Genomic DNA, 52,188 nt, shown 5'->3' on the forward strand with positions numbered 1-52,188 from the left:
ACCGCAGGGACGCTTCGTATCGGGGTGCAGGGCCAGGGCTGGGTGCCTCGATGAGTTGGGTGCAGGGGCTGCGGGTCGGGGGGCGGGCTTGCGCCCCAAGGTGGCGTTCGGTGCGTGGGGTGCGCTCAATGTGGCATTGGGTGCGCATCCCGGCAGGCGGGCGGGGGTCGTGAAGGGCTCCTTGAGGGAATCTAGGTCCGTGAAGGGGCCCCTCACGGGACAGCGGCCGGTCGTGAGGGGACCCCTGAGGGAATCAGCGTCCGTGAAGGTGGCCCTCGCGGACAAAACCCAAGCACGCCCGCGTGCGAGAAAACCTCCGAAAGCCGTGAAGGGCTCCTTGAGGGAATCGGTGTCCCGCAAGGAGCCCTTCACGGCCAGACAGTGCGTCAGTAGGTCGGCAGGCTCGGGTCGATCTGCCGGGCCCAGGCCAGGACTCCGCCGCCCAGGTGGGTGGCGTCCTTGAAGCCTGCGGCGTGCAGGGCGGCAAGGGCCTCGGCCGAGCGGGCGCCGGACTTGCAGTGCAGGACGATCGGCTTGTCCTGCGGCAGTTCCGCCAAGGCCTCGCCGGACAGGATGCGGTCCTTCGGGATCAGCGTGGCGCCCTTGATGTTGACGATCTCGTACTCGTGCGGCTCGCGGACGTCGATCAGCGCGAAGTCCTCGCCCGAGTCGAACTTCGCCTTGAGTTCCGCGGGCGTGATCGTGCTGCCGGACGCGGCCGACGCGGCCTCTTCCGACACCACTCCGCAGAAGGCCTCGTAGTCGATCAGTTCGGTGATCTTCGGGGTCTCCGGGTCCTTCCGGATCTTGACCTCGCGGTACTTCATCTCCAGCGCGTCGTAGGAGATCAACCGCCCGAGCAGCGGCTCTCCGATGCCGGTGATGAGCTTGATCGCCTCGGTCACCATGATCGAGCCGATCGACGCGCACAGCACGCCCAGCACGCCGCCTTCGGCGCAGGACGGGACCATGCCGGGGGGCGGCGGCTCGGGGTACAGATCCCGGTAGTTGAGACCCTTGCCGTTCGGGGCGTCCTCCCAGAAGACGCTGACCTGGCCCTCGAACCGGAAGATCGAACCCCACACGTACGGCTTGCCGAGCAGCACCGCCGCGTCGTTGACCAGGTAGCGGGTGGCGAAGTTGTCCGTGCCGTCGAGGATCAGGTCGTACTGCCGGAAGATCTCCAGCGCGTTCGCCGACTCGAGCCGTTCGGTGTGCAGGTGCACCTTGACCAGCGGGTTGATCTCGGCGATGGACTCCTGCGCCGACGCGGCCTTGAGCTTGCCGACGTCGGACTGGCCGTGGATCACCTGGCGCTGCAGGTTGGATTCGTCGACGACGTCGAAGTCGATGATGCCGAGCGTGCCCACGCCGGCCGCCGCCAGGTACAGCAGCGCCGGGCTTCCCAGGCCGCCCGCACCGATGACCAGGACCTTCGCGTTCTTCAACCGCTTCTGCCCGACCACCCCGACGTCCGGGATGATCAGGTGACGGCTGTACCGGGCCACCTCTTCCTTGGTGAGCTCGGCTGCCGGCTCGACGAGCGGCGGCAGTGCCGTGTCTGACATCGGGTCCTCCATACTCGCGCGGGTCGCGTAGTCGATCCCAGTATGTTCAACGCCCGCCCGCAAGGGACACTTCCCTGCTCTCAGATCGTGGGACGTTGTTACTGGCCGGGCGGAGTCGGGTTCGGCCACGCGTTCGGCTTGCACACGCGATGGTCCGCGGCGACCTTGCCCTTGTCGCCGCCGGGGATGTTGTTGAGCATCGCGACGTAGTCGTCCGCGACCCCGAACGACTGCTGCATCATCACCGGCGCCGGCTGATCGTTTCCTGGGCAGCCCACGTGATTGTTGCCCAGCGCGTGCCCGACCTCGTGGTTGATCGCGTACTGCCGGTAGCCCGTCATGTCCGAGCCGTAGACCTTCGCGCCGCGCACCCAGCGCGACAAGTTGATCAGCACGCGGCCCATGCTGCGCCGGTAGCAGGAGGCCTCGAACTTGATCTGGAACCCGCACGCGTCCGGCCGGTGCGTGGTGTCCGGCGTGGTGAGGCTCACCCGGAAACTCGGGTTCGGATAGCTCGCGTCGACCCGTTGCAACCGGATCTCGCCGTTCCACGTCCAGCTGCGCGGATCGGACAAAATGCCCTGCACCGCGGCCCCGAAGCTGTCGTCGCCGGCGTAGCTCGCCGGATCGATGCCGTCCTCGACCTCGACGGTGTAGGTGTAGAGCTTCCCGCTCTTGCCCACGACGTCACTGGACCCGGGCACGATGTGCCAGGTGCCCTTGCCGGTCTGCGTGAACGGGCCGCCGCTGGGCAGGTCGGCGGTGGGCACGTTGAGGTTCACCGGCTGCGCGGGGTTCTCCGGGATGCCGCCGCCCCCGTCGATCGCGCCGGAGGACGTGTCGCCGGACGCGACCTCGCCGCTGCTGCCGGTGCCCGCTTCGGGCGAGCTGGTGGCGGTGTTGACCGCGACCAGCACGGTGATCACGGCCAGGATCGGCAGCGCGTACACGCGCCAGCCGTACGTCCTCACGAACCGGGCGAACGTCGACTTCTGCTTCTTCGGCGCCGGGCGCTTCTCGGAGCTGTCGTCCTTGGGTTTCCAGGCGGCGGCGAGCGGCTCGGCGCTGGTGCGCCTGCCGCCGGGCCGGTACCGGTCCTCGCCCACGCGCTGGGCGGGTTTCCGCGCGGGCCGGTACTGGCCGACGCGCGGCGAATCGGACTCCGGATCCCCGACTCTGGAGGACGCTGAACGCCGGGCCGACCCGGCGGTCGGGCCCCGCCGGTCCTTCGCTCGCGCGTCCTGCTTCAGCCGGTCCACCGACCCAGGGTGCCACACGGCCGCGCCGTTCCCGGAAGCGACTGGCGGGCTCCCCAGCGATCCGCGGTCCCCCGTTCGGGCTACCAGGAGCCGTCGTCCGCGCCCTCCCACAAGCCGAGCACGGCACGGGCCACCGCCTGCGGACGCTCCATCTGCGCGACGTGTCCGGTGCGCGGCAGGACCAGCAGCCGGGCACGCGGAATCGTCTGCGCGGTCCGCAGCGCGCGCTTCACCGAGATCACCCGGTCGTGGAGTCCCCAGACGACCAGCGTCGGGGCCTGGACCTGTTTGGCGACCGACCACAGCGAAGCGGCGCCGAGCGCGGTCCAGCGCCGGAAGATGCCGAACGTGCTGCGTTCCATCGCGGCCAGCGCCCACGGGAACCCGGCGCGGGCGGAGTGCTCGTCGACCAGTTCGTCCAGCCGGGCGTCCGGGAACCGCGACGGGTCGTGGAAGCACAGCTTGATGACTTGCGCGGCGCGTTCGCGGGCGGTCATCCCGGCCATCCGGCGGCGCACCCGCGCGCCGATCACCGGCAGGTAGGCCAGCGCCATCATCGGGTCGGAGAGCCGGCGCGGGTCCGGACGGCGGTCCGGCATCGCCGGGGAGATCAGGGTGAGAGTTCTCACCAGCTCCGGCCGCCGCGCGGCGACCAGCAGTGAGATCGCGCCGCCCATCGAGTTGCCGAGCAGGTGCACCGGTTCGCCGAGCCGCTCCAGCCTGCCCGCGATGACCTCGGCGTGGTCGTCGAGGCTGTAGGCAAACCCTTCCGCGGGCTCCGAATAGCCGAATCCGGGCAGGTCAACAGCCTGTCCGGGCGCGGTCGGGGCGAGCAGCGCGGCGAGGTCGGTCCAGTTCGTGGACGAGCCGCCGAGCCCGTGCACGTACACCGCGGGCGTGCCGTCCGGCCCGGGCGTGTGCCGGATGTGCAGGCCGTCCTCGACCGTTCCCGGCCAGGCCGGCAGCGCCCCGTCGAGCGGCGGAAGGGGCGTAGTCGACAATGGCACCTGGGTCACCGGCGGGCGGACGGCCGCCGCGGTGGTGGGGCGGGAGGTCGTGGTCGTCACCAGTCCAGGATGCCTGACCCTTGGCATTTCGGGCGTACCCACGAGTAATGTCAGGTTCACTTCACGCGGTGGTGAACCCGCCCGGCGAAGGCTGCGGACGGAGGAAGAATGACGGAGATGGCGCGACTGCAACGAGGCGTCCGGTTGCCCCGGACCGAGCGCCGGGCCCAGTTGCTGACGGCCGCGCAGCGCGTCTTCGCCGAGCACGGCTACCACGCGGCGGCGATGGACGAGATCGCCGAGGAGGCCGGCGTCAGCAAGCCGGTGCTCTACCAGCACTTCCCCGGCAAGCTCGACCTGTACATCGCGCTGCTCGAAAGCCACGTCGACGACCTGGTCGCCCGGGTGCAGGGCGCGCTGAACTCCACCACGGACAACCGCCAGCGCGTCCCGGCCACGGTCGGCGCGTTCTTCGACTTCGTGAACAACGACGCGGGCGCGTTCCGCATGGTCTTCGAGTCCGACCTGCGCGGCGAGCCCGCCGTCCAGGAGGCGGTGGACCGCGCGACCTCGGCCAGCGTCGAGGCCATCACCGAGACGATCACCTCCGACGCCGGGCTGGACGAGGAGAAGGCCCGGCTGCTGGCCGTCGGCCTGGTCGGGATGAGCCAGGTCAGCGCACGCTACTGGCTGCAGCACAACCAGTCGATGAGCCGCGAGGACGCGGTCGCGCTCACCGCGAACCTCGCCTGGCGCGGCATCGGCGGCGGCTTCCCGCTCAAGGACAACTGACCCCCGTGCGCGTGGTCGCGGTGCCGGGCACGCTCTGCAGCCCGCGGATCTACTCCCCGCTGGCTTCCGCGCTGCCCGACGAACTGGACGCGGTCGACTGGATGACCACTCCGGGACCCTGGCGGATCGAAGACGTCGCGGCGCGGGTCGCCGACCGGATCGAGCAGCACGGCGACCCGGTCACCCTGATCGGGCATTCCACGGGCGGCTGCGTCGCGGCGGTCGTCGCGGCCACCCGGCCGGAGCTGGTGTCCGGGCTGCTGCTCGCGAACACCGGCGCGCACATGCGCGGGCACGGCGACGTCGACCGGATCCTCGCCACGATCGCCTCGGCCTGGGGCCCGGAACTGCACGCGGCCGTCCTCGACCGGTCGTTCGCCAGCCCGCTGCCGCCGGACCTGCGCGCTGAACTGCTCGGCTACGCCGCCCGCGTCCCGGCCGAAGCCGCGCTGGAAGTCCTGACGAGCCAACGGGATCTGGACCTCACGCCGCGGCTGGCGTCGATCCGCTGCCCGGTCACGGTGCTGCACGGAATCCACGACCGGGCCCGCACGCTCGCGGACGCCCAGCACCTCGTCGCCCACCTGCCCGGCAGCGAACTCGTCACCGTCGAAACCGGGCACTCGCCGATCTGGGAAGACGTCCCGGCCACCGTCGCCGCGCTCGACCGGTTCCGCTAGCTCATTCGCGCGGTTTTCGCTGGCGCGGAACCGATCTCGCCGCGCCCGGCAGTTCGACCAGCAGTTGCTCGAGGTGGACCGGTTCCGGCGGGGTGCCGCGCTGATCGGTCAGCCAGTCGTCGGATTTGCCCCGCCGGGCCGGTTGTCCGCCATCCGACACCAGGGCGACGTAACAGCCGTAGTCGATGGCGAACCCGTCGTAGAGCGTGCCCGGTCGCTTCCGGTTGACGATGCCGCGGCGCACCAGGTGAATGAGCCGGGCGTCGTGCAGATCGCGGATGGTCTCGTCGTGGGCGCCGCTGGCGTGCTCCAGCAGAAACGCGCGCGAACGCCGCCGGCCGACTACCTCGTCGACCAGCCACCGAAGCGTCGTCAAGGCCGATTCGTTCCCGGCGATGGCGGCGTATTTGTCCCGCAGATACCAGTCCTGCGCGGCTTGCCGGACGTGCCGGATCCCGATCGTCGCCGTGTTCGCGTGCTGCGCGGCCAAGGCGGCGATGTTGATCGCGTCCCGGGGGACGCCCTCGGCCGCGCGCACGAGCTCGGGAAACGCGGTGCGGCTGAACGCGGTAGCCACGAATTCCGCGGCGTCGTCGGTCACCGGCATCCGCGGTCGTACGTGATTGAGGAACAGTTCGGCGAAAAACTGCCTCGACTGGGTCCGGCCGTGATCGAACCGGAGCACGTCGTCGAAGCTGACCGCGGAGGCCGCGTCCGCGCCGACCTCGATGCCGACGTAATCGCCTTCGCCGCCTGGTTCGCGGAATCGGGACCGACGTTCGATCGCCGCGATCTTGACCGTCGTCCCGCGCGTCGGGAGCACGCTGCGGCGCAGCAGATCCGCCAGCAACGGTTGCAGCTCAAGAGGAATCGAACTCCACTCGTCCAGCAGCAGCCACAGCCGGGCCGGCGCCAACGCGGCCGTGATCCGGGCCAACGCCCGGCTGAGCGGCCCGAAAATGACCTGATGATGCTCGGTCCCGGTGCGCCGCAACCGATCCGAAGCGGTCACCGAATGCCGGCTGCTGCCCGACATCGTCACGTGGCCGCGCGGGCCGCCGACTCCCCAGGACGCCGACGCCCCGGCGCTGGTCGCCTGCTCCGCGGAACCCCCGACCGTGGTTTCGCGCTCGACGTTGCCGACGACCTCGACCGTCGTCGCCGCCTCGGTCAGCTCGTCCAGTCCCTGCAGCAAGCCTTCCTGGTCGGAAACCCGCTTCTCGATCGCCGTGGTCAGCAGCTGTTCGTGCACCGCTTCCAGCGTGTCCACCAGCAGCTGAGTGCCCCGAAGCGAAACCGGCAGCTGCTGATTCGCGTACAGGCCGCTGGTGGAACCGATCGTGCGCAAATCCAGGTATACCGCGACATCGCGGGTTTCCTCGACCAGATCGGCCAGGTAAAGCAAGGCATGCGTCTTCCCGGTGCCGCGGCGGCCGTAGAAGATCTGGTGGTCGGCGGAATGCAACATCGCCGAAAACGACCCGGCCACCACGAAGGTCTTGGCCAGCGTATGCCGGTCCACGCTCTCCGCCCGCCGGGAAATCGCCATCAGGCTCCGGTTGACGTGCGCGCTCAGCGGCTGCCCCATGCCCGTCCTGTTCTGTCGGCGACATCCCAGCCACCCAGCGTGACAGCGCCGGGCGGCCGAGAACAGCCGACAGTCAGGTACGAGCGCGAACGCGCACGGTCACGAAACCCGAAGCAACGCCCCGATTCGTTTCGCGACCTCGCCCGCGCGTTCCTGCGGAAGCATGTGCCCCGCACCGGGAAAACGGACGAACTCCGCGTCCGGCAGCTCGTCCGCGATCACTTTCGCGTGCGCCAGCGGGCACAGCCGGTCCTTCTCCCCCGCCAGCACCACGGACGGAGTACCGCGCAAGGTCGCCAGCGCGACCCGGCGGTCGTGCGTCGAAATCGCGTCCTGGAACGCGCCGAGACTCGCCGGATGCGCGCACAACAGCTGCTCCGCCACCAGCCGGAGGTCCGCCCGCCGCGGGTGGTCGCCGAACACGAGGAACCGCGCACCCGAACGCACCATCGCCGGGCTCAGCGGCAGCCGCTCGCCTTTGCGGTGCGACAACGCTTTCGCCAGCCGGCGCTCGAACCGCGCGGAGAACTGGCCCGCCATTCCGGGCAGCCCCAGCGTGATCCGGTCCATCTGCCCCGACGACGTCGCCACGAACGCCGCGCCGACCACCCGGTCCCGGACCAGCTCCGGATGCCGTTCGGCGAGCGCCATCATGGTCATGCCGCCCATCGAATGCCCGGCGAGCACCAGCGGACCCGACGGCACGCGCGCGGCGATCAGCTCGGCCAGATCGTCGGCCAGCCGCGGAATCGTCCCGGTCTCCCTGGTCGCGGGCGCGGAACCGCCGTGCCCGCGCAGGTCGTAGCGCAGCGTCCGGACGCCCGGGCCGAGGTGCTCCATGACCCCGTCCCACGTGCGGTGGTCCTGCGTCCAGCCGTGCACCAGCACCAGCGTCACCGCGGCATCGGCCGGGCCGCTCAGCTCGACGTGCAGCGCACAGCCGTCACTGGTGACGAACCGGTGCTCCCGGGCCGGGTTGCGCAGCCGTTCGACGGTAGTCATTTCGCCTCCGCGGGAAAAAGTACGTCGGCGGTAGTCATTTCGCCTCCGCGGGAAAAAGTACGTCGGCAGTAGTCATTTCGCCTCCGCGGGAAAAAGTACGTCGGCGGTAGTCACTTGCCCTCCGGAAGCAGGAAAGACTTGCGCCAGAACGGTTTCCCGGGCAGCCCGACCAGGCCGGACTCCTGCAGGAACGGCATGATCTTCTCCCCGGCCCACGCGATCGTCGCGCGCCAGTGCGGGTTGTTCAGCGCCGTCTCGACGCCCTCGCGCGGCCGGATCCCGACCGCCTTGTAGACGTTCGGGTTGATGAACGCGCGCGTCACGAAGTACGAGATCAGCGCGATGCTGAACTGCTGGTAGGCGATCTCCGCGCGGCCGAGCTTCGCCATGCCGCGGGTGACTTCCTCGCGGGCGAAGGTGACGTGCCGCGCCTCTTCCAGCACGTGGATCCGGTTGACCATCCGCACCAGCGGCTGGATCTGGTCGTCGTTCATCTGCTCGCGCTGCAGCCGGTCGAGCACCTCCTCGGCCACCAGGATCGCGCCGTAGCGCGCCGGGCCGTAGGAAATCGTCGGCATCAGCTTCGCGACCTGCCGCAGCACCGGCACCGGACCGTAGGTCGGGCAGCCGATCCGCGCGGACATCCGCGCGAACATCGTCGAGTGCCGGCATTCGTCGGCGATCTCGGTGAGCGCGAACTGCGCGTGCGCCGTCGTCGGGTCCTGCTCGTAGACCTCCTTGAGCAGCATCTGCATCAGGAGGATCTCGAACCACAGCCCGGTGGTCGCGATGCTGGCCATCTCGTGCTTGCCCAGCTCGATCCGCTGCTCCGGGCTCAGCCGGTCCCACAGCGGAGTGCCGTAGAGCGAAGAACGCTCCGGCAGGATGTACCGCTTGCCCTCGACGAGCGGCGCGTCCCAGTCGATGTCGACATCCGGGTCGTAGAACTTGTTCGCCGCCGACTTCAGCAACCGCTGTGCCGTCGTCTCCCGGTCGGTCACCTTCAGCGTCCGCGTCATCATCAGCCCCTTCCAGCGCCTGACTCGCCGTTGAATCGAGAAGCCGCGTCCCCGCCTGCCCCCACGAACATGTAACCCGTGGTAACAGTTACCTCTGGTAGCATGACCCCCGTGATCGAACGTGTCAAGCGCTCCAGCAAGCAGTCCGGCAAGCAGGCGGCCGACACCGAGACGGGCTCCGGCGGCACCGGGGACGCCCGCCGCGATCGCTGGCGCAAGCACCGGATCGCCCGCCGCGCGGAGTTCGTCGAAGCGGCGCTGCGCGCGCTCGACGCGCACGGTCCAGAGCTCGGCATGGAGGACGTCGCGGCGGAAGCCGGCGTCACGAAACCCGTGCTGTACCGGCATTTCGAGGACAAGGCCGACCTATACGTCGCGCTCGGCCAGCGCGGCACGGAGATCCTTTTCGAGCGGCTGATCCCGGCGATCAACGCGGAGCTCGCGCCGGTCCCGCGGATCCGGATGGCGCTCGACGCGTTCTTCGGCGTCATCGAAGAGCACCCGAACCTGTACCGCTTGCTGGCACACGGCGGGCTGCCGGGCAAAACCGCCGATTCGGACGTCGTCGCGGAGGACAAGGAGGTCATCGCCACCGCGCTGACCGCCCTGCTCGGCGACTACATGCGGATGTTCAACATGGACTCCGGCGCGGCCGAACCGTGGGCGCACGGGATCGTCGGCATGGTCCAGAGCACCGGCGAATGGTGGCTGGACCGGCGCTCGATGGGCCGCGATTCGGTGGTCGAGTACCTCACCCAGATCATCTGGGCGGCGATCGACGGGCTGACCCGCCAGCAGGGCGTGGTGATCGACCCGAACCTGCCGCTCGAGGAGAACAAGGTCGTCCAGCTCGGACGCACCGAGAACGACACCGCCGCCGGCAACGAGGCCGGCTGACGAGAGGACCCCGGATGAGCGACGAAGACGGCTACACCGGCTCGGCGACGCTGGTCGTCGACGGCACGGAAATCGCCGCGGACGTCGATCTGCGCGGCTATTTCCAGCCGATCGACGGTTATTACCACTGGTACGGCCGCGTCGCCGCGAACCCGGAGCTGGCCGAGGCGATCGGGGGGCGCAAGAAGGCGTGCGAGGTGCGGATCGGCGAGCACCGGTCCGAGGGCGAGCTGTCCGATCCGGATCCGTGGGGCCGCTACCGGCTCACCGGCACGTCCACGCCGCCGTTCTCGGTCCCGAAGACGCTGGCCGAAGTCGAGGAAGCCACCGCCTGACCCACCCGCTGACCACGCGAAAGGCCGCCCCGGAGAGCGCCCGGAGCGGCCTTTCGCGTACGGCTGTATCAGTCGCCGACGCCGAACCCGACCTTGCGGACGTCGGACGGGGCGATCTCGACGTACGCGATGCGGTCGGACGGGACCAGGTACTTGCGGCCCTTCTCGTCGTTGAGGCGGAAGAGCCCGTCACCGGCCGTCAGCGCCTCGGCGACCAGTTTCTCCACCTCGTCGGGAGTCTGGCCACTGGACACCACCAGCTCGCGCGGCGTGTCCTTGATGCCGATCTTGACCTCCACGTGGGACCTCCGCTGGAAACTCGTTGTGACTACGCCCGGCAAGGCTAACCGAAGCGGGCCGCCGCGGTGGCGTGCGACCGGAAGGTGACTCGCGACCACTCGCTCAGCCCAGCCCCAGCGCCTGCATGCGCTTGGTGTGCCCTTGCTGCAACCGGCGGAACAGCGCGCCGATTCCCGCGAGATCGCCGGACCCGGCGATGATCAGCTCGGCCAGCCCGTCGCGTTCGGCCACCACGTACTGCGCCTGGGTGAGCGCCTCGCCGAGCAGCCGCCGCCCCCACAGCGCGAGCTTGTCGCGTGCCTTCGGGTCGGCCTTGATCCCGGCCGCGACTTCGCGTTCGGCGAACGCCGAATGCCCGGTGTCGGCGAGCACCGTCAGCACCAGGTCCTTGGTCTCCGGGTCCAGCCAGTTGGCGACCTCGCGGTAGAGGTCGGCCGCGAGCCCGTCCCCGACGTACGCCTTGACCAGCGACTCCAGCCACGATTTGGGCCGGGTAGAGGCGTGCCAGGCGTCCACTTGGGACACGAAGGGGGCCATCGCGTCCTCGACCGCGACGCCGTTCGCGGCCAGATGCTTCGAAAGCAGATCGAGGTGCCCGATCTCGGCGGCCGCCATCGAGGCGAGCGCGGCGCGGCCGGCGAGCGTCGGCGCGCTGCGGGCGTCCTCGGCCATCCGGTCGAACGCGGACAGTTCCAGGTAGGCGATCACGCCGAGCAGGTCGACGACGCCTTCGCTGATCGTGGGCGGGGATACGGCGGACGCCGCGGGCGCGGCGGCTTCGGCGGGGTCGGTCACGGCGACGAGGGTATCGCCGAACCGCAGGCCCGTGCCGCGAAGAGACCGATCCCACGCCGCGCCGCCGCTCCCGGTATTCCCCGGAAAAGACCTGACCAGGTACACTGCGAATGGATCAACAGAAGCTTCGCCGCACCGGCCCCCCTTTTTCCGAGAGGTCCCAGGAGCGGCGGGAACCAGGCGAGCGGCCGGTGCCACCAGGGCGACCGGAGTTCGCCGCAAGTGTGCGTGCACGCCTCCCAGCGGCATTCCCGGGAGGGCGGCTCCGGCACCACTGGCCTCCGCTGAAGAGGCCGCGGTGCGAGTCAGGCCCCCGGTCGAGTGTCGAGTGACAACCGGCCTGTGCGCGCTGGTCACGAGAGAGGCGATCACCCTGACCGCAGAACAGTCCACAACCGAACAGACCGAAACCGCGCAGACCACCGCCGCTGTCGCCCTCGAGCACAGCGAAAACGGACCGGCCGCGCTGGACACGTCGCACCCGCTGCAGGCCGGTGCCCCGGTGACCGAGGAGTCGCCGACGTTCGCGTCGTTCGGAGTGAAACCCGAAATCGTCAAAGCGCTCGAGGAAGCGGGCATCGAGCGCACCTTCGCCATCCAGGCGCTGACCCTGCCGCTCGCCATGGCCGGCGACGACCTCATCGGCCAGGCCCGCACCGGCATGGGCAAGACGCTCGGCTTCGGCGTCCCGCTGCTGCACCGCGTGCAGGTGCCCGGCGACGGCACCCCGCAGGTGCTGGTCGTGGTGCCCACGCGCGAGCTGTGCATCCAGGTCGCGAACGACCTGAAGGGCGCGGGCAAGCACCTCGGCATCCGCACGCTGGCGATTTACGGCGGACGGCCGTACGAGCCGCAGATCGAGGCGCTGCGCAAGGGCGTCGACGTCGTCATCGGCACGCCGGGCCGGCTCCTCGACCTCGCCGAACAGCAGCACCTGGTGCTCGGCAAGATCCGCGGGCTCGTCCTCGACGAGGCCGACGAGATGCTGGACCTCGGCTTCCTGCCGGACATCGAGCGGATTCTCCGGATGGTGCCGGACGAGCGGCAGACGATGCTGTTCTCCGCCACGATGCCGGGCCCGATCATCACGCTCGCGCGGACGTTCCTGAACCAGCCCACGCACATCCGGGCCGAGGAGAACGACGCGGGCGCGGTGCACGAGCGCACGGCGCAGTTCGTCTACCGGGCGCACTCGATGGACAAGACGGAGCTGATCGCGCGGGCGCTGCAGGCCGAGGGCCGCGGGCTCACGATGATCTTCAGCCGCACCAAGCGCACCGCCCAGAAGGTGGCCGACGACCTGGTGGAACGCGGTTTCGCCGCGGCCGCGGTGCACGGCGACCTCGGTCAGGGCGCGCGCGAGCAGGCGCTGCGCGCGTTCCGCTCGGGCAAGGTCGACGTGCTGGTGGCGACCGACGTCGCGGCGCGCGGCATCGACATCGACGACGTCACGCACGTGATCAACTACCAGTGCCCGGAGGACGAGAAGACCTACGTGCACCGCATCGGCCGCACCGGCCGCGCGGGCCGCACCGGCGTCGCGATCACCCTGGTCGACTGGGACGAGGAACCGCGCTGGAAGCTGATCTCGGACACGCTGGGCCTCGACCTGGCGGAGCCGGTGGAGACGTACTCGTCGTCGCCGCACCTGTTCAGCGACCTGGGCATTCCGGAGGGCACGAAGGGCCGCCTGCCGCTGTCGAAGCGCACGCGAGCCGGTCTGTCCGCGGAAAAGGAAGAGGACCTGGGCGGCAAGCGCCGAGGCCGCCGCGGTCCCGCCGCCGGTTCTTCGGACGAGGAAGCCCCGCGCAAGCGCAACCGGGCCCCGCGCAAGCGAACCCGCGGTGGCGCCCGCGCCGCGGCGGCCGTCGAAGCCGCGGACGCCGCCGCGTCGTCCCCGTCCGACCAGCAGGAAGAGCGCCCCCGGACCCGCCGCCGCACCCGCTCGGGAGCCGACGCGACCGGCCCGGCGACCTCCACCGGCAACGCGACCCCCGCGACGACGTCCGACTCCGGAGAAACCTCGGAACGCCCGGCCCGCCGCCGCCGTCGCCGCCGTTCGTCTGATACACCTGCGTCGGCAGACTGAGCGACACACCGGGAGTCAGTTACGTGAACGACCACGGGAACGGCACCGACGAAACGCCCCCCGAACCCGGATCGAACGTAGCGGGCACTCCCGACGAACGCCCCCGGCCGGATATTCCGGCCGGGGCATCCCTTTCGGATGGGTCGGCTCCGGAAGAGTCGGCTTCCCCTGACCGGGACGCGGTTTCGTCGTCTTCGGATGCTGGTGTGCCGACTTCCGGTGGGTCGACGGACAAGGCTTCTGATTCGGCGGACCGGCCTGCTGGCGACTCCGCTTCCGGCACGTCGCCCGTTTCGGGTGCGCGGGGCGCGGGCTCCGTCGCGACCGCCTCGGGCGATTCCCGCGAGCACACCCCCGCCACGCCGCCCACTCCCGGCGCGCAAGACGCAGGCCCCGCCTCGCCCGCCTCGGGCAGTTCTCGCGAGCACGCCCCTGCCACGCCGCCCACTCCCCGTCCGCAGGACACAGGCCCCGCCTCGCCCGCCTCCGGCGATTCCCGCGAGCACACCCCCGCCACGCCGCCCACGCCCCGTCCACAAGACGCAGGCCCCATCTCGCCCGCCCCGGGCAATTCCGGCGAGCACACCCCTGGCACGACCCCCGCTCCCGGTCCACAAGACCCAGACTCCGTCTCGCCCGCCCCAGGCAGGCCCGGCGAGCACGCCCCCGCCACGCCCACCCCGGGCAATTCCCGCGAGCACACCCCCGCCGCACCGCCCACGCCTGACTCGCCGACCGCCGACCCGGTCGCGCGACCTGGCGGAGCGGCTTCTGCCGAGCCCCACGGGCCGTACGCGGCAACATCCGGCACTGACGGGAACACTTCCGCCTCGTCGGCCCTGCCCAGCCCGGAGAACGCGGATCCGGCCGCTGAAGGCACTGTCTTCGAACCGGTCAAGTCCTCCCTGGACTCCCCCTCGACAGCCCCTGGCCCCGCCGAAAGCAGCGCCATCGCGTCGCCAGTCGCGGAAAACACTTCCGCAGGCCCCGCCGGCCGTGCGGAGACCACGCCCGCCGCGTCGGCCCTCCACCGCACGGAGACCGCCGAAAACACTCCCGCCGGCCCGGTCAAGCCCTCCGCGGACACCCCAACCCCCGCCGGAAGCAGCGCCACCGCAGCGGCCCTCCCTGGCGTGCCTGCCGAAGACCCGACCGTCGCGAAGGCTGGCCGCCATGCCGCCGTCCCGCCGGTCACGGCTGAGGAACAAACCGGCCCGATCGCGCGCGTCACCGACGAACCGGCCGGAGTCAGCAGCACTGCCGCCGGGTCGTATGGTTCCGAAAACCTCCTTCCCCGCCCGTCCGCGGCGGATTCCGTTGCGCCGCCGGGGAAAGCTCGCCGTTCGCCGTGGAATCGCGGGCGGGACCGGCTGATCGCGGGGGCGATCGTCGTCGTGGTCGCGGTGGTCGCCGCGATCGTCGCCGCCACCAGCGACAACCTGCACACCAGCCGCGCGCTGGCCGCTCCGCCGCCCGCGCTCCCCGCGCCGCCGAACGCCGTGCCCGGGTCGATGACGCAGCTGTGGCAGGCCCCGAGTTCGGCGACCCCGATCCCGATCGGACAGTCCGACACCGTCACCACGGCGGACGGCAGCGAGGTCGCCGGTCGTGATCCGCTCACCGGGCAGATCCGCTGGCACTACACCCGCGAAAACCTGCAACTGTGCACTGTGGACACCGCGTGGGGCAGGGTGAACGCGGTGTACCACAAGAGCATGGGCTGCAGCGAGGTCACCCAGCTCGACCCGGCCACCGGCCGGATCACCGCTCAGCGCAACGGCGACGCCGAACTCGGCACCCGCCTGGTCAGCGACGGCAGCCACGTCACGACCACCGGCAAACATCTCCTCGACACGTGGCGCGACGATCTCGTGAAGAGCATGGAGTACGGCAAGGTCCCGTTCCTGCAAAACGCGAACAAACAGCCCCGCCCCAACTGCACCTACGGCACGGTAGCAGCCGCCGCCGACAAAATCGGCGTGATCGAACGCTGCCCCGGCGACCGCACGGACCGCCTGACCGTCTACAAGGCGACCGCCGAACACGAGGACGAACCGAAGGTCACCTACACCGCCCTGCTGGCCGGGAAGCGGGCCAGGGTGATCGCCATGTCGGGCGACCTCACCGGAGTGCTGCTGCCGGACCAGAAGCTGTACGTCGTCTACGGCGCGGACGGTACGCAAAAAGCCGCGTACCCCATGGATCTCCCCGCTTCGGACACGGCGAACGATCCGGTCGGCGGCACCGAAGCGACCACCCGCACGGCGGCGGGAATCTACTGGTACAGCGGCTCCAAAACCGTTGCCCTGTCCCGAGACGACCTGTCTCCCCGCTGGACCCTGGACGGCACGCTCGGCCCCGGAATCACCTTCGCGTCCCAGCTGGTAGTGCCCATCCGCGGCGGCCTGGCGGTGCTGGACGAAACGAACGGCGCGACGCTACGGACAGTCGGCGTCGACCGGGGCTCCTATACCGGCCCCGTCCGCCTCACCGCGCTGGGCCCGGTGCTGCTGGAACAACGCGGCCCGAACGTCGCCGCCCTGCGCTAGCTGGCTCAGAACCACCACAACACACTGAACGCCACCCCTGCGACGACCAGCACCCCAACCCCCGCAGCCACCGCCACTTTCCCCACGCGACGGTCGGCAACCCGTTGCAGCGCAAACATAATTAGCGCCGCGACCGGATGCCCGACCAGCTTGAGCACGCCCGGCCCGGGTGCGCCGTTCACGAGGCACAACACGCCCACGACAAGCACGCCGACCGCCAGGACCGCCATTCCCGCAGCGACTGAGCCGGTGAACCCGCGCCACCACCGTCCACGCGGTTTGCGCTTCGCGGACGCCCCGTAGTGCTCGGGTGCCGCCTTGGCTAGCGTCTCGCCGCCGGTTTCCTCAGGCGCGGGTGTTTCCTGGACAACCGCGTTCTCCCGGCTGGTGACCGCGTCGTCGGCCGACGCCGAGTCCTGGATAACTGCGCTATCACCGAGCGCCGAGTCTTGCGGGCTTCGCGACGGCTGGATTCGGCGGTCTGACACCGGCGGCACCGGGACTGGCGTGGTCGCTGGGCCGGAGTTCGGTCCGGACAACGTCGCTGGCGACTGCGCCTCTGCTGCCTCGCGCACGGTGCGATTGCTTGCCGCTGAGTCATGGATAACCTCAGCTGTGTGCCCCGCTGCCGCACCGTCGTTCTCGGGCTGGCGGCGGGTCACGTCGTGGTCCGCGACCGCGCGATCCTCCGTCGCCGCACCGCCATCGATAGCGGAGCCACCGTTCGTGCGCGCAGCATCGGCGCGGCCTGCCAGGCGACCAGCAGCCGCATGACCATCCACCGCCGCGCCGCGACCGTCGTCCACACCACCGGCACCTGCACGACCGTCCCCCGCCGCGCGGGTAGCAGCCACATGACCGTCCACTGCCGCGCCGCTGCCGTCCTCCACACCACCGGCACGCGCATGACCGTCCCCCACCGCGCAGGTAGCGGCCGCACGACCATCCACCGCCGCGCCGCGACCGTCGTCCACACCACCGGCACCTGCACGACCGTCCCCCGCCGCGCGGGTAGCAGCCACATGACCGTCCACTGCCGCGCCGCTGCCGTCCTCCACAGCACCACCAGCGCGCGCACGACCGTCTCCCACTGCGCGGGTAGCGGCCGCACGACCATCCACCGCCGCACTGCCACCGTCGTCCACCGCACCACCGGCACCCGAACGACCGACCCCCGGCGCGCGGGTAGCGGCCGCGCGATCTTGAGCCGCAGCCCCGTTCGTCGCGCCGCCAGTCACAGTCGCGCTGCCGTTCCGGCCCGCGGCGTCCGCACGACTACGGCTCCCCATCCGACGCTGCTCCCTGTCGTTCCCCACCGCGGCGAGATCTTTCCCAGCGGCACCGCGAACGTCCCGGGCCTCAGCCCCACGAACGTCGCGATCTTCAGCCGCCACACCACGAACCGCCCCATCACCCGCGGCACCGCGAACGTCCCGATCTCCGGCCGCCACACCGCGAACCGCCCCGTCAGCACCGCGGCCGCGGACCCGGCCCCGCGCACCACCACTCCGGCCAGGGGTCGTTTCCTCGATGTCCGGTGCCGCCACGATTCTCGGGTCCAATCCACATCTCGGGAAATCCCTACGGCGCAAGCAAATCCCACGGTTGCGCGGCAGGAGCCGTCTGCTGTCCCGCCACGCAGCTCGGGCGGAAGTCGCACCATGCGCAGCGGCGGTCGGGGCGGGCGGGGAACAACGCGTCTCCGTCGCCGCCTGCGTCCAGGGTATCTGCTGCCATCCGCAAATCCCCGGCGGTCTCCTCGGCGCGTTCCAGGTGCCGCTTCAAGGTTTCCGGCGTGTGTTCCGCCGCGGCGATCGTTCCGGACGGCAGGTGGTGCAGCTCGACCTTCGTGCACGGCATCCGCAACGTGCGGCTCGCCGCCACCGCGTACATCGCCAGCGCCTGCGACGCGCGCGCCTCGTGTTCGTCCGGGGCTCGGCGGCCGGTTTTGTAGTCCACGATCACCAGTTCGCCGCCGCGCTGGTCGATGCGGTCGGCTCGGCCTTCGATGATCATCGTCGGGCGGCCTCCGGTGGTGCTGACCGGGGCGGAGACCCAGCGTTCCAAGCCGACCGGATCGTCGCTGACGTCGTTGTCCTCCACGTACTCCGCGACCCAGCCCTTCGCGCGCGCACGGTAGCGCGCGGCCTGGTCGTCGTCGGCGAAACCGGCGTCCTTCCAGTGTTCGGCCACCAGCGCGATCGCGCGCTGCGGCGTCCGTTTCGCCACCGGCAGGTCGAAAAGCGCCCGCAACGCGTTGTGCACCACCGCACCCAGCGTGCTGTGCGCCCACGGCCCGGTGCGCTGCGGCGTCGGCCGGTCGAGATACGCCAGCCGGTACCGGCGCGGACAATCGTCAAAGGTGCTCAGCCGCGCCGGCGACACCTTGGTGAGCCGCTGCGGTTGCTCGACGCCGAAGTCGAACCCCAGCTGTTCTTTCACGCCGCCCCCTTCCGTCGACGCCCACGCTACGCACCCCCACCGACACTTTCCGGCGCGGGCCGTCGGCTAACCGGCGCCGGCGATGAAGCCCTGCACCGAATTCGCGACCAGCTCGACCGCGATCGCGGCCAGCAGCAGACCGGCGATCTTGGCCAGGAGCGTGATGCCGCTTTCCTTGATCAGCCGGATGACCACGCCGGAGAACCGCATGCAGGTGTACAGCACGAAATGCACGGTCACGATCGCCAGCGCCAGCGCGATGTAGGCGCCGAGGTGACCGTCGGCCTGCCGGACGAACACGATGGTCGCCGCGATCGCACCCGGACCGGCCAGCAAGGGCGTGCCGAGCGGGACGAGGGCGACGTTGACATCCTCGGCCGCTTCGGGTTCGTTGCTGCCCGCGTTGCCGGTGAGCAGTTGCAACGCGATCAGCAACAGCAGCAGACCGCCCGCGCCCTGCAACGCCGGGATGCCGATGCCCAGATACGCCAGGATCGCCTGCCCGGCCACCGCGAACAGCGAGATGACCAGCAACGACACCAGCACCGCCTGCCGCGCGGCCTTTACCCGCGTCGCCATCGGTTTGCGGCCGACCAGGCTCAGGAACACCGGCACCGTGCCCGGCGGGTCCATGATCACGACGAGGGTGATCGTCGCGCTCATGAAGAGCTTGGCGTCGAAGAAATCCGAGACGGCCATCTCAGCCCTTCACCACTTGGAAGCCGGTCGCCCGCCCCACCAATTCCTCCAGCTGGTCCGGTTCGGTCGTTTCCTGGCCGAGTCCGATGGTCTTGTTCGTGCCGTGGTAGTCGCTCGACCCGGTGCGGATCAGGCCCAGCTCGTCGGCCAGTTCGCGGGTGCGCGCCCGGGTGGCCGGATCGTGGTTGGGATGATCGACCTCGACGCCGGTCAGTCCGCGGGCGGCCAGGTCGCGCAGCGTGTCCTCGCTGATCGTCGCGCCGCGGCTGAACGCGAAGGGGTGCGCGATCACGGTGACCCCGCCGGCGGCGGTGACCATGTCGATCGCGTCCTCGACCGGAGTGTCCCGGCGCGCGACGTAGTAGCCGCGGCGGCTGTGCAGATAGTCGGCGAACGCCTCGTCGACGGAGCTGACCAGCCCGGCCCGGACGAGCGCCTGCGCGAGGTGCGGCCGTCCCGCGGGCGAGTCCTCCGGCAGCAGGCTCAGGATTTCGTCGGCGTCGACGGGAAGGCCGTCGGCGGCCATCCGCTCGGCCATCCGCCGCAACCGGGTGCGCCGTTCGACGCGCAGCCGCGTCTGTTCCGCGACGATCGCGGGCGCGGCCGGGTCGAAAAGATACGCGAGCAGGTGCACGCTGATCTCGTAGCCGGTGTCCGGGTCGATCGAGACCGTCGACAGTTCCGCGCCCGGCACCAGCGTCATCCCGGCGGGCAGAGCCGCGGCGGCCGGTTCCCAGCCCGCGGTGGTGTCGTGGTCGGTGATCGCGACGACGTCGAGACCGGCACGCGCGGCAGCGCCGACAAGCTCGGCAGGGCTGTCGGTACCGTCGGAGGCCGTGGAGTGGGCGTGCAGGTCGATGCGCATCGAAACCATTCTCGACGATGCGCTGCGTCACCTCGGCGCCGGGACCAGTGCCGACGCGCTCGAGGTCAGCCGACCGGCTTCTTGCCCCGCGCCGCCCGCTGCGCCTTGATCATCGAGAATCGTTCGGCCTGCTTCTGCTTGTCGCCGAACACGAGCTCGGAGATCGTGTCGTAGAACTCCTCGGGCCGCGGCAGGTAGTCGATCCGGTTCAGCGCCTGGATCTGCCCGGCCGATTCGACGACCATCGTGCCGTAGCCCAGCATCCGGCCCCAGGCCGAACGCTGGTAGGTGAGGTCGGTGACCTTGCTGATCGGCATCATCAGCACCTTGGTGGTGAAGACACCGGTGGTCATCACGAACCGTTTGTCGGTGACGACCAGCCGTTCGACCCACCACTCGATGATCACGTAGGCGAACCGCAGCACCACCGCCAGCGCGACGTACCAGAGGATGTTCTGCACCACCCACAGCGAGGGCGGCAGCAGGTACGACACCAGCACGCACACGATCAGCAGCGCGGCTGCCTCGAACGTGTCCCAGAGGAGCACCGCCCAGTGGCGGCGGATCCGGATGACCCGCCGCTCGGTGTCGAGGAGGTACTCGTCAGGGTCGCGTGGCGCGAACATGGTCCGAGGGTATCCCCTGTCGTCAGTGGAAGACGTTGCTGACGAACGTGATCACCGATTCGGCCGAGCTGCGGAGGAAGTCGATAATGTTGCTGACAAGTCCCGCAGCATGTCCCGGCTGGGCGATCACGAAGAACAGCACCAACGCGATACCCACGAGTCCCGCAAGCTTCTTCGCGTTCACAGCGATCAATCCCGTCTCTTCCATGACACCCGGAAAACTGACTTTCTACGTTGTACCGCACTGACCACCCACGCGGGAGGAAAGTCCCGCGCATGGGTCAGCCGGCCGCTCGAAGTGTACCGTACGGCTACTCTCCGTGTACAGCTTCCCGGAAGCTAGGGGGTGCGGCCGGGGTCGGCTACCGTCGCGGCATGGACGGCCTCGAGCGCTGCGTCGGCGGCATTGTGTTCGACGACCAGGGCAGACTCCTGCTCATCCAGCGTGCGAACGAGCCGGGAAAAGGACAGTGGTCACTGCCCGGCGGGCGAGTGGAACCGGGCGAAACGGACCACGAGGCCGTGATCCGCGAACTTCGCGAGGAGACCGGACTGGACGTGAGACCGCACACACTGGCCGGCTCGGTCCGCCGCGGCCGCTACGACATCCACGACTACGAATGCACGTGGATCGGCGGAATCCTCACCGCGGGCGACGACGCCTCCGACGCACAGTGGGTCGACTCGGCCGAACTGGTCGCTCTGGACGAAGCCGGCCACCTGACGGACCAGCTCTTCGTAACCCTGCGTGATTGGAATGAGCTGCCGACCGCGTAACCCGGAGCGGTCATTTCCGCATTGCCTCGGGCGGCGTCCGCGATTCGGAACGGATTGCGGAGTTGGCGGAAAGTTTCCCCGCGGTTCAGTTATCCGCGATGAGCACGGAAAATGCGCGGAACGCGTATTCGATATTGCCGGACTCGCATCAGTAGCGCAGACCCGGCCCCTGCGGTGCAGTGTGACTGATGGGGTGAATGTGACACAGGTTACTCAGGGTGCCGAGGGATGACGAGTGGATTGGCCGGCCTGGCCGCTCACGCGAGCCAGGTCATCCGCTGCCCGTGCGGTGCCGTCCGGGCCACCGCGCGGGCCTCGGGCTTCCCGTCCACCCAGCTCGTCAGCCCCAGCACCGCCATCGCGGGCTCGCCCGGGGCCGCCTCGGCCGAGGACAGGTCGTCCCGGCCGGGCAGAACCGCTTCCAGCCCGGCCCGGTAGAACTCCTGGCTCACCCACCACACCGGCCGGGACGAGGACAACCGCGCCAGTTCGGCCACGAAATCCGCCCGCCGGTCCCCGAGATACGCCAGCGCGTGGCTCGTCAGCACCACCAACGGCAGTTCCGCGGGCAGCCGGGCGGCCGCCGAGGCCAGGTCGTCCACCGCGTCCCCGGCGATCAGCTCCGGCACGTGCTTCCGCTGTTCCGCGGCGGCTGTGCGCAGCAGCCGGATCCGGTCGACCTGGTCGGCCCAGACGCACGCCTCCAGCCAGGCCAGCTCGTCCTCGTCCGACAGGTCCACCGGAGCCCGGTCCAGACCCGCGCGGGCCGCCACCGCGACCTTCTTGGGCAGCTTGGGCAGCCGAGCGCCCGACGCGACATCGATCGAGCAATGCAGCCCGACCGCGGCCTTCGCCGGACCGGCCGCGAGCTGCTCCCCGCCGTCGCATTGGTAGCGGTAGCCGAACCGGTCGAGCCCCAGCAGCAATCCCGCGCTGCAGCCGACCTCGAGCAGCGCGATCTTGCCGCCCGCTTCCTTCGCCGCTGCCGCGACCGCCGGATACAGCAGCGCGGCGCGGCGCACCTCGTTCGTCTGCGTGTAGCGAGTCGAGATGAGCTCGCGGGCCTGGTCCGCGCGCTCCAGCAGGAAGGAACGGAACAACGGCCAGGTCTCGCCGTCGACGCCGTCGAAGCCGCCGACCGACGGGTAGTACCGCGACAGCGGGTGGATCGGATCCGCCTGCACCAGCCGGTGCGCCGTGGCGAACAGCAAGGTGCCGCGCGCTTCGCCGTCGCGGGCGTCGGTCAGCAGCGCGGCGACGTCGTCGTCCTCGGCCGCGTGCGTGGCGAGGTGGTCATACAGCGGCGAAACGCCGCGCGCCTCCACCTCGGCGAACAGGCGCAACCGGCGCTTGATCTCTTCCAGGGCAATGGCCACCCGTGCTCCTCTTCGCGGCGGATCGATCACTCGTGCGGCGTCGGACGGCCGGGCTGCTCCCCGCCGCGGGTGTCCCCGTAGGACCGCTTCGGCACCATCACTTTGCGCCGGAAAATGCACACGATGGTGCCGTCCTGTTTGTACCCGCGCGTCTCGACGTACACCACTCCCCGGTCGTCCTTGGACTTCGACGGGGTCTTGTCGAGCACCTCGGTCTCGCCGTAGATCGTGTCGCCGTGGAACGTCGGCTTGACGTGCTTGAGCGATTCGACCTCGAGGTTCGCGATGGCCTTGCCGGACACGTCGGGCACCGACATGCCGAGCAGCAGCGAGTAGATGTAGTTGCCGACCACGACGTTCTTGCCGAAATCGGTCGTCTCGCCCGCGTAGTGCGCGTCCAGGTGCAGCGGGTGGTGGTTCATCGTGAGCAAGCAGAAGAGATGGTCGTCGTATTCGGTGACGGTCTTGCCGGGCCAGTGCTTGTAGACCGCGCCGACCTCGAACTCCTCGTAATACCGGCCGAATTGCACGCTTGCGCCTCCTGTCCGGGTAACACCTGCCGAACCAGGTGCGACACGTATCCGTGGTGAGGAGTACCCTCGACCATCGGTGATCGCGCGTCAACGCGACCCCCGCCACGTCGCACGCCTGCGCGTGCCCCGGCCGAAAGGAGGTGAGGAACCGCTCATGAGCAGTGGTGATAGTCCGCTCCCTAGTAGTACGTGCGTTCCCGCCTCGCCAGCCGGCCGTTTTCCCTCCTGGTAGGCCCGCGTCCGGGAACTCACGGTGCCGCCGGACGGACACCGCAGTCCGCCTGGCCGTCGTCTTCGTGCTTCACGACGTCTGCCCAGGAGAACCCATGCCTGCCATTCCCTCGCTAGGCGGCCTTCGCGGCCGCGGCAACAACCGGGCCAAGGCCAACCTCGAACGGCCGATCCCGGTGCCGCTGTCCGCCTACGTCGTCGACTGCGCGGTGTATGTCGACGGCAAGCGGCTTCCCGGACGCTGGACGCACGCCGAGGCCATCCGCGAGGTGCGCAAGCGGCACGCGGGTTTCGTCTGGATCGGCCTGCACGAGCCGGATTCCGACCAGATCCAGGGCATCGCGGAGACCTTCGGCCTGCACGAACTGGCCGTCGAGGACGCGCTGGAGGCGCATCAGCGGCCGAAGCTGGAGCGCTACGACGACACGCTGTTCCTGGTCCTGAAGACCGTCCGGTACGTCGAGCACCAGTCGCCGACCACGGCGAACGAGATCGTGGAAACCGGCGAGCTGATGGTGTTCCTCGGCCGCGATTTCGTGATCACCGTCCGGCACGGCAACCACTCCGGGCTGGCTCGGCTGCGCCGTGAACTCGACGAGGATCCGGAGCGGCTGTCGCTGGGCCCGGCGGCGGTCGTGCACGCGATCGCCGACCACGTGGTCGACCACTACCTCGAGGTCACCAGCCGGATCGAGGCGGACATCGACGAGATCGAGGCGCAGGTGTTCGCGCCGCGCTCGTCGGTGAGCGCCGAGCAGATCTACCTGATGAAGCGGGAAGTGCTCGAACTGCGGCGCGCAGTGGTCCCGCTCGCCACGCCGGTGTCGCGGCTCGCCGAGGGCTACACGCGGCTGGTGCCGGACGAGGTCCGGTCGTATTTCCGCGACGTCGCCGACCACCTCGCCACCGTGTCCGAACGCGTGGCGGCGTTCGACGAACTGCTCAGCACCCTGGTCGACGCGACCGTCGCGAAGATCTCGCTGCAGCAGAACACCGACATGCGCAAGATCACCGCGTGGGCGGCGATCATCACGGTGCCCACGATGATCGCGGGCATCTACGGCATGAACTTCGACTACATGCCCGAACTGCATTGGCAGTTCGGCTATCCGATCGTGGTCACGGTCATTCTCGCGATCTGTCTGCTGCTGTACCGAATATTCCGGAAGAACGGCTGGTTGTAGCCGCCCCTCGCGGTCCCCCTTTCTTCCCCCGGTTGCAGGAGGTTTGTCTCGTCATGTCCCGGTTGCTGTCCAACCTCAAGTTCTGGGCGCTGGCCCTGTGCCTCGTCTGGATCGTCGGCATCGTCGCGATGATCGCGCTCAACCCCGGGTTCGCGCACGGCATGAAGTGACGCCGCGTGCGCCGTAACCTGGGCGTATGCCAAAAGCGCTGGTGGTGGCCGACGAGGCCGACGAGCGGCTGTGGACCCCGGCGGTCCGCTCGCTGCGGGTCGACCTCGTCGTCGCCGCCGGCGATCTGCCGTTCGCGTATCTCGAGTTCCTCGCCGGCATGCTCGACGTGCCGTGCGTGTTCGTCCCGGGCAACCACGACCCCGACCTGAGCGGCTTCACCCGCTACGGCGGACTGTCCATGAAGGACGGTTTTCCGGCCGAATGGCCCGGCCCGGCCGGCGGCATCAACGCCGACGGCCGGATCGTCGACGTCGGCGGGCTCCGGATCGCCGGACTCGGCGGCTCGATCCGCTACCGCGACGGCCCGAACCAATGGACGCAACGGCAGCAGGCGCGCCGGGCCCGGCGGCTGGAGCGGCGGTTCCGGTGGCGGAAATGGCGCGACGGCAACGGAATCGACATCCTGCTGACGCATTCGCCGCCGCGGCATCTCGGCGACCGCGAAGACCCGCCGCACCAAGGTTTCACCTGTCTGCACCGCACGATCGAAACCCTGCGGCCGCGATGGCTGCTGCACGGACACATCCACCCGCACGGCGAACCGGTGCCCGACCGCGTGGCCGGCCGCACCCGGATCCGCAACGTGGTGGGCTATCAGGTGATGGAGTTCCCGCGATGACCCGACCGACCGGTTTCCCGCGCGCCGACGCCGAAAACGACTTCCTCCGGGCCCGGCGGCGGCAAGTGCTGTCCCGGCTTTCCACCTGGCTGCGCCGGGAACCCGACGACGTCAACATCATGCTGCCGTTCCACGAGGTGGTGCAGGCGCTCGGGTACGTCAGCGAGACGCGGATCGGGACCCGCGTGATCGCCTTGGACTCGATTGTCGGCACCGTCGACCGGAGCCGCGATTTCGACCGCCGGTTCCGCCCGACGTCCGCCCGCGTCCGGCAACGCTGGGAACGACTGGCGCTGGCCGCCCGCCGCGGCGAAGCGATCCCGCCGATCGAGGTGTACCGGATCGGCGAACTGCACTTCATCATCGACGGCCACCACCGGGTTTCGGTCGCACTCGCGCAGGGACTGTCCACAATAGAGGCGTCGGTGACGGTGGTGCGCACCAAGCTGAACCCGAGCGGGATCCGGTACCGGGGCGACCTGATCGTGAAGGACTACCGGCGGCTGTTCCTGGAACGAGTCCCGCTGTCCGGTCACGCCCGGGCTTCGGTGCTGGTGCCGGATCCGTGGAACTACGCCCAGCTCGGCGAGCACGTCGAAGCGTGGGGTTTCCGGCTCATGCAGGACGAAGGCCGTTTCATCGACCGCGCGACCATCGCGCAACGGTGGTTCGACGAGGAATTCACGCCGGTGGTCGCGATGCTGCGGCAAGCGGATCTGATCGGCGACCGCACCGAGGCCGAGGCGTATCTGTGGGTCGCGTGCGAGCGGTACCGGCTCATCCGGACGCACCGCTGGGACGAGGAGGTCATCGAAACGCTGCGCTCCCGGAAGTGACTTGTCCGGCAGCACCTGCTCGGCGAGGCGCTCGGGATGCCGCGGCAATCGGCCTGGGGGGGGTCCACCGAGCGAAAATGAGAACGGCCCGCTCCCGGTGGCGCCGGGAGCGGACCGAACGATCTCGATGGGGTATGGGGCCAGCCCGGCCGGGCGACGGCAGGTCAGTCGCTGGGGATGATGGCCCACAGGATCAGGTACGCGACGAACTGCGGCCCCGGCAGCAGGCACGACAGCAGCGCGAGCACCCGGACCTTGCCCGGCGTGGTCCCGAAGCGACGAGCGAGCCCGGCGCAGACGCCGCCGATCATGCGCCCCTCTCGCGGCCGGCTCAGCCGGTGAGTGACAGGTGCGGTCATCGTGTTCCCCTCCCGTTTGGGTTCGTACCTCCATGGCACCACGTCCGGCGTGCGGGCACATCGCTCCGCGGGACGATCCGGACCCCTAAGGGGGTGGGGTCCGGCATGGGGGAGGAATCGGGGTCGGGGCGGGAACTGGCTGGTCAGCAGTCGGCTGAGGCAGGAAAGACCCGGCAGACGCCACTCGCCCCGAACAGGGTTTTCTCGCCGGTGGGCGAGGGCGCGCGAAGCTGTCCCTGCCGATGCGCTCGACCCAGCACGGCGAACGTCCGTGAAGGACCCCTTGAAGGAATCTGATTCCCTCAAAGAGCCCCTCACGGACATCGGCGAGAGCGAAGAGGCACGCGATCCGCCGCGCCAGCGAACTTGACACCCCGGTCCTCCTGAGCCAACCGCTCGTCGTTGCCCAGTAGACCCGTCCGCGGAGCGGAGCGTGCCCGGAAACGGCGTTCGCGCGGTTGCCCGGCAAAACCCGCCAACCAGCGGTGATGACTCAGCGAAGTGTGGGATTTCCCAGCGAGGGCTGGATTTTTCGCCACTCACGGTGATACTGCACCCCGTGCGTAACCCACTCGGAGTCCTCGCGGTCGGCTGTTCGGTGCTCTTCGCCGCGGCGGCCGGATGTTCGGCGGAGTCCGCCCCGGCGCCGGCCCCGCAGTCCACGCCGGTGCCCTTGACCGCGATCGCGGCGCTCGGGGACTTCGCCACGCTCGACTATTGCAGCCTTCTCGACCCGAAGCGGCTCAAGAACACCACCGCCGACACGCCGGATTCCTCGTTCACCGCGTGCCAGGCGGACTTCGTCCAGGCCGGCCGCCCCCGCACGGTCACCATCGGGCCGCTCGCGGCTGACCGCGATCCCAACCTTCAGGCCTACGCCTGTCCAGGCAAGGTGCCGGACGGGGTTTCCGTGCAGCAAGGCGGTTTCGTGCCGGATCGGACGTGCGGGCGGGCCATCACCTTCGCCGACGGGGTCCGGCTGGCCGTTTCGATCACCGACGGGGACGACCGCGGCAGTGCGGAGGACCGGTGCGCCGCCGCGGACGACGTGGTCGGCGGGGCGCTCGACGCGGTGACCGGCAACCGGGTGCGGCATCCGCAGTTGCCCGACCGGTCCTGGGGGCGGGTGGATTCCTGCGCGATCCTCAGCGCGTCCGGGGCGCAGGGCGGCGACGCGACGGCCGGGTTCGCCGGGCATTCCTGCATCCTCGACAAGGTGAGCCTGGAGTTCGCGGTGGTGCGGCAGGCTCCGGCGGGGCCGTCGGAAACGCTCGGCAACCGGACGGCGCGGGTGGCGGCCGACGGGGCGTTCTGCCGGGTCCGCACGGTGCAGCCCTCCCCCGCCACGCCGGGACGCGCGGAGCAGGCGACGGTGAGCGTGGTCGACACCAGCGGTGCGGGCGGGGAGGCGGCTTGCCCCGCCGCCCGCACCGCTGCCGCGACGATCTTTTCGAGAATCCCCTGAACGTTCGTGAAGGGCTCCTTGCGGGACTCAGCTTCCCGCAAGGAGCCCTCCCCGGACCGCTGGCTCAGTCGGCGTACGTGAGGTTCCGGCCGTCGGACGGGTCGAAGAGCTTCACCTTGTCCGCGTCGAACCACATCCGCAGGTCCTGGTTCTCCGCGGCCGCCGATTCCGCCGACAGCCGGGCCACGATCAGCGATTCCGCGCCGGGGACGTCGGCCGAACCGCTGTCCGCGGCCAGCTCCGCCAGTTCGGCCGAGGTCGCCGCCTCGCCGTCCACGGTGAAGTGCGCGAACTTCTCCGAACCCATCGACTCCAGGACGTCCACGTGCGCGGTGAACGTCGCCCCTTCGCGGCCCGATTCGACCAGCGCGGCGTCCTCGAAGTGCTCCGGGCGGATGCCCATGATCACCTCGCGCGGGGCGTTCGCCGCCTCGGCCATCCGGCGGATCCGGTCGGTCAGCGGCGTGGCACCCAGCGAACTGCGCAGCTCGCCGTTCTCCAGCGTCGCGGGCAGGAAGTTCATCGACGGCGAGCCGATGAAGCCGGCCACGAACAGGTTCGCCGGATTGTCGTAGAGGAACTGCGGCGAGCCGATCTGCTGGACGTACCCGGCCCGCAGCACCACGACCCGGTCGCCGAGGGTCATCGCCTCGGTCTGGTCGTGCGTGACGTACAGCGTGGTCGTGCCGAGCTGCTTCTGGATCTTCGACACCGACGTGCGCATCTGGCCGCGCAGTTTGGCGTCCAGGTTGGACAGTGGTTCGTCCATCAGGAACGCCTTGGGGTTGCGGACGATCGCCCGGCCCATCGCCACCCGCTGCCGCTGCCCGCCGGACAGGTTGGCCGGCTTGCGGTCGAGGTGCTGGGTCAGGTCGAGGATCTTCGCCGCTTCCTCCACTTTGGACCGGACGATCTTGTCGTCCACTTTGGCCAGCCGCAGCGGGAACGCCATGTTCTCCCGCACGCTCATGTGCGGGTACAGCGCGTACGACTGGAACACCATCGCGATGTCCCGGTCCTTCGGCGCTTTCTCGTTGACCCGCTTGCCGTCGATGCGCAGTTCGCCCGAGGAGATGTCCTCCAGCCCGGCGACCATGTTGAGCGTGGTCGACTTCCCGCAGCCGGACGGGCCGACGAGGATGATGAACTCGCCGTCGGCGATCGTGATGTCCACTTCGGACACCGCGAGCGCGCCGTCGGGATAGCGCTTGGAAACCTTGTCGAGAACGATTTCAGCCATGGGTCAGCCCTTCACCGCACCGGACGTCAGCCCCGCGACGATGCGACGCTGGAAGAACAACACGAACAGGATGATCGGCACCGTGATCACGACCGCGGCCGCGCACACCTGGCCGGTCGGGTCCTCGAACTGCGAGGACCCGGTGAAGAACGACAACGCCGCGGGCACCGTGCGCGACGATTCGGTGGACGTCAGCGAGATGGCGAACAGGAAGTCGTTCCAGCAGAGGATGAACACCAGGATCGCCGTGGTGAACACGCCCGGCGCGGCCAGCGGCGCGATCACCTTCCGGAACGCCTGGGCCGGCGTCGCGCCGTCCATTTTCGCCGCCTTTTCCAGCTCCCACGGGATTTCCCGGAAGAACGCGGACAGCGTGTAGATCGACAGCGGCAGCGCGAACGTGATGTAGGGCAGGATCAACCCCGGCCAGGTATCGAAGAGGCCGAGCCCGCGTTCGATGTTGAACAGCGGGGTGACCAGCGATACCTGCGGGAACATCGCGATCAGCAGGGAAAGCCCGACCAGCAGCTGCTTGCCGGGGAAATCGAGCCGGGCGATCGCGTACGCCGCCATCGTGCCCAGCACCACCGCGATGACCGTGGAGATCACCGCGATGCCGATCGAGTTCACCAGCGCGTGCAGGAACTCCGTGGTCTGGAAAATGTCCGCGTAGTTCTTGAGCGTCCATTCCACCGGGATGAAATTGCCGTCGGTGAGCGTCGCTTTCGTCTTGAACGACAGCGAAAGCACCCACAGCACCGGGACGATGGCGAACACCACCACCAGGATGTCCAGCAGGCTCCAGGTGACCTTGCGGCCGGTCGTGACCGCACCTCCGATAGCCATCAGCGCTTCCCCCCGTCGTCCGTGCCGGGCGCGGCGGTGCCGAACACCTTGATGAAGAGGAACGCGATGATCGCCACCGTGAGGAAGATCAGCACCGCCATGGTGGAGCCGATCCCGAGGTTGAGCCCCTTGACCAGGTTGTCGTAGGTCTGCATGGACACCGATCCGGTGTCCTGCGCGCCGCCGGTCAGCACGTAGATGTTGTCGAAAATGCGGAACGCGTCGAGCGTGCGGAACAGCAGCGCGACGAGAATCGCCGGTTTCATCACCGGCAGCATCACCTTGGTGAACCGCTGCCACGCGGTCGCGCCGTCCATCGCCGCGGCCTTCAGCAGGTCGTCCGGCACCAGCGCCAGCCCGGCCATGAGCAGCAGCGCCATGAACGGCGTCGTCTTCCACACCTCGGCGAGGATGATGATGAACAGCGACGGCCACTGGTCGGTCAACGGCGCGACGCCTTCGCCGAGCGCGTTCGCCAGGTACCCGGTTTTGGGCGTCCAGGCGAAATACCACGAGAACGCGGCGACGACGGTCACGATGCCGTACGGGATCAGCGCGACGGTGCGCACCAGTCCTCGGCCGACCAGCGTGCGGTGCATGATCAGCGCGAGCCCCATGCCGAGCACGAATTCGATCGCCACCGACACGACGGTGAGGAACATCGTGGTGCCGAACGCGGTCCACCAGTAGGAATTCGTGAGCACCGCGGCGTAATTGTCGAAGCCGATGAACTCGTGCCTCGCCGGGAACCGCAGGTCATAACGTTGCAGCGAAAGCCAGATCGAATAGATGATCGGGTATCCGGTCACGGCGACCATCACGACGAACGCGGGCGCGCACAGCCACAGCCCGAGCCGCCGTTCCGCCTTCTTGCCTTCGGAAAGCGCGGGCTTTCCCTTCCGGTGCGCCGCCTCGCGGCTGGTCGCGGCGGGATCCTGGACGGTCACGGGATCACTCCCTTCGACTGGAGCGCGTCATCGAGCTGTTCCCGCAGTTTCCGCGCGGTCGTCTGCGGATCGATCGCCGACGGCGGGGAGAGGATTTTCGACATCACCGTGGACAGGTTCTGGTACACCGGCGTGAGCGGCCGGACCGCGGCCGTTTTGAGCGCCGACAGGATCGCGTCGCGCATCGGGTACTTCTGGGCCATGTTCGGGTTGTCCGCGGACACCGGCTTCGCCGGGTCCACCGGAACGTCGTCGTGGTACACCGACTCGATCGTCGGCGGCACGCCGTCGTTGATCGCCGACACCTTCTGGTTTTCCTTGCTGCGCAAGCACAACGCCGCTTCGTAAGCCTCGGGTTTGTGCTGCGAGTAGGCGCTCACCGCCAGGTCGAACCCGCCGATCGTGGTCTTCGCCGGCATGCCTTCCTTCGCCTGCGGATACACCGCCCATTTGAAGTGCGGCAGGTCCTGCGGCTTTTCTTCGGCGTAGGAGGCGTACACGAACGGCCAGTTCAGCTCGAACGCGGCACTGCCGCGCTGGAACGTCTGCCGGACGTCGTCCTCCTTCTGGTTCGTCAGCGACGGATCGGTGATCCCCGACGAGGTGACCTTCTTCAGCAGTGCCAGCGCCTGCACCGCGCCGTCGTCCATCACGACGGATTTCCCGTCGTCGGAGAGGATGTGCCCGCCGAGCGACTCGACCAGCGTGTTGTAGATGACGACCAGGCCCTCGTACTGCGCGCCGGTGAACACGATCGAATACGGCTTGTGCTCGCTCTTGAGCCGCTGCGACATCTGCATCATCTCGTCCCACGTCTTCGGCGGGGTCGGGGTGATGCGGTCGTCGTACCAGAGCAGCTGCACGTTGGTGTTCTTCGGCGCGGCGTAGAGCTTGCCTTGATACGTCGCGGTTTCCAGCGGGCCCTTGAGCACGCCCTCGGACGCGGCCGTCTTGTTCTGCCCGGTCCACTCGTCGACCCAGCCCGCCTCGGCGAATTCCGGGACCCAGGTGACGTCGAGGCCGAGCACGTCCATCGACGTGTCGCCGGCGGCGAGCCGGCGCGCCATCTGGATCCGCTGGTCGTCCGAACCGCGCTGCAGCTTGTTGTAGACGATCCGGTACCGCCCGGCGGCGGCCTTGTTGCAGTTGTCGACGACCGTCTGGAAATGGTCCTCCGGGGAGTAGTAGACGTTGATCGTCGTCCCGGAGGCCGTTCCGCAGCCCGCCACCAGACCGCTGCCCGCCACGCCCGCGGCGAGCAATGCCGCCGCGCGGGTGGGTCCTCGTTTCTTTCCGCTGGGCCGTTTCTTCCCCATCCAAGCCTCCTCGCCCAAGTGCACACGGCGCCTTCCGGCACCGCCCCCAGAAAGCACGCCGCGGCGAGGCGACCCGAGCCAGCACCCCGACGTGCCAGTTGCCGGCAGGCCGCGCTGGAGGACACGACCGGCCAACCGGTGTCGGACAACCTATGCCCGGCGATCACCGGCCGCAAGCAGGGTCGGTAACGATTCAGCCAGGTGCGCGCGAACCATCGGAAGGACGGGTGAAGTCCTCCCCCGGGCCGTCAGGCCGTGGCGGGCGGCGGCGGGCGGAGCGCCAGCTTGGCGAGCAGCTCGCGTCCCTGCTCCGCGCTGCGCGGCTGGCACAGCACGTCGTACCGGCCGGCGACAAGCTGGCTCGCCGACGAGAAATCGCGGCGGCCGCGGGAGGCGCGGTAGCCGATCGCGGAGAACGCCAGCCCGGACAGCACGCCCAGCACCAGGCCGGTCAGCAACTGCAGCGTGAACCCGCCGGTGTTGACGAACATCCCCAGCAACAGCCCGGCGAACAGGCCGAACCACGCGCCCGACATCGCGCCCGCGGCCAGCACGCGGCCCCACGACAGCCGTCCGATGACGCGTTCGACCAGCATCAGGTCGACGCCGACGATCGTCACGTCGGTGACCGCGAACTCGCTTTCGGCCAGGAAATCGACCGCTTGCTGCGCCTCGCCGTAGGTCGAGTACGACCCGATCGGCCAGCCGGTGGGCGGCGTCGGGAGCCGCGGCAGCCCGGCCGGGCCCTGACCGCCACCACCAAAGGGACTGCTCACCATCATCACCTGCGCTCGTCCGGTCCGAGGGTTCCATCTTGTCAAGAACCGGACGAGCGCGCGAACTCCGGCGAAGCGGGGTCAGACCTGGTAATCCCGCAGGAGGCCGCGGCTGATGATGGTTTTCTGGATCTCGCTGGTGCCCTCGCCGATCAGCAGGAACGGGGCCTCGCGCATGAGGCGCTCGATCTCGTATTCCTTCGAGTAGCCGTAGCCGCCGTGGATCCGGAACGCCTCCTGGGTCACCTCGGCGCAGTACTCGCTGGCGATCAGCTTCGCCATCCCGGCCTCGACGTCGTTGCGCGCGCCGGAATCCTTGAGCCGCGCCGCGTTGACCATCATCAGGTGCGCGGCCTCGACCTTGGTGGCCATCTCCGCGAGCTTGAACGCGATCGCCTGGTGCTGGGCGATCGGCTTGCCGAACGTCGACCGCTGCTGCGCGTACGCGATCGCCAGCTCGAACGACCGGATCGCGATCCCGCACGCCCGCGCCGCCACGTTCACCCGGCCGACCTCGACGCCGTCCATCATGTACGAGAAGCCCTTGCCCGGAGCGTTCCCCAGCACCTTGTCCGCGCCGATCTTGAAGCCGTCGAACACCGCCTCGGTGGTGTCCACGCCCTTGTAGCCCATTTTGTCGATCTTGCCCGGGATCGTCAGCCCCGGAAGCACCTCGCCGAACCCCGACGGCTTCTCCACCAGGAACGTCGTCAGGTTCTGGTGCGCCTTCTCCGCGCCCTCGTCCGTCTTCACCAACAGCGCGATCAAGTTCGAGGACCCGCCGTTGGTCAGCCACATCTTCGCGCCGTCGATCACGTAATCCTCGCCGTCGCGGCGAGCGCGGGTCTTGATCGCCGCCACGTCGGACCCGAGATCGGGCTCGGACATCGAGAACGAGCCGCGGACCTCGCCGGTCGCCATCCGGGGCAGGAAGTGCTGCTTCTGCTCCGGCGTCCCGTGCTGCTTGATCATGTGCGCCACGATGAAGTGCGTGTTGATGACGCCGGACACGCTCATCCAGCCGCGCGCGATCTCCTCGACCACCAGGGCGTAGGTCAGCAGCGATTCGCCGAGGCCGCCGTACTCCTCCGGGATGGTGAGCCCGAACAGGCCCATCTCCTTCATGCCCTCGACGATGTCCGCCGGATACTCGTCGGCGTGCTCCAGCGCCTGCGCGTGCGGGATGATCTCCTTGTCCACGAACGACCGCACCGTGGACAGAATCTCCTGCTGCACATCGGTCAGACCGGCGGTCCTGGCGAGACGGGCCATCGGTGGGCTCCCTTCGGCGGTGCGCACCGGGGCTCCCGGCACTGGGGTTACCGCGGAGTATGACTGGTTCGCGTCCGGGCTGCTATGAGGGTGCTCACGCCCGGCCCCGGTTTCCCCCGTTAGGCTGCTGATCCACCGAAACCGCGAGAAGGATCCCGATGAGCGAGGCCAGCGAGGACCGGGACGAGCCCTCCGGCCGCGACGGCTACGAGCACCCGTCCTACGAACACCAGCCCTACCCGCCGCGGGGTCCGCAGGCAGGCGCGGGGCTCGCGCTCGGGTCGCTGGTGTGCTCGATCGCCGGGTTCGTGCTGTGCGCGCCGATGGCCGTCGCGGGGATCGTGATGGGGCACGTCGCCTTCCACCGGGCCCGGCGCGGCCGCGGCACCGGCGGCGCGCTGGCGGTCGCCGGGTTCGTGATCGGCTACGCCGCGCTGATCGTCTGGATCGTCTTCGTCCCGATGATCGTGCGCGCGCTGGTCCGGTCCGGAGTTTTCGGCTGATGCCGCCGCGATTCCCCGGTAGCGTCGTCCTTCGAACCCGGCACCCGAGGGAGCCCCGATGACCACTCCGTCCGACCGCGACCCGGCGCCGTACGAGCCGCCGCCGACCGCGGACCCCGCTCCCTACGAACCGCCGGCCACCGCCGAGCCCGCGCCGTACGAGGCTCCGGCGGACGCCGTCTCGCCCGTCGCGGAGCCGGACTCGCCGGTTCCGCCGCCGGGGTGGACCGCGCCCGACCCGGGCCCGGTCGCGGTGCTGCCGGGCGAGCAGCCGCCGGCCGCCGCACCACCGCCCGCGACGCCGTATCCCGTTGCGCCGCAACCGGATCCGTTCGCGCCGCCGCCCGCGTACCAGAGCTTCCCGGCTCCGCCGCCGTACGGCGCGGCCTACCAGCCGTACCCGAACAGCAGCGACAGCGGACTCGCGACCGGCGCGCTGGTGTGCTCGCTGATCGGGCTGTTGACCTGCGTACTCGCGATTCCCGGCATCGCGATGGGGCACGTCGCGCTGGCCAAGGCCAACCGCAACGAAGCGGGCGGACGCACCATGGCGCTCTCGGCCGTGGTGCTCGGCTACGTGACCGTCGCGCTGTGGGGCAGTTTCTTCGTGACGCTGATGGTCCTCGGCTTCAACGGCTACCTCGACCGCTGATCCGGCACCTCGCTCGCCTCGCCCTCGAGCGGGGCGACCTGGCCGTTGCCGACCTTTTCCGGGACCGACTCCGCGGGAGACCGCGGCTCCGGCGGTTTGCCGGCCGGTTTCGCCGACGGGTCGGTCCGCGCGTCCAGGAAGCGCAGCAACTCCACCGGGAACGGCAGCACCAGCGTCGAGTTCTTCTCCGCCGACACCTGCACCACCGTCTCCAGCAGCCGCAGTTGCAGCGCCGCCGGGGTGTCCGCCATCGTCGCGGCGGCCTGGGCGAGCTTGTGCGACGCCTGCAGTTCGCCGTCCGCGGAGATCACCCGGGCGCGGCGTTCGCGTTCGGCTTCGGCCTGGCGCGACATCGAGCGTTTCATCGATTCCGGCAGCGCGACGTCCTTGATCTCCACCCGGTCGATGTGGATGCCCCAGTCCAGCGCCGGGCTGTCGATCATCAACTCGAGGCCCTGGTTGAGCCGTTCGCGGTTCGACAGCAGGTCGTCCAGATCGCTCTTGCCGATGATGGACCGCAGCGACGTCTGCGCGACCTGGCCGATCGCCGACCGGTAGTCCTGCACGTGAACCGCGGCCAGCACCGGGTCGATCACCTTGAAGTACACGACCGCGTCCACCCGGACCGTGACGTTGTCGCGGGTGATGCCGTCCTGCGCGGGCACCGGCAGCGTCACGACCTGCATGTTCACCTTCTGGATGCGGTCGGCGATCGGCAGCAGCAGCGCGAGTCCCGGCTCGCGGACCTGCGGGCGCACCCGGCCGAACCGGAACACCAGCCCGCGCTCGTACTGTTTGACCACGCGCACCGCGGAGGCGAGCCAAGCCCCGCCCGCGACGACCACCGCGCTGACAATCTCGACGATCATGGCAGCTCCCGGGTTCGCCAAACCCTTATTCGTTCACTGTACGCGCGCGCGACAGCCCCGGAAACGGTTTGCGCGGCCGACCAGGATGGGCGTTGTGACCGGTTTGAACATCCCGCCCGTCTTCGCTGAACGCGCGCCGAAGGTGCTCGGTCCGGAAGCTGTCCCGTGGCTCGCGTCGCTGCCGTCGCTCGCGCAGCGGTACGCCCGGAAGTGGGGGCTGGAATTCGAGGACACCGCCCGGCACGGCTACGTCGGCGTCGTCCAGCCCGCCCGGCGCGCGGACGGCTCCCGCGTCGTGCTGAAACTCGGCTGGGTGGAAGAAGAATCGCGCGACGAGCCGCTCGCACTGTCCACCTGGGCCGGTCGAGGATCGGTGCTGCTGCACGAATCCGCGCCCGAGGACGGCGCGATGCTGCTGGAGCGGCTCGACGACAGCCGGACGCTGGACGACGAACCGCTGCTGCCCGCGGTCGAAATCCTGAGCGAACTCGCCCGCAGGCTCGCCGTGCCCGCGCCCGCCGCGCTCACCCGGACGCTGTCCGGTCTCGCCGGGGAACTGCTCGAAGAACTGCCGCGCTCGTGGCGGGAACTGGGCGAACCGCTCCCCCGCCGCGAACTGGACGCGGCGCTGGAGGTCTGCCGCGACCTCGGTCCGGAAGCGGGAAACGCGCTGGTGAACGAGGACCTGCACTACGAAAACGTGCTGTCCGCCGCGCGCGAGCCGTGGCTGGTGATCGACCCGAAACCGCTCGCCGGCGACCTCGAATTCGGGGCGCTTTCCTTGCTGTGGAACCGGTTCAGCGAATCCACACTGGACTCGAAGCTCGCCGCGAGCGGTCTGGACCGCGACCGCGCCAAAGCGTGGACCCTCGTCCGGGCCGTGCAGAACCGGCTGTGGCACGCCCAGGATCTGGTGGATTTCGGCGGATTGCCCGAGGACGACGACGGGCCCTCCGCCGCCGCGCTGCCCGCGCTGACCCGATGGGCACTGGCTAGCTGAGAATTCGCCGAGTCGCGGCACGAGCGCGCCGCGGCGCCAGCCGATAGTGTCGGCGCCATGGCGGGCACAAACCGGGTTTACGCAGCACAGCTCGCGGGTCTGCCGGTGTTCGGGCCCGACGGGGAATCGATCGGCAAGGTCCGCGACGTCGTGGCCGGGCTGCGGCTGGACCACCAGCCGCCGCGGATCCTCGGCATGGTCGTGGAGCTGGCGACCCGGCGGCGGGTGTTCGTGCCCATGCTGCGCGTCACCTCGATCGAACCGAACGCCGTGACGCTGGCCACCGGTTCGGTCAACATGCGGCATTTCCACCAGCGGCCCAACGAGGTCCTGGTGTGCGGGCAGCTCCTCGACGCGCACGCGACGCTCGCCGGCACGGACACCCGGGTGACCGTGGTCGACGCGGCGATGGAACCGACCCGCACCCGGGACTGGGTGCTGGCGAAGGTCGCCGTCCGCGAACGGTCGGCCCGGCTGGCACTGGGCAGGCGGCGCGCCGCGATGCAGGTGCTGCCGTGGAACGAGGTCGGCGGACTCGGGCTCACCGACCTCTCCGGGCAGCCGCAAGGCGCGGGTCAGCTGCTGATGCTGTTCGACACGATGCGCGCGGTCGACGTCGCCGCGACCCTGCGCGACCTGCCGATGAAGCGCAGGCACGAGGTCGCCGACGCGATGGACGACGAACGACTCGCGGACGTCATCGAGGAGCTTCCCGAGGACGACCAGAAGGAACTGCTGTCCTACCTCGCCGAGGAACGCGCCGCGGACATCCTCGAGGCGATGAACCCGGACGACGCCGCCGACCTGCTCGCCGAACTCGCCCCGGCCGAGCAGAGCAGGCTGCTGGAACTGATGGAGCCGGAGGAATCCGCGCCGGTCAAACGGCTGCTGGCGTATTCGTCGGACACCGCGGGCGGGTTGATGACGCCGGAACCGGTGGTGCTTACGCCGGACGCGACGATCGCCGAGGCGCTCGCGCACATCCGCAACGCCGAACTCCCCGCCGCGCTCGCCAGCATGGTGTTCGTGTGCCGCCCGCCGACCGAAACGCCGACCGGCCGGTTCGTCGGCGTCGTGCACTTCCAGCGGCTGCTGCGCGAACCGCCCGCCGAACTGGTGGCCAGCGCGGTGGACACCGACCTCACCGCGTTGCGCCCGGAGGCGACGCTGTCCGAGGTCACCCGGTATTTCGCGGCGTACAACCTGGCCTGCGGCCCGGTCGTGGACGCCGAGGACCATCTGCTCGGCGCAGTCACCGTCGACGACGTGCTCGACCATCTGCTGCCCGACGACTGGCGCGAAACCGGGCTGCACGATGTCACTGACGGCGCTGACAGTGCCGATCTTCAGGAGGCCGACCGTGGCTGAACTCAGGACCGGCCGCAGGCTCGACCAGCCGCGCAGCCAGGCCCGCCTGCGGCTGAACATCGACCCGGACACCTTCGGCCGCTTCACCGAGCGGGTCGCGCGGTTCCTCGGCACCGGGAAGTACCTGTTCTGGCAGACGCTGATCGTGGTCGTCTGGATCACGCTGAACCTGGCCGCGGTGTCGCTGCGGTGGGACCCGTACCCGTTCATCCTGCTCAACCTGGCGTTCTCGACGCAGGCCGCGTACGCCGCGCCGCTGATCCTGCTCGCGCAGAACCGGCAGGACGACCGGGACCGGGTGTCGCTGGAGGAGGACCGCACGCGCGCCGCGCAGACCAAGGCGGACACCGAGTACCTGGCCCGCGAACTGGCGGCGCTGCGGCTGGCCATCGGCGAGGTCGCGACCCGCGATTACCTGCGCAGCGAACTCGACCGGCTGCGCGATGATCTCGACGTGGACTCCAAGCCGCGCAAGGCGAAACAAAGCTGAACTGGGCAGTACGTACGATGGAAGCGTGACTGGTACACAGCAGCTCCCCAGCGTCGACGACGTCCGCAGCGCGCTGAAGGACGTGTACGACCCGGAAATCAAAAAACCGATCACCGACCTCGGCATGGTCAAGGACGTGGCGGTCGGCGACGACGGGCTGGTCACCGTCGGGATTTACCTCACGGTCGCGGGCTGTCCGCTGAAGGCGACGCTGACCGAGGACACCAAGAAGGCGGTGTCGAAGCTCCCCGGCGTCGCCGACGTGCGGGTCGAACTGGACGTGATGAGCGACGAGCAGCGTGCTGAGCTGCGCAAATCGTTGCGCGGGGACGCGGCGGAGCCGGTCATTCCGTTCGCGCAGCCGGGTTCGATGACGCGGGTGTACTGCGTGGCGTCGGGCAAGGGCGGCGTCGGCAAATCGTCGGTGACGGTGAACCTCGCCGTGGCGATGGCCGAGCGCGGGCTGTCAGTCGGCGTGGTGGACGCGGACATCTACGGCCACTCGGTGCCGCGCATGCTGGGCGCGCGCGAGAAGCCGACCAAGGTCGACACGATGATCATGCCGCCGCAGGCGCACGGCGTGAAGGTCATCTCCATCGGCATGTTCACGCCGGGCAACACCCCGGTCGTGTGGCGCGGCCCGATGCTGCACCGCGCGCTGCAGCAGTTCCTGGCCGACGTGTTCTGGGGCGACCTGGACATCCTGCTGCTGGACCTGCCGCCGGGCACCGGCGACATCGCGATTTCGGTGGCACAGCTGATTCCGAACGCGGAAATCCTCGTGGTGACCACGCCGCAGCAGGCCGCCGCCGAGGTGGCCGAGCGCGCCGGCGCGATCGCGATGCAGACGCGCCAGCGCGTGGCGGGCGTGATCGAGAACATGTCGTGGCTGGAAACCCCGACCGGCGAACGCATCGAGGTCTTCGGCGCGGGCGGCGGCCAGACGGTGGCGGACTCGCTGTCGAAGTCGGTGGGCTCCACCGTGCCGCTGCTCGGCCAGGTCCCGCTGGACCCGCGGCTGCGCGAGCAGGGCGACGAGGGCACGCCGATCGTGCTGGCCGAACCGGACGCCCCGGCCTCGCTGGTGCTGAAGGACGCGGCGAAGCAGCTGTCGGTCCGGGCGCGCGGCCTGGCCGGGATGATGCTGAACGTCAGCCCCGCCGGTCGCTGATCCTGCTTAGCGAAAAGCGGCGTGCCCCTGGTTCAGGGGCACGCCGCCTTTTTGGATTCTCAGGAGGCGTGCACAGTCACCAGCAGCGCCCCGGACTCGCGGAGCGTCACCTTGGTGTCGCCCGGCTTGGTCACCGTCCAGTCGATGTCCTCGGGCTTCTTCGCGGACACGTCGCCCGACTTGTCCGGCAGGTCCTGGACGTCGATGTTCTGCGGCTGGTCGGACGACACGAGGATCTTCACCTTGTTGCCGACCTTCACATCGACGACCCCGGCCGGCGGCGTGACCTTCCCGCCCTGGTAGGCGACGGTGATCAGCACGTCCACGCCTGCCTCGCCGGTCTCTGCGCCGCGCTTGACGTTCGGCTGCTCACCGGTGGCGTTGCCGTTCCCGGGGGCGCTCGACGGAGCGTTCGACGGGGCCGAAGAGGACGGCATCGCCGGGGCGGGCACCGAAGTGTAGGTGGCGGGCGCCTTGGTGCTGGGCTCGTCGTCGGCACTGCACCCGGCGACGGCGAAGGCGGCCGCAGCGATCGTTCCGGCCAGCGCAGCCGCACGGCGTGACATATCGGGAACCTCCAGGGTCGGTTGAGCTGATGCCCTGAGGCTACCCAGCCTGATCAGCGCGTCGCGCGTCGGCTTAGCCCGTCGTGACCGGCGCTTCCCGCGGCGGCGCGAGGATCAGGTGGCGTCCGGGTCGATCGGCGGGCGCTCGCCCGGCTTCAGCGGTTCCGGCTGCGGCACCGCGGTCTGCGGTTTGATCGTCGGCGCCCCGTTGGAACCGTGGGAACCGTTCGAGCCGTTGAGGTCGTTTTTGAAGCCGTTCAGGCCCAGCGGGTCCGAATCACCGTCGAACAGATGCTGCGTGACGACCCGCTTCGGGTCGAGATTGCGCAGGCCGCGCAGGTCTTCGAGGGGTTTGCGCAGCTGGTCGAACTCGGGACCCATTTCCTCGCGCAGCTGCTCGCGCGCGCCGGTCGCGAAGTCGCGGGCCTTGCGGACGCTCCTCGCCAACCAGGCCGCCGCCTCGGGCAGCCGTTCGGGTCCGAGAATGAAAAGCCCCGCGATGATGAGCACGAGGATCTCGCCCCAGCCGACACTGTCGAACACCCGTGAAACCTCCGCTCGGTGCTGCCCCGCCCAAGACTACCCGGGCCGTTTCGCGTCCGGGCAGGCCCGAACGTCGCACGGCGGCTACTGAGCCGATCGTTACCAACCCGACCGCAGGCACGGCCGAATGGCTTCGCAGCAACCGTTACGTGCCGCGCGGGGCCGGCCTGCTTTTGGCCGGATCAGCAGGAAGGGGTGTCAGTCCGACCCGAGCGTGACGTCCACCACGAGCAGCGCGCCGTCGCGGGCCAGCTGCACCGGGACGACCTGACCGGGGTCGTGGCTGCGCACCGCGACGGTCATCTCCGCGGAGTCGCGCACGACGTGGTCGCCGACCTTGGTGATCACGTCGCCTTCCTTGATTCCCGCGGACGCCGCCGGTCCGCCCGGCGCGACGTTGCGCACCTGCGCGCCCATCGTGGTCGAACCGGCGACCGTCGAGGCCGCGTTGATCCCGATGTCGGCGTGCTTGACCTTGCCGTCCTTGATCAGCGCCTTGGCGATCTTGATGGCGTAGTCGCTGGGAATGGCGAACCCGATGCCGATGCTGCCGCCGTCGGAGCTGGAGGACCGGATCGCGGAGTTGATCCCGACCAGCGCCCCGGTCGAATCGACGAGCGCCCCGCCCGAGTTGCCGTGGTTGATCGCGGCGTCGGTCTGGATGGCCGAATAGGTGACCGGGGCGGCCCCGTTGTCGCCGCCCGCGGTGACCGGCCGGTCGAGCGCGCTGACGATGCCCGCGGTGATGGAGTTCTGCAGCGCGAGCGGCGAGCCGACCGCGATCACCGCGTCCCCGACCTGCAGATTGGACGACTTCCCGACCTGCATCACGACCGGATTGGTCACGTTGACCTTCACCACGGCGAGGTCGGTCTTCTGATCCGCGCCGACGATCTTGGCTTCGGTGCGCGTCCCGTCGTTGAACACCGCGGTGATCTTCGTGGCCGCGTCGCCGACCGCGCTCGCGACCACGTGCTCGTTGGTGAGCACGTACCCCTGCGGATCGATCACCACGCCAGAGCCCTGCTCGCCGCTGTCCGCGCCCGGCTTGACCACCTCGAGCGAAACCACCGCGGGCGACACCCGGCGCGCGATGTCCGCGAGCGACCCCGGCGGCCGTTCCTTGGCCGCCTCCGCCTCGGAAATCGTGGCGCTGCCGGTCAACGCGGACCCAGTGTCCGCGACCCACCAGCCGACCAGCCCGCCCACCGCGCCGATCAGCAACGCGACGACGCCCAGCATCGCCAACGCCTTCGGCTGCACCCGCCGCCCGAACAACACCTCGGGCAAACTCAACTGCGCGCCGCTAGGCAGCTTCGGCTTCTCGGTCTCGTCTTCCTCGGGAACGACCGCGGGCCCGCCCAACACCGCACCGGACGCCGGGTCACGCCACGGATCGCTGGTGTCAGTCCACAACGGATCTTCAGAAGTGCCGCTCTCGCCGGCAGCCTCGAGCGGGCGTTGCAACCGCACCCCCTCGGCCCCCGGGGGACGGCTGAACGCTTCCGCCAACGACTCCGGCGTCGGCGGCGCGAGATTGAGCTTCTGCCCGTTCCCGTTGGGCGCCGGGGTGTAAAGCTTGTCGAACGCCCCCTCGACCCCGTGCGGACGCCCGAAGACAGCCGCCTGCTGCTGGTCGACCGCGGGCCGCTCAAGCGGCCGGGGCCCCAACCGGTCCGTCCCGACGGCACCGGACTGATCAGAATTAGCGTTCGGCTGGTCGGTCATCATTCCCCGGATACGGTTCAGTTCGGCTGGGAGTCGACGATACCCAAGCCTGGGAAGAAGTGTGCCCACACCGCAGTGAAATGCCTGTTGCCTGCCCCCGCGCCCTCAACGCCGCTTCCGTGAGGGCCACCTTCATGCCCCCTGATTCCCTCAGGGTTCCCCTCACGACCCACCCACCACCCGGCCCGCGCGCCGGCACCCGGGCTGCGCCCCAATGTGGCATTGGGTGCGTCCCACGCACCGAACGCCACATTGGGTGCGTCAGATGCACCCAACGCCACATTGGGTGCACCACACGCACCCAACGCCACATTGGGGCGCTAGCCCCACCCCCACGATCCGCAACCGCTGCACCCGACGATCGAGGCACCCACACCACCCCCGCACCCCGATACGAAGCCAAAAACACGGCACGGGGGTGCTTGTCAAGGCATCTTTCCCGCCTTGACAAGCACCCCCGTGCCGTAGTCACACTCAGCTTCGGAGTGCCCCCACGCAACCCTCTTCTTTTCGCGGCCCCGCCGCTCTTTCCCACAACAACAGCCGCGCTCTTCCGCCGCTCTTTTCGCAGCTCCGCCGCTCTCCCCCGCAGCGCACCTACCGAGCCGCGAAAGCAGCCCCAGCCCGAACCGCCTCCGGCGCCTCCGCCGTTTCCGGCGCCTCCGACTCAGGCGCCGAAGCCCCAGGCTCCCCCTCCGCGGCCTTGGGCACAGTCATCTTCGCCGGCAGCAAATTCGCATTAGGCACCCGAGCGGGCCCAGTCCCGGTGGACCCTTCCCCGCTATCGGCCGCCGTCCCGACGAGCGCGAGAGCGCTCAGCACGAGCCCGGACACCACGACTCCGGCTCCTTGCGCCGCCCGCTTCCGGCTGAAAGCGAACCGTCCGCCGCCGAGCACGTTCGCCGACTGCCCGAGCGGCGCGGTTGTTCCCAACGGCGCGGCACCTCCGAGCACCCCGGCGTCGCGCAGTCCGGCCACGCGCTCCGGCCGCTGGATCGCCACCAGCTGGCCGTCGGCGGTGACCGCGAGGTTGTCCGGCGCGCCGGGCAGGTCGGTGTGTTCCGGAATGGACCGGAGGCTGGCCAGGAAGCCCGCCGACATCGCCGGCGCGCCCGCGTCCTTCACCGCTGCCACGGCCTGCCGCTGCGAAGCCACCTCGGCCGCGCAGTCCGGGCAGCGCGCGACGTGCGCGAGGGCCCGGTCGTGGGCGGCGGGCGTCAGCTCGCCGTCGACCAGTGCGACTACCGCGTCGGGCATGAGGTGGGATTCGGCGAAACGCCAGCCGGTCATACGGACACCTTCGCAGATTCCTCCCGGGTCGCGCGACGGCGCTCGAGCGACGCGCGCAGCGCCGAGCGGCCGCGGTGGATGCGGCTGCGCACGGTGCCGAGCTTGACGCCCAGCGTCGCGCCGATCTCCTCGTACGACAGTCCTTCCACGTCGCACAGCACGACCGCGGCCCGGAACTCCGGGGGCAGCTCGTCGAGCGCCTCCTGCAGGTCGGGGTCGAGGTGCGTGTCGCTGTAGTGCTGCTCCGGGCTCGGGTCGTCGCCGACGATCCGGTCGGTGTCCTCGGGCAGTCCCTCCATGCGCACGCGCGAGCGGCGGCGCGCCATGTCGAGGAACAGGTTCGTGGTGATCCGGTGCAGCCAGCCCTCGAAGGTGCCGGGCTTGTACGACGCGAGCGACCGGAAGACGCGGATGAACGTCTCCTGGGTCAGGTCCTCGGCGTCGTGCGTGTTGCCGGTGAGGCGGTAGGCGAGCCGGTAGACGCGGTCGGCGTGTTCGCGCACGACCTCGTCCCACGAGGGCGGCGTCCAAGCCGCCTCGGCTGCGTCCACGGTCACCGGAGCGGCCTCCGGCAGTTCGGCGTTCTGCATCAGGGGAGCAGGCACCTCCATCTGGGTCAACTCCTCTTCACCTCTGCCAACGCGGGCCGGGCACACGGTGTTCCCGGGTGGTTGAGACTCAGTCTGTCGGCCTTCCTTATGGAACTCATGAGACCGATCTGAGAGCAGCCTGAGAAGTTGGCCGGCCGGGGTCTTTCCAGGGCTTTCGCGGGCTTTCCCGCGGGCCGGAGGGCGCTTACCAGGGAGCCTTCGCTGATTTATCGACAACCAGCGCTAACCTTCGCGCGTGAGTTCGGGGACAGAGGCGGCGGCCGAGACCGGGGCGGTCGGCGCCGAGCAGGTCGACGGGTACCTGCCCGACGACGACGTGCTGGCCGCGGCGCGGATGCGCGCGGCGGACCTCGGTTGCGCCCCGCTGGCCCCCGGAGCAGGCACGACGCTGCGGTTTCTCGCCGCGACGGTCGCCGCGCGGGCGGTCGTGGAGGTCGGCACCGGCTCCGGTGTGAGCGGCCTGTACCTGCTGCGCGGGATGGCTCCCGACGGCGTGCTGACCTCGATCGACGTCGAGCCGGAGTATCAGCGCGCGGCGCGCAAGACCTTCCTCGAAGCGGGCTACCCGCCGGGCCGGATGCGGCTCATCGTCGGCCGCGCGCTGGACGTGCTGCCGCGGCTGACGCCGGGCGGTTACGACCTGGTGTTCGTCGACGCCGCGCGGATCGAGTACCCCGGCTACTACGAGCAGGGCGTGGCGCTGCTGCGCCGCGGCGGGGTGATCGTGTTCCACCAGGTGCTGGCCGGCGGCCGGCTCACCGATCCGGCCCGGCGCGATCCTGAGACGATGGCGTTGCGCGAGGTCGCGCGGGCGGTCCGCGAGGACGACCGGCTCATTCCGGCGCTGCTGCCGGTCGGCGGCGGACTGCTGGTGGCCACGGCCTGCTCGTGAGTGTTCAAGCCGGTTAGAACCGGCCTAGGCACTCACGACCCCACCAGCACCCGCGCCTGTCGCCGCACCCGCGTGCCTACCGAAACCGCCGCCACGGCCAGCCCCAGCCACACCACAACAGCCACGATCAGCCAGTTCCACCCGTCCCGTCCGTAGACGACGCTGCCGACCCCGCCGCCGATGCTGCTGCCCAGGTAGTACATGAGCATGTACAGGCCGCCGACCTGGCCGCGCGCGTTCTCCGGGGCGTCGGCCGCGGCCCAGCTGTTCGCGATCGAATGCGCGGCGAAGAACGCCGCCGTCAGCACGAGGAAGCCGACGACGATCAGCGGCAGCGAGTCCGGGATCGTCAGCAGCGCGCCGACCGCGGTCAGCACCAGCACCGCGACCAGCGCCTGCCGACGGCCGAGGCGTGCGGACAGCCGGTTGGCGGTGGCCGAAGAAACCGAGCCCAGCGCGTACGACACGAACACCAACGACGCGATCGCCGGCGACAGGTTCAACGGCTCGCCGGTCAACCGGAATCCGGCCGCGTTGTACAGCGCGACGAACGAACCCATCGCCAGCAGCGCGACGGCGTACTGCGCGAGCAACACCGGACGGCGCACCGCGGAAAGCAGGCCGGCCCCGATGTCGCGCAGGCCTTGCCGCTCGCCGGCCCGGACCGGCGAAGGCGGCAGCATCACCACGGTCACGACCGCGCAGACCAGCGAAAGCCCAGCGACCACGTACAGCGCGCCGCGCCAGCCGAACGGACCGGCGGTGAACCCGGTGGCCAGCCGTCCGGTCATGCCGCCGATGGTGTTGCCCGCGATCATCGCCCCGACCGCGGCCGCGACGCCGGTCTTCCCGAGCCGTTCCACGAGATAAGCCGTGGCCACGCCGGGGAATCCGGCGATCGCGACGCCCTGGATCGCGCGCAGGACCAGCAGCAGCGGATAGTTCGGCACCAGCGGCAGCAGAAGCCCGAGCACCGAGGACAGCACGACCGACGCGATGATCACCGGCCGACGCCCGATCGCCTCGGACAGCGCGGCGATGGGCAGCACGGAGATCGCCAGCGCGCCGGTCGCCACGCTCACCGCGAGCGCCGCCCCGCCGGGATCGAGGCGGTACTGCCCGGCGAGCTGCGGCAGGACCGCTTGCGGGGCGTAGAGCAGGGCGAACGACGTGAAGCCCGCGGCGGCGACCGCGACCTTCACCCGGCGGGCGGAGGAAAGCATGGGTCCGAAAGTAAGCTTCGCTAATCAATACGTCTAATACGCAGATCTGCCATCATTCATACCGTGCCGAATGAGAGCCTCACCGCGCAGCTCGTCCCGCACCTGTGTCTGCTGGCCACGCTGCGCAGCACCGGAAACGTCACTCGCACGGCCGAGCTCCTCGGAGTGCCGCAGCCCACAGTCAGCAGGCGGCTGGCCGCGCTCGGACAGGCCCTCGGCGCGCCGCTGACCGTGCCCGACGGCCGCGGCGTCCGGCTGACCCGCGCGGCCGAGTTGCTGGCCGACGCGGCGGAACGCGCGCTGCCCGCGGTCGACGCCGGAGTCCGCCTCGCGCGCGAGGAAATCGAGCCGGCGAGCGGCCGCGTCGTGCTCGGATTTCTGCACCTGCTCGGCCGGTCGCGGGTGCCGGAATTGCTGCGCGGGTACCGCGAACAGGCTCCGGCCGCGCGGTTCTCCCTCGTCCAGGGCTCACTGCAGGACATGGTCGATCGGCTCGTGTCCGGAGAGCTCGACCTCGCCCTGCTCGCCCCCGTCGTCGAGGACGAACGGCTGGAGACGGTCGTGCTCGACCGGCAGCCGATCCACCTCTCGGTACCCGCCGGGCACCGGTTCGCCGGACGGCGCGGCGTCCGCGTGGCGGAACTGGCCGACGAGCCGTTCGTGCTGCTCGAACCGGGTTACGGCCTGCGCCGGATCACCGACGACCTCTGCGCCGCCGCCGGTTTCACGCCGAAGGTGGCCTTCGAGGGGCAGGAATCCGACACCGTCCGCGGACTCGTCGGGGCCGGGCTGGGCGTCGCGCTTCTGCCTCGTTTCGAGCCCGGCTCCCCGGCCGGGGTCGCGGAGGTCCCGCTGCACCCGCCGGTCCACCGGACGATCGGGCTCGCCTGGCGCGCCGGGGAACCGCTTTCGCCCGCCGTGCAAGCGTTCCGGGACCACGTGCTCGGGAGCGCGCGCTAGCGGCCAGGGTGGTATTTGTATCCCGGCACCGTGCTACCGTTTCCGGTATAGAAATACCGGGCCTTGAGGACGCGAGGGTAGTCGTGATCGAGCTGAAGACGCCTGCGGAGATCGACCGCATGCACGTGACCGGGCGGTTCGTCGCCGAGGTGCTGACCGAGGTCGGCAAGCTCGCCGACGTCGGCGTCAACCTGATGGACCTCGAGCACCACGTGCGCGGCATGATCAAGCGGCGCGGAGCCGTCTCGTGCTACTGGGATTACGCGCCGTCGTTCGGCGAGGGCCCGTTCCGCAACGTCATCTGCCTGTCGGTCAACGACGCCGTCCTGCACGGCCTGCCGCACGACTACACCCTGCGCGACGGCGACGTGCTCACCGCGGACATCGCGGTGACCGTCGACGGCTGGGCGGCCGACTCGGCGCGCACCGTCATCGTCGGCACGCCCGCCGAGGAGGACCAGCGGATCATCCGGGCCACCGAGGAAGCGCTGGAAGCCGCGATCGAGGCGGCGCGCGCGGGCAACCGGCTCGGCGACATCTCGGCCGCGATCGAGGCGGTCGCGACCGGCTACGGCTACCCGGTCAACACCGAGTTCGGCGGCCACGGCATCGGCCGCACCATGCACGGCGAACCGCACGTGTCCAACCGCGGCAAGGCGGGCCGCGGCATGAAGCTGCGGCCCGGCCTGACGCTCGCCCTGGAACCGTGGCTCGCCCGCACGACAGACAAGATCGTCTACGACCCGGACGGCTGGACCATCCGTTCCGCGGACGGCTCGCGCACCGCGCATTCGGAGCACACGGTGGCGATCACGGACGGGGACCCGATCGTGCTGACCCGGCGCGACGACGAGCTGGCGGGGAAGAACTAGGCCCCGGCTCAGCTCAGGTAGGAAGCCGCGAACTCGACCAGCGTCCGCGCCGCGAACCCGGACGCGCCGGGCACCACGTCGTCGTACGCCTTGTCCGCGCGCGCCGGGCCCGCGATGTCCAGGTGCGCCCACGGCAACCCGGCCGTGAACTCGCGCAGGAACAGCGCCGCCATGATCCCGCCGGGACCGCCGGGTGCCTGCCGGACGTCGCCGAGCTCGCCCTCGACACCGGTCGCGTAGTCCTCGACCAGCGGCATCCGCCACCACGCCTCGCCGGCGCGGGCGCCCGCCTCGATCACCCGGGCGGCGAGGTCGTCGTCGGTCGCGAAGACGCCGCCGGTGCGCAGGCCCAGCGACACCTTCATCGCGCCGGTCAGCGTGGCCGCGTCGACGATCAGGTCCGGCTTGAACTGGGCGATTCCGTAGGCGAGCGCGTCGGCCATCACCATCCGGCCCTCGGCGTCGGTGTTGCCGATCTCGGTGGTCTTGCCGCCGTAGTGGCGCACGATGTCGCCCGGCCGGTACGAGCCGCCGGAGACGTGGTTTTCCGCCGCCGGCACCAGCGCGGTGACGCGCACCGGCAGTTTCAGCTCCCCGATCGCGCGCATCGCGGCGATCACGGCCGCGCCGCCCGCCATGTCGGTGCGCATCAGGTGCATGCCGTCGGCCGGCTTCAGCGAAAGGCCGCCGGTGTCGAAGGTGATCCCCTTGCCGACGAACAGCAGGTGCTTCGTCGCGCCGCGCGGGCGGTGCGACATCTCGATCAAGCGCGGCGGCGAAGCCGAACCGCCGCCGACCGCCAGAACTCCGCCGAACCCCTTGTCAGCGAGCCACTTCTCGTCTCGCACGGTCACGTCGACCGTGCCGCCCAGCACCTTCGACGCGGTGTTCGCCAGCCAGGCCGGGTTCTTGATGTTCGACGGCGTGTTCGCGAGGTCGCGCGTAAAGGCAGCGGCCGCCGCGAGAACGCGTACGCGCGCGACGGCGTCTGCGTACGCGGGCACAGCGCGGTCGTGCGCGACGACGACGCGTACGGCGGGTACCGGCGGCTTCGGCTCTGTCGTAGTGACCACGAACCGATAGCCGCCCAGCGACAGTCCAACGGCTAGCTCGGCGGCGTGCTCCGCAGTCGCGTCTTCGGGCAGTACGACCTGCACTGTCCGGATCGGACGGTTCTCGGCCGCTTCGCGAAACGAGCGCGCGAGCGCGGCGCCGGTCTTTCGAAAGTCCTTCGGCGCGCCTTCGCCGATACCGGCGACCCAGCGGGGACCATCGCCGTCTTCGGGCATTTCGCGCACTTCGGCGGTGCGTCCGCTCGACCCGTACGCAGCGCCTTCCTCCGCCTCGGCCGGCGCGACCAGCACTGCTCGCGGGATTCCGCGGCGCGTCGCGGCGACGACCTCGATTTCGGGCAGCTTCGTGGGAACGGGTGGTAGCGAGTTACGCACAGCGAGCAACCTTAGGGCGCAGACGAACCGACCCCGGCCTCCCAAGGGAGACCGGGGTGCACAGTGGACAGAGCGGCGAGGGCGGAGGTCAGCCAGTGACCTCCTGCAGTGCGGCGCCGAGATCCTTCGCTTCCTCCGCGGAGAGCTCGACGACCAGCCGGCCGCCACCCTCCAGTGGCACCCGCATGACGAGGCCCCGCCCCTCCTTGGTCACTTCGAGGGGACCATCTCCGGTCCGGGGCTTCATGGCCGCCATAGCGTGCTCCCTCCGTCTCAACCGGCGCGCCCGGGTCGCGCACTCCCATGCCAGCCGGGTCTCGTCCCCCATTGTCCCTCATCAGCGCCCGGGCGCGAACGCGGACCGATCATTTGCCGCCGCATCGGTGCTGGTATGCCGCCCGCCGAGGGTGCGAGACTCAGTGCCGGAAACCCGAGCCGCCGCTTCAGAGGAGCATTTCGTGACCACATCCGACGTCCTGTTGACCGCCGACGCCGACGGCGTGCGCACCCTGCGGCTGAACCGGCCGGAGGCGTACAACTCGCTGACCGTCGAGCTCAAGGAGCGCCTGATCGCCGAGCTGCGCGCGGCCGCCGAGGACCCGGACGTCCGCGCGGTGGTGCTCACCGGCACCGGCAAGGCGTTCTGCGCCGGACAGGACCTCAAGGAGCACGTCGGCCTGCTGCAGGCGAACGACCCGGCCCCGCTGCACACGGTCAGCGACCACTACAACCCGATCGTCAAGGCGATCACCGGGATGCCGAAGCCGGTCATCGCGGCGGTGAACGGCACCGCGGCCGGCGCCGGGGCGGCCTTCGCGTACGCGAGCGACCTGCGGATCGCGGCCGAGTCGTCGTCGTTCCTGATGGCGTTCGCGAACGTCGGGCTCGGGCCGGACTCGGGCGCGTCGTGGACGTTGCAGCGGCTGATCGGGTACGGCCGGGCGGCCGAGCTGATGCTGATGGCGCGGACGGTGGACTCGGCCGAAGCGCTGCGGATCGGGCTCGTCGGTGAGGTCGTGCCGGACGAGGAGCTGGCGGCGCGGGCGCAGAAGGTGGCGGCGAAGCTCGCGGCCGGGCCGACGGTGGCGTACGCGAAGATCAAGAGCGTGCTGGCGGTGGCGGCGGAGTCCTCGCTGGAGGAGGCGCTGGACGCGGAGGACGCGGCCCAGACTGCGTTGGGGGCCACCGCGGATCACACGGAGGCGGTGGAGGCGTTCGTGGGGAAGAGGAAGCCTCAGTTTCAGGGGAAGTGAGGGAGCCGCGGGAGGTGAGCGGCGCAGCTGCGGGAGGTGAGTGGCGCAGCCGCCGAAAGAAGAGCGGCTGCGCCGCGAAAAGATAGGCGGCTGCGCCGCCTAAAGAAGAGTGCGGTGGGGCACCCCGAAGCTTGATTGTGCTGACGGTCTTGGGGTGCTTGTCAAGGCGGGAAAGATGCCTTGACAAGCACCCCAAGACCGCAGGGAGGCTTCGTATCGGGGTGCAGGG

Annotated in this window: 55 protein-coding genes; 21 read left to right on the plus strand and 34 right to left on the minus strand. The window is 69.9% G+C overall.

Going from position 1 to position 52,188, the window contains the following annotated elements:
- Positions 1–386: 386 nt before the first annotated feature.
- From moeZ to L942_RS00330, 3 genes are all read right to left on the minus strand, one after another.
- Positions 387–1,568 (minus strand): adenylyltransferase/sulfurtransferase MoeZ, encoded by a 1,182-nt coding sequence (gene moeZ / locus L942_RS00320; protein WP_037353382.1) that lies wholly within the window; start codon positions 1,566–1,568, stop codon positions 387–389.
- A 98-nt stretch (positions 1,569–1,666) separates the two neighbouring features.
- Positions 1,667–2,827: a DUF3152 domain-containing protein gene (locus tag L942_RS00325; protein WP_037353266.1), complete on the minus strand. Its 1,161-nt coding sequence runs from the start codon at positions 2,825–2,827 to the stop codon at positions 1,667–1,669.
- A gap of 80 nt (positions 2,828–2,907) precedes the next feature.
- Positions 2,908–3,921, minus strand: a complete 1,014-nt coding sequence (locus L942_RS00330) for an alpha/beta fold hydrolase (protein WP_051165636.1) — start codon at positions 3,919–3,921, stop codon at positions 2,908–2,910.
- 81 nt (positions 3,922–4,002) lie between these two features.
- Here L942_RS00330 and L942_RS00335 point away from each other — a divergent pair, with 81 nt between their 5' ends.
- On the plus strand, positions 4,003–4,626 hold the full coding sequence (locus L942_RS00335) for a TetR/AcrR family transcriptional regulator (RefSeq protein WP_037353270.1): 624 nt from the start codon (positions 4,003–4,005) through the stop codon (positions 4,624–4,626).
- Positions 4,627–4,631: 5 nt separating this feature from the next.
- A complete protein-coding gene (locus tag L942_RS00340) occupies positions 4,632–5,306 on the plus strand; it encodes an alpha/beta fold hydrolase (protein ID WP_235078818.1) in 675 nt (224 codons plus the stop codon).
- A 1-nt stretch (position 5,307) separates the two neighbouring features.
- Here L942_RS00340 and L942_RS00345 read toward each other — a convergent pair whose 3' ends face one another.
- The 3 genes from L942_RS00345 to L942_RS00355 form a co-directional block, all read right to left on the minus strand.
- On the minus strand, positions 5,308–6,894 hold the full coding sequence (locus L942_RS00345) for a hypothetical protein (protein WP_037353273.1): 1,587 nt from the start codon (positions 6,892–6,894) through the stop codon (positions 5,308–5,310).
- Positions 6,895–6,993: 99 nt separating this feature from the next.
- Positions 6,994–7,896 (minus strand): alpha/beta fold hydrolase, encoded by a 903-nt coding sequence (locus L942_RS00350; RefSeq protein WP_037353275.1) that lies wholly within the window; start codon positions 7,894–7,896, stop codon positions 6,994–6,996.
- A gap of 110 nt (positions 7,897–8,006) precedes the next feature.
- The gene (locus L942_RS00355; protein ID WP_037353385.1) at positions 8,007–8,915 is read right to left on the minus strand and encodes an AurF N-oxygenase family protein; all 909 of its coding nucleotides are present in this window, start codon (positions 8,913–8,915) and stop codon (positions 8,007–8,009) included.
- A gap of 102 nt (positions 8,916–9,017) precedes the next feature.
- Between L942_RS00355 and L942_RS00360 the strand changes: the two genes are divergently transcribed.
- Both L942_RS00360 and L942_RS00365 read left to right on the plus strand, forming a co-directional pair.
- Positions 9,018–9,812 (plus strand): TetR/AcrR family transcriptional regulator, encoded by a 795-nt coding sequence (locus L942_RS00360; protein WP_037353278.1) that lies wholly within the window; start codon positions 9,018–9,020, stop codon positions 9,810–9,812.
- Between the two features lie 14 nt (positions 9,813–9,826).
- Positions 9,827–10,147 carry a DUF4873 domain-containing protein gene (locus tag L942_RS00365; protein ID WP_037353281.1) on the plus strand — a complete coding sequence of 107 codons (321 nt, stop codon included), beginning with the start codon at positions 9,827–9,829 and terminating at the stop codon, positions 10,145–10,147.
- Positions 10,148–10,215: 68 nt separating this feature from the next.
- On the opposite strand, the gene L942_RS00370 is transcribed toward L942_RS00365, so the two are convergent.
- Both L942_RS00370 and L942_RS00375 read right to left on the minus strand, forming a co-directional pair.
- Positions 10,216–10,446 carry a DUF3107 domain-containing protein gene (locus tag L942_RS00370; protein ID WP_037353283.1) on the minus strand — a complete coding sequence of 77 codons (231 nt, stop codon included), beginning with the start codon at positions 10,444–10,446 and terminating at the stop codon, positions 10,216–10,218.
- 103 nt (positions 10,447–10,549) lie between these two features.
- Complete coding sequence (locus L942_RS00375; protein WP_440201285.1) at positions 10,550–11,242, minus strand: ferritin-like fold-containing protein; 693 nt, start codon at positions 11,240–11,242, stop codon at positions 10,550–10,552.
- 502 nt (positions 11,243–11,744) lie between these two features.
- Between L942_RS00375 and L942_RS00380 the strand changes: the two genes are divergently transcribed.
- Entirely contained in the window at positions 11,745–13,331 is a 1,587-nt protein-coding gene (locus L942_RS00380) for a DEAD/DEAH box helicase (protein WP_162472733.1), read from the plus strand.
- Positions 13,332–14,548: 1,217 nt separating this feature from the next.
- A complete protein-coding gene (locus L942_RS00385; RefSeq protein ID WP_200862663.1) occupies positions 14,549–15,880 on the plus strand; it encodes an Rv3212 family protein in 1,332 nt (443 codons plus the stop codon).
- A gap of 5 nt (positions 15,881–15,885) precedes the next feature.
- Here the strand turns inward: L942_RS00385 and L942_RS45160 are convergent, their stop codons facing one another.
- The 8 genes from L942_RS45160 to L942_RS00425 form a co-directional block, all read right to left on the minus strand.
- Positions 15,886–16,542, minus strand: coding sequence for a hypothetical protein (locus tag L942_RS45160; RefSeq protein ID WP_235078820.1), 657 nt, complete (start codon positions 16,540–16,542; stop codon positions 15,886–15,888).
- Positions 16,539–17,015 carry a hypothetical protein gene (locus L942_RS00395; RefSeq protein ID WP_158684396.1) on the minus strand — a complete coding sequence of 159 codons (477 nt, stop codon included), beginning with the start codon at positions 17,013–17,015 and terminating at the stop codon, positions 16,539–16,541. The genes L942_RS45160 and L942_RS00395 overlap by 4 nt, the downstream gene beginning before the upstream one ends.
- Positions 17,016–17,114: 99 nt before the next feature.
- Positions 17,115–17,381, minus strand: a complete 267-nt coding sequence (locus L942_RS00400; RefSeq protein ID WP_158684397.1) for a hypothetical protein — start codon at positions 17,379–17,381, stop codon at positions 17,115–17,117.
- Between the two features lie 80 nt (positions 17,382–17,461).
- Complete coding sequence (locus L942_RS00405) at positions 17,462–18,322, minus strand: RecB family exonuclease (protein ID WP_037353289.1); 861 nt, start codon at positions 18,320–18,322, stop codon at positions 17,462–17,464.
- Between the two features lie 66 nt (positions 18,323–18,388).
- Positions 18,389–19,021, minus strand: a complete 633-nt coding sequence (locus L942_RS00410; protein ID WP_037353291.1) for a MarC family protein — start codon at positions 19,019–19,021, stop codon at positions 18,389–18,391.
- 1 nt (position 19,022) lies between these two features.
- On the minus strand, positions 19,023–19,895 hold the full coding sequence (locus tag L942_RS00415) for a PHP domain-containing protein (protein WP_037353294.1): 873 nt from the start codon (positions 19,893–19,895) through the stop codon (positions 19,023–19,025).
- Between the two features lie 56 nt (positions 19,896–19,951).
- On the minus strand, positions 19,952–20,512 hold the full coding sequence (locus L942_RS00420; protein ID WP_037353298.1) for a PH domain-containing protein: 561 nt from the start codon (positions 20,510–20,512) through the stop codon (positions 19,952–19,954).
- Positions 20,513–20,534: 22 nt separating this feature from the next.
- Entirely contained in the window at positions 20,535–20,720 is a 186-nt protein-coding gene (locus L942_RS00425; protein ID WP_037353301.1) for a hypothetical protein, read from the minus strand.
- Positions 20,721–20,887: 167 nt separating this feature from the next.
- On the opposite strand from L942_RS00425, the gene L942_RS00430 reads away from it, so the two are divergent.
- Positions 20,888–21,289 carry an NUDIX hydrolase gene (locus tag L942_RS00430; protein ID WP_037353304.1) on the plus strand — a complete coding sequence of 134 codons (402 nt, stop codon included), beginning with the start codon at positions 20,888–20,890 and terminating at the stop codon, positions 21,287–21,289.
- 257 nt (positions 21,290–21,546) lie between these two features.
- Here L942_RS00430 and L942_RS00435 read toward each other — a convergent pair whose 3' ends face one another.
- Positions 21,547–22,665: a DUF2332 domain-containing protein gene (locus L942_RS00435; RefSeq protein ID WP_037353306.1), complete on the minus strand. Its 1,119-nt coding sequence runs from the start codon at positions 22,663–22,665 to the stop codon at positions 21,547–21,549.
- A 26-nt stretch (positions 22,666–22,691) separates the two neighbouring features.
- Positions 22,692–23,195 (minus strand): MaoC family dehydratase, encoded by a 504-nt coding sequence (locus L942_RS00440; protein ID WP_037353308.1) that lies wholly within the window; start codon positions 23,193–23,195, stop codon positions 22,692–22,694.
- A 329-nt stretch (positions 23,196–23,524) separates the two neighbouring features.
- Here L942_RS00440 and corA point away from each other — a divergent pair, with 329 nt between their 5' ends.
- The 3 genes from corA (at position 23,525) to L942_RS00455 (ending at position 26,299) form a co-directional block, all read left to right on the plus strand.
- Positions 23,525–24,613: a magnesium/cobalt transporter CorA gene (gene corA, locus L942_RS00445; protein WP_037353311.1), complete on the plus strand. Its 1,089-nt coding sequence runs from the start codon at positions 23,525–23,527 to the stop codon at positions 24,611–24,613.
- Between the two features lie 196 nt (positions 24,614–24,809).
- On the plus strand, positions 24,810–25,463 hold the full coding sequence (locus tag L942_RS00450; protein WP_037353314.1) for a metallophosphoesterase family protein: 654 nt from the start codon (positions 24,810–24,812) through the stop codon (positions 25,461–25,463).
- Positions 25,460–26,299 carry a chromosome partitioning protein ParB gene (locus L942_RS00455; RefSeq protein ID WP_037353317.1) on the plus strand — a complete coding sequence of 280 codons (840 nt, stop codon included), beginning with the start codon at positions 25,460–25,462 and terminating at the stop codon, positions 26,297–26,299. The genes L942_RS00450 and L942_RS00455 overlap by 4 nt, the downstream gene beginning before the upstream one ends.
- A 164-nt stretch (positions 26,300–26,463) precedes the next feature.
- Here L942_RS00455 and L942_RS00460 read toward each other — a convergent pair whose 3' ends face one another.
- Positions 26,464–26,658 (minus strand): PspC domain-containing protein, encoded by a 195-nt coding sequence (locus L942_RS00460; RefSeq protein WP_009072943.1) that lies wholly within the window; start codon positions 26,656–26,658, stop codon positions 26,464–26,466.
- A gap of 559 nt (positions 26,659–27,217) precedes the next feature.
- Here L942_RS00460 and L942_RS00465 point away from each other — a divergent pair.
- Positions 27,218–28,123, plus strand: coding sequence for a hypothetical protein (locus L942_RS00465; RefSeq protein ID WP_235078822.1), 906 nt, complete (start codon positions 27,218–27,220; stop codon positions 28,121–28,123).
- A gap of 64 nt (positions 28,124–28,187) precedes the next feature.
- Here the strand turns inward: L942_RS00465 and L942_RS00470 are convergent, their stop codons facing one another.
- From L942_RS00470 to L942_RS00495, 6 genes are all read right to left on the minus strand, one after another.
- Entirely contained in the window at positions 28,188–29,363 is a 1,176-nt protein-coding gene (locus L942_RS00470) for an ABC transporter ATP-binding protein (RefSeq protein ID WP_037353323.1), read from the minus strand.
- 3 nt (positions 29,364–29,366) lie between these two features.
- Positions 29,367–30,209, minus strand: coding sequence for a carbohydrate ABC transporter permease (locus L942_RS00475; RefSeq protein WP_037353326.1), 843 nt, complete (start codon positions 30,207–30,209; stop codon positions 29,367–29,369).
- Positions 30,209–31,156 carry a carbohydrate ABC transporter permease gene (locus L942_RS00480; protein WP_037353329.1) on the minus strand — a complete coding sequence of 316 codons (948 nt, stop codon included), beginning with the start codon at positions 31,154–31,156 and terminating at the stop codon, positions 30,209–30,211. Before L942_RS00480 ends, L942_RS00475 begins: the two co-directional genes overlap by 1 nt.
- On the minus strand, positions 31,153–32,472 hold the full coding sequence (locus L942_RS00485; protein ID WP_037353332.1) for an ABC transporter substrate-binding protein: 1,320 nt from the start codon (positions 32,470–32,472) through the stop codon (positions 31,153–31,155). The genes L942_RS00480 and L942_RS00485 overlap by 4 nt, the downstream gene beginning before the upstream one ends.
- 248 nt (positions 32,473–32,720) lie before the next feature.
- Positions 32,721–33,254, minus strand: a complete 534-nt coding sequence (locus L942_RS00490) for a general stress protein (protein ID WP_037353334.1) — start codon at positions 33,252–33,254, stop codon at positions 32,721–32,723.
- 75 nt (positions 33,255–33,329) lie between these two features.
- Positions 33,330–34,520 carry an acyl-CoA dehydrogenase family protein gene (locus L942_RS00495; protein ID WP_037353337.1) on the minus strand — a complete coding sequence of 397 codons (1,191 nt, stop codon included), beginning with the start codon at positions 34,518–34,520 and terminating at the stop codon, positions 33,330–33,332.
- Between the two features lie 158 nt (positions 34,521–34,678).
- On the opposite strand from L942_RS00495, the gene L942_RS00500 reads away from it, so the two are divergent.
- Together L942_RS00500 and L942_RS00505 are read left to right on the plus strand one after the other, a co-directional pair.
- On the plus strand, positions 34,679–35,023 hold the full coding sequence (locus L942_RS00500; RefSeq protein ID WP_037353339.1) for a DUF4190 domain-containing protein: 345 nt from the start codon (positions 34,679–34,681) through the stop codon (positions 35,021–35,023).
- A 58-nt stretch (positions 35,024–35,081) separates the two neighbouring features.
- Positions 35,082–35,675, plus strand: coding sequence for a DUF4190 domain-containing protein (locus L942_RS00505; RefSeq protein ID WP_037353342.1), 594 nt, complete (start codon positions 35,082–35,084; stop codon positions 35,673–35,675).
- On the opposite strand, the gene L942_RS00510 is transcribed toward L942_RS00505, so the two are convergent.
- Positions 35,660–36,544, minus strand: a complete 885-nt coding sequence (locus tag L942_RS00510; protein WP_037353346.1) for a slipin family protein — start codon at positions 36,542–36,544, stop codon at positions 35,660–35,662. The two genes, L942_RS00505 and L942_RS00510, sit on opposite strands and share 16 nt — an antisense overlap.
- Positions 36,545–36,638: 94 nt before the next feature.
- On the opposite strand from L942_RS00510, the gene L942_RS00515 reads away from it, so the two are divergent.
- From L942_RS00515 to L942_RS00530, 4 genes are read left to right on the plus strand one after another with little or no spacing between them, the layout of a single operon-like run.
- Positions 36,639–37,544: an aminoglycoside phosphotransferase family protein gene (locus L942_RS00515; protein WP_037353348.1), complete on the plus strand. Its 906-nt coding sequence runs from the start codon at positions 36,639–36,641 to the stop codon at positions 37,542–37,544.
- 57 nt (positions 37,545–37,601) lie between these two features.
- Positions 37,602–38,912: a magnesium transporter MgtE N-terminal domain-containing protein gene (locus L942_RS00520; protein ID WP_037353350.1), complete on the plus strand. Its 1,311-nt coding sequence runs from the start codon at positions 37,602–37,604 to the stop codon at positions 38,910–38,912.
- Entirely contained in the window at positions 38,905–39,402 is a 498-nt protein-coding gene (locus L942_RS00525; RefSeq protein WP_037353351.1) for a DUF1003 domain-containing protein, read from the plus strand. The genes L942_RS00520 and L942_RS00525 overlap by 8 nt, the downstream gene beginning before the upstream one ends.
- Positions 39,403–39,427: 25 nt before the next feature.
- Positions 39,428–40,573, plus strand: coding sequence for an Mrp/NBP35 family ATP-binding protein (locus L942_RS00530; protein WP_037353353.1), 1,146 nt, complete (start codon positions 39,428–39,430; stop codon positions 40,571–40,573).
- 59 nt (positions 40,574–40,632) lie between these two features.
- Here the strand turns inward: L942_RS00530 and L942_RS00535 are convergent, their stop codons facing one another.
- The 5 genes from L942_RS00535 to sigE form a co-directional block, all read right to left on the minus strand.
- Entirely contained in the window at positions 40,633–41,139 is a 507-nt protein-coding gene (locus L942_RS00535; RefSeq protein ID WP_037353355.1) for a hypothetical protein, read from the minus strand.
- A gap of 114 nt (positions 41,140–41,253) precedes the next feature.
- Positions 41,254–41,682, minus strand: a complete 429-nt coding sequence (tatB, locus tag L942_RS00540; protein ID WP_037353358.1) for a Sec-independent protein translocase protein TatB — start codon at positions 41,680–41,682, stop codon at positions 41,254–41,256.
- 198 nt (positions 41,683–41,880) lie between these two features.
- The gene (locus L942_RS00545; RefSeq protein ID WP_037353360.1) at positions 41,881–43,410 is read right to left on the minus strand and encodes a S1C family serine protease; all 1,530 of its coding nucleotides are present in this window, start codon (positions 43,408–43,410) and stop codon (positions 41,881–41,883) included.
- Positions 43,411–44,007: 597 nt separating this feature from the next.
- A complete protein-coding gene (locus tag L942_RS00550) occupies positions 44,008–44,700 on the minus strand; it encodes an anti-sigma factor family protein (RefSeq protein ID WP_037353363.1) in 693 nt (230 codons plus the stop codon).
- Positions 44,697–45,311, minus strand: coding sequence for an RNA polymerase sigma factor SigE (sigE, locus tag L942_RS00555; protein ID WP_037353366.1), 615 nt, complete (start codon positions 45,309–45,311; stop codon positions 44,697–44,699). Before sigE ends, L942_RS00550 begins: the two co-directional genes overlap by 4 nt.
- Before the next feature lie 235 nt (positions 45,312–45,546).
- On the opposite strand from sigE, the gene L942_RS00560 reads away from it, so the two are divergent.
- Positions 45,547–46,203: an O-methyltransferase gene (locus L942_RS00560; protein WP_037353370.1), complete on the plus strand. Its 657-nt coding sequence runs from the start codon at positions 45,547–45,549 to the stop codon at positions 46,201–46,203.
- Between the two features lie 32 nt (positions 46,204–46,235).
- Here the strand turns inward: L942_RS00560 and L942_RS00565 are convergent, their stop codons facing one another.
- A complete protein-coding gene (locus L942_RS00565; protein ID WP_037353372.1) occupies positions 46,236–47,426 on the minus strand; it encodes an MFS transporter in 1,191 nt (396 codons plus the stop codon).
- A 63-nt stretch (positions 47,427–47,489) separates the two neighbouring features.
- Between L942_RS00565 and L942_RS00570 the strand changes: the two genes are divergently transcribed.
- Both L942_RS00570 and map read left to right on the plus strand, forming a co-directional pair.
- Positions 47,490–48,386, plus strand: coding sequence for a LysR family transcriptional regulator (locus L942_RS00570; protein WP_037353374.1), 897 nt, complete (start codon positions 47,490–47,492; stop codon positions 48,384–48,386).
- Between the two features lie 83 nt (positions 48,387–48,469).
- Entirely contained in the window at positions 48,470–49,258 is a 789-nt protein-coding gene (gene map, locus L942_RS00575) for a type I methionyl aminopeptidase (protein WP_037353376.1), read from the plus strand.
- Positions 49,259–49,266: 8 nt separating this feature from the next.
- On the opposite strand, the gene L942_RS00580 is transcribed toward map, so the two are convergent.
- Entirely contained in the window at positions 49,267–50,706 is a 1,440-nt protein-coding gene (locus L942_RS00580) for a leucyl aminopeptidase family protein (protein WP_037353377.1), read from the minus strand.
- Positions 50,707–50,794: 88 nt separating this feature from the next.
- On the minus strand, positions 50,795–50,962 hold the full coding sequence (locus tag L942_RS00585; protein WP_005155393.1) for a DUF3117 domain-containing protein: 168 nt from the start codon (positions 50,960–50,962) through the stop codon (positions 50,795–50,797).
- A 202-nt stretch (positions 50,963–51,164) separates the two neighbouring features.
- Between L942_RS00585 and L942_RS00590 the strand changes: the two genes are divergently transcribed.
- On the plus strand, positions 51,165–51,959 hold the full coding sequence (locus tag L942_RS00590) for an enoyl-CoA hydratase-related protein (RefSeq protein ID WP_037353380.1): 795 nt from the start codon (positions 51,165–51,167) through the stop codon (positions 51,957–51,959).
- Positions 51,960–52,188: the final 229 nt, after the last annotated feature.

It is taken from the genome of Amycolatopsis orientalis DSM 43388 (assembly GCF_000411975.1).
GTDB classification, from domain to species: Bacteria; Actinomycetota; Actinomycetes; order Mycobacteriales; family Pseudonocardiaceae; genus Amycolatopsis; species Amycolatopsis orientalis_D.

Bases quoted from the DNA above. Each gene is read 5' to 3' on its own strand.
- L942_RS00565 (WP_037353372.1), bottom strand. From the start codon at position 47,426: ATGCTTTCCTCCGCCCGCCGGGTGAAGGTCGCGGTCGCCGCCGCGGGC.
- L942_RS00470 (WP_037353323.1), bottom strand. From the start codon at position 29,363: ATGGCTGAAATCGTTCTCGACAAGGTTTCCAAGCGCTATCCCGACGGC.
- moeZ (WP_037353382.1), bottom strand. From the start codon at position 1,568: ATGTCAGACACGGCACTGCCGCCGCTCGTCGAGCCGGCAGCCGAGCTC.
- L942_RS00505 (WP_037353342.1), top strand. From the start codon at position 35,082: ATGACCACTCCGTCCGACCGCGACCCGGCGCCGTACGAGCCGCCGCCG.
- L942_RS00495 (WP_037353337.1), bottom strand. From the start codon at position 34,520: ATGGCCCGTCTCGCCAGGACCGCCGGTCTGACCGATGTGCAGCAGGAG.
- L942_RS00335 (WP_037353270.1), top strand. From the start codon at position 4,003: ATGACGGAGATGGCGCGACTGCAACGAGGCGTCCGGTTGCCCCGGACC.
- L942_RS00535 (WP_037353355.1), bottom strand. From the start codon at position 41,139: ATGTCACGCCGTGCGGCTGCGCTGGCCGGAACGATCGCTGCGGCCGCC.
- L942_RS00490 (WP_037353334.1), bottom strand. From the start codon at position 33,254: ATGATGGTGAGCAGTCCCTTTGGTGGTGGCGGTCAGGGCCCGGCCGGG.
- L942_RS00485 (WP_037353332.1), bottom strand. From the start codon at position 32,472: ATGGGGAAGAAACGGCCCAGCGGAAAGAAACGAGGACCCACCCGCGCG.
- L942_RS00550 (WP_037353363.1), bottom strand. From the start codon at position 44,700: ATGACCGGCTGGCGTTTCGCCGAATCCCACCTCATGCCCGACGCGGTA.
- L942_RS00345 (WP_037353273.1), bottom strand. From the start codon at position 6,894: ATGGGGCAGCCGCTGAGCGCGCACGTCAACCGGAGCCTGATGGCGATT.
- L942_RS00430 (WP_037353304.1), top strand. From the start codon at position 20,888: ATGGACGGCCTCGAGCGCTGCGTCGGCGGCATTGTGTTCGACGACCAG.
- L942_RS00450 (WP_037353314.1), top strand. From the start codon at position 24,810: ATGCCAAAAGCGCTGGTGGTGGCCGACGAGGCCGACGAGCGGCTGTGG.
- sigE (WP_037353366.1), bottom strand. From the start codon at position 45,311: ATGGAGGTGCCTGCTCCCCTGATGCAGAACGCCGAACTGCCGGAGGCC.
- L942_RS00545 (WP_037353360.1), bottom strand. From the start codon at position 43,410: ATGACCGACCAGCCGAACGCTAATTCTGATCAGTCCGGTGCCGTCGGG.
- L942_RS00355 (WP_037353385.1), bottom strand. From the start codon at position 8,915: ATGACGCGGACGCTGAAGGTGACCGACCGGGAGACGACGGCACAGCGG.
- L942_RS00425 (WP_037353301.1), bottom strand. From the start codon at position 20,720: ATGGAAGAGACGGGATTGATCGCTGTGAACGCGAAGAAGCTTGCGGGA.
- L942_RS00330 (WP_051165636.1), bottom strand. From the start codon at position 3,921: ATGCCAAGGGTCAGGCATCCTGGACTGGTGACGACCACGACCTCCCGC.
- L942_RS00455 (WP_037353317.1), top strand. From the start codon at position 25,460: ATGACCCGACCGACCGGTTTCCCGCGCGCCGACGCCGAAAACGACTTC.
- L942_RS00500 (WP_037353339.1), top strand. From the start codon at position 34,679: ATGAGCGAGGCCAGCGAGGACCGGGACGAGCCCTCCGGCCGCGACGGC.
- L942_RS00460 (WP_009072943.1), bottom strand. From the start codon at position 26,658: ATGACCGCACCTGTCACTCACCGGCTGAGCCGGCCGCGAGAGGGGCGC.
- L942_RS00365 (WP_037353281.1), top strand. From the start codon at position 9,827: ATGAGCGACGAAGACGGCTACACCGGCTCGGCGACGCTGGTCGTCGAC.
- L942_RS00475 (WP_037353326.1), bottom strand. From the start codon at position 30,209: ATGGCTATCGGAGGTGCGGTCACGACCGGCCGCAAGGTCACCTGGAGC.
- L942_RS00410 (WP_037353291.1), bottom strand. From the start codon at position 19,021: ATGGCCGTCTCGGATTTCTTCGACGCCAAGCTCTTCATGAGCGCGACG.
- L942_RS00520 (WP_037353350.1), top strand. From the start codon at position 37,602: ATGGCGGGCACAAACCGGGTTTACGCAGCACAGCTCGCGGGTCTGCCG.
- L942_RS00350 (WP_037353275.1), bottom strand. From the start codon at position 7,896: ATGACTACCGTCGAACGGCTGCGCAACCCGGCCCGGGAGCACCGGTTC.
- L942_RS00585 (WP_005155393.1), bottom strand. From the start codon at position 50,962: ATGGCGGCCATGAAGCCCCGGACCGGAGATGGTCCCCTCGAAGTGACC.
- L942_RS00415 (WP_037353294.1), bottom strand. From the start codon at position 19,895: ATGGTTTCGATGCGCATCGACCTGCACGCCCACTCCACGGCCTCCGAC.
- corA (WP_037353311.1), top strand. From the start codon at position 23,525: ATGCCTGCCATTCCCTCGCTAGGCGGCCTTCGCGGCCGCGGCAACAAC.
- L942_RS00360 (WP_037353278.1), top strand. From the start codon at position 9,018: ATGACCCCCGTGATCGAACGTGTCAAGCGCTCCAGCAAGCAGTCCGGC.
- L942_RS00510 (WP_037353346.1), bottom strand. From the start codon at position 36,544: ATGATCGTCGAGATTGTCAGCGCGGTGGTCGTCGCGGGCGGGGCTTGG.
- L942_RS00420 (WP_037353298.1), bottom strand. From the start codon at position 20,512: ATGTTCGCGCCACGCGACCCTGACGAGTACCTCCTCGACACCGAGCGG.